General features: G+C 63.0%; 55 protein-coding genes and 1 tRNA gene (1 of these 56 running past the window's edge). 33 read left to right on the top strand and 23 right to left on the bottom strand.

Translation table 11 applies throughout. The features are described from left to right. Both paaI and paaK read left to right on the top strand, forming a co-directional pair. Positions 1–43, top strand: the 3' portion of a protein-coding gene (gene paaI, locus C8K18_RS32075; RefSeq protein WP_029971313.1) for a hydroxyphenylacetyl-CoA thioesterase PaaI. It extends 437 nt beyond the left edge of the window; 43 of the gene's 480 nt are visible here — the last part of the coding sequence; its start codon lies off the left edge, out of view; the stop codon is at positions 41–43. 231 nt (positions 44–274) lie between these two features. Further along, complete coding sequence (gene paaK, locus C8K18_RS32070) at positions 275–1,579, top strand: phenylacetate--CoA ligase PaaK (protein ID WP_006052788.1); 1,305 nt, start codon at positions 275–277, stop codon at positions 1,577–1,579. Between the two features lie 259 nt (positions 1,580–1,838). Here the strand turns inward: paaK and C8K18_RS32065 are convergent, their stop codons facing one another. Beyond that, positions 1,839–2,963, bottom strand: coding sequence for a murein transglycosylase A (locus C8K18_RS32065; RefSeq protein ID WP_107710965.1), 1,125 nt, complete (start codon positions 2,961–2,963; stop codon positions 1,839–1,841). Here C8K18_RS32065 and C8K18_RS33970 point away from each other — a divergent pair. Next, a complete protein-coding gene (locus tag C8K18_RS33970) occupies positions 2,908–3,153 on the top strand; it encodes a hypothetical protein (protein WP_165919889.1) in 246 nt (81 codons plus the stop codon). The genes C8K18_RS32065 and C8K18_RS33970 overlap by 56 nt on opposite strands. Positions 3,154–3,257: 104 nt before the next feature. On the opposite strand, the gene apaG is transcribed toward C8K18_RS33970, so the two are convergent. After that, on the bottom strand, positions 3,258–3,632 hold the full coding sequence (gene apaG, locus C8K18_RS32060; protein ID WP_006052785.1) for a Co2+/Mg2+ efflux protein ApaG: 375 nt from the start codon (positions 3,630–3,632) through the stop codon (positions 3,258–3,260). A 351-nt stretch (positions 3,633–3,983) separates the two neighbouring features. Between apaG and rpe the strand changes: the two genes are divergently transcribed. From rpe to C8K18_RS32020, 8 genes are all read left to right on the top strand, one after another. Further along, positions 3,984–4,667: a ribulose-phosphate 3-epimerase gene (gene rpe, locus C8K18_RS32055; protein ID WP_053859094.1), complete on the top strand. Its 684-nt coding sequence runs from the start codon at positions 3,984–3,986 to the stop codon at positions 4,665–4,667. An 11-nt stretch (positions 4,668–4,678) separates the two neighbouring features. Next, on the top strand, positions 4,679–5,395 hold the full coding sequence (locus tag C8K18_RS32050) for a phosphoglycolate phosphatase (protein ID WP_107710964.1): 717 nt from the start codon (positions 4,679–4,681) through the stop codon (positions 5,393–5,395). 366 nt (positions 5,396–5,761) lie between these two features. Beyond that, on the top strand, positions 5,762–7,255 hold the full coding sequence (gene trpE, locus C8K18_RS32045; protein ID WP_006052782.1) for an anthranilate synthase component I: 1,494 nt from the start codon (positions 5,762–5,764) through the stop codon (positions 7,253–7,255). A gap of 13 nt (positions 7,256–7,268) precedes the next feature. Beyond that, on the top strand, positions 7,269–7,862 hold the full coding sequence (locus tag C8K18_RS32040; RefSeq protein WP_029971311.1) for an aminodeoxychorismate/anthranilate synthase component II: 594 nt from the start codon (positions 7,269–7,271) through the stop codon (positions 7,860–7,862). A 17-nt stretch (positions 7,863–7,879) separates the two neighbouring features. Next, positions 7,880–8,911, top strand: coding sequence for an anthranilate phosphoribosyltransferase (gene trpD / locus C8K18_RS32035; RefSeq protein ID WP_029971310.1), 1,032 nt, complete (start codon positions 7,880–7,882; stop codon positions 8,909–8,911). A 43-nt stretch (positions 8,912–8,954) separates the two neighbouring features. Next, positions 8,955–9,752, top strand: coding sequence for an indole-3-glycerol phosphate synthase TrpC (trpC, locus tag C8K18_RS32030; RefSeq protein ID WP_107710963.1), 798 nt, complete (start codon positions 8,955–8,957; stop codon positions 9,750–9,752). 51 nt (positions 9,753–9,803) lie between these two features. Further along, positions 9,804–10,430, top strand: coding sequence for a CYTH domain-containing protein (locus C8K18_RS32025; RefSeq protein ID WP_107710962.1), 627 nt, complete (start codon positions 9,804–9,806; stop codon positions 10,428–10,430). Between the two features lie 100 nt (positions 10,431–10,530). Beyond that, complete coding sequence (locus tag C8K18_RS32020; RefSeq protein ID WP_107710961.1) at positions 10,531–11,385, top strand: uracil-DNA glycosylase; 855 nt, start codon at positions 10,531–10,533, stop codon at positions 11,383–11,385. 180 nt (positions 11,386–11,565) lie between these two features. On the opposite strand, the gene C8K18_RS32015 is transcribed toward C8K18_RS32020, so the two are convergent. From C8K18_RS32015 to C8K18_RS32000, 4 genes are all read right to left on the bottom strand, one after another. After that, positions 11,566–12,162 (bottom strand): FMN-dependent NADH-azoreductase, encoded by a 597-nt coding sequence (locus C8K18_RS32015; RefSeq protein ID WP_006052776.1) that lies wholly within the window; start codon positions 12,160–12,162, stop codon positions 11,566–11,568. A gap of 153 nt (positions 12,163–12,315) precedes the next feature. Next, on the bottom strand, positions 12,316–14,106 hold the full coding sequence (locus tag C8K18_RS32010; RefSeq protein ID WP_107710960.1) for a M61 family metallopeptidase: 1,791 nt from the start codon (positions 14,104–14,106) through the stop codon (positions 12,316–12,318). 94 nt (positions 14,107–14,200) lie between these two features. Continuing rightward, entirely contained in the window at positions 14,201–14,926 is a 726-nt protein-coding gene (locus C8K18_RS32005) for a DsbC family protein (RefSeq protein WP_006052774.1), read from the bottom strand. Positions 14,927–15,101: 175 nt separating this feature from the next. Beyond that, positions 15,102–16,274 carry a UbiH/UbiF family hydroxylase gene (locus C8K18_RS32000; protein ID WP_029971305.1) on the bottom strand — a complete coding sequence of 391 codons (1,173 nt, stop codon included), beginning with the start codon at positions 16,272–16,274 and terminating at the stop codon, positions 15,102–15,104. A 269-nt stretch (positions 16,275–16,543) separates the two neighbouring features. On the opposite strand from C8K18_RS32000, the gene ychF reads away from it, so the two are divergent. The 8 genes from ychF to C8K18_RS31960 all read left to right on the top strand — a co-directional run bounded on the left by ychF (position 16,544) and on the right by C8K18_RS31960 (position 25,860). Then, positions 16,544–17,638 carry a redox-regulated ATPase YchF gene (ychF, locus tag C8K18_RS31995; protein ID WP_006052772.1) on the top strand — a complete coding sequence of 365 codons (1,095 nt, stop codon included), beginning with the start codon at positions 16,544–16,546 and terminating at the stop codon, positions 17,636–17,638. A 224-nt stretch (positions 17,639–17,862) separates the two neighbouring features. After that, entirely contained in the window at positions 17,863–19,197 is a 1,335-nt protein-coding gene (gene ugpB, locus C8K18_RS31990; protein WP_006052771.1) for a sn-glycerol-3-phosphate ABC transporter substrate-binding protein UgpB, read from the top strand. Between the two features lie 75 nt (positions 19,198–19,272). Further along, positions 19,273–20,157 carry a sn-glycerol-3-phosphate ABC transporter permease UgpA gene (gene ugpA / locus C8K18_RS31985; RefSeq protein ID WP_006052770.1) on the top strand — a complete coding sequence of 295 codons (885 nt, stop codon included), beginning with the start codon at positions 19,273–19,275 and terminating at the stop codon, positions 20,155–20,157. Beyond that, positions 20,154–20,999: a sn-glycerol-3-phosphate ABC transporter permease UgpE gene (gene ugpE, locus C8K18_RS31980; protein WP_029971302.1), complete on the top strand. Its 846-nt coding sequence runs from the start codon at positions 20,154–20,156 to the stop codon at positions 20,997–20,999. The genes ugpA and ugpE overlap by 4 nt, the downstream gene beginning before the upstream one ends. Before the next feature lie 76 nt (positions 21,000–21,075). Then, positions 21,076–22,164 carry a sn-glycerol-3-phosphate import ATP-binding protein UgpC gene (locus C8K18_RS31975; RefSeq protein ID WP_107710959.1) on the top strand — a complete coding sequence of 363 codons (1,089 nt, stop codon included), beginning with the start codon at positions 21,076–21,078 and terminating at the stop codon, positions 22,162–22,164. Positions 22,165–22,215: 51 nt separating this feature from the next. Continuing rightward, on the top strand, positions 22,216–22,518 hold the full coding sequence (locus tag C8K18_RS31970; protein WP_006052767.1) for a DUF3761 domain-containing protein: 303 nt from the start codon (positions 22,216–22,218) through the stop codon (positions 22,516–22,518). 217 nt (positions 22,519–22,735) lie between these two features. After that, positions 22,736–24,403, top strand: a complete 1,668-nt coding sequence (gene ettA, locus C8K18_RS31965) for an energy-dependent translational throttle protein EttA (RefSeq protein ID WP_006052766.1) — start codon at positions 22,736–22,738, stop codon at positions 24,401–24,403. Between the two features lie 332 nt (positions 24,404–24,735). Beyond that, positions 24,736–25,860 carry a DUF748 domain-containing protein gene (locus tag C8K18_RS31960; RefSeq protein WP_029971301.1) on the top strand — a complete coding sequence of 375 codons (1,125 nt, stop codon included), beginning with the start codon at positions 24,736–24,738 and terminating at the stop codon, positions 25,858–25,860. A 76-nt stretch (positions 25,861–25,936) separates the two neighbouring features. Here the strand turns inward: C8K18_RS31960 and C8K18_RS31955 are convergent, their stop codons facing one another. From C8K18_RS31955 to C8K18_RS31945, 3 genes are read right to left on the bottom strand one after another with little or no spacing between them, the layout of a single operon-like run. After that, positions 25,937–26,560: an HAD family hydrolase gene (locus tag C8K18_RS31955; RefSeq protein WP_107710958.1), complete on the bottom strand. Its 624-nt coding sequence runs from the start codon at positions 26,558–26,560 to the stop codon at positions 25,937–25,939. A 58-nt stretch (positions 26,561–26,618) separates the two neighbouring features. After that, positions 26,619–28,433, bottom strand: a complete 1,815-nt coding sequence (locus C8K18_RS31950) for an aminopeptidase P family protein (RefSeq protein WP_107710957.1) — start codon at positions 28,431–28,433, stop codon at positions 26,619–26,621. 19 nt (positions 28,434–28,452) lie between these two features. Then, a complete protein-coding gene (locus tag C8K18_RS31945; protein WP_107710956.1) occupies positions 28,453–28,734 on the bottom strand; it encodes a hypothetical protein in 282 nt (93 codons plus the stop codon). 199 nt (positions 28,735–28,933) lie between these two features. Here C8K18_RS31945 and C8K18_RS31940 point away from each other — a divergent pair, with 199 nt between their 5' ends. The 7 genes from C8K18_RS31940 to C8K18_RS31910 all read left to right on the top strand — a co-directional run bounded on the left by C8K18_RS31940 (position 28,934) and on the right by C8K18_RS31910 (position 35,138). Then, on the top strand, positions 28,934–29,644 hold the full coding sequence (locus C8K18_RS31940) for a response regulator transcription factor (protein ID WP_107710955.1): 711 nt from the start codon (positions 28,934–28,936) through the stop codon (positions 29,642–29,644). An 88-nt stretch (positions 29,645–29,732) separates the two neighbouring features. After that, positions 29,733–31,019, top strand: coding sequence for a glutamyl-tRNA reductase (gene hemA / locus C8K18_RS31935; RefSeq protein ID WP_006052760.1), 1,287 nt, complete (start codon positions 29,733–29,735; stop codon positions 31,017–31,019). A gap of 128 nt (positions 31,020–31,147) precedes the next feature. Further along, positions 31,148–32,230, top strand: coding sequence for a peptide chain release factor 1 (prfA, locus tag C8K18_RS31930; RefSeq protein ID WP_006052759.1), 1,083 nt, complete (start codon positions 31,148–31,150; stop codon positions 32,228–32,230). 6 nt (positions 32,231–32,236) lie between these two features. Next, a complete protein-coding gene (gene prmC / locus C8K18_RS31925; RefSeq protein ID WP_107710954.1) occupies positions 32,237–33,106 on the top strand; it encodes a peptide chain release factor N(5)-glutamine methyltransferase in 870 nt (289 codons plus the stop codon). A gap of 157 nt (positions 33,107–33,263) precedes the next feature. Continuing rightward, positions 33,264–33,575: a Grx4 family monothiol glutaredoxin gene (gene grxD / locus C8K18_RS31920; RefSeq protein ID WP_006052757.1), complete on the top strand. Its 312-nt coding sequence runs from the start codon at positions 33,264–33,266 to the stop codon at positions 33,573–33,575. A gap of 40 nt (positions 33,576–33,615) precedes the next feature. Next, on the top strand, positions 33,616–34,218 hold the full coding sequence (locus tag C8K18_RS31915; protein WP_107710953.1) for a UbiX family flavin prenyltransferase: 603 nt from the start codon (positions 33,616–33,618) through the stop codon (positions 34,216–34,218). A gap of 134 nt (positions 34,219–34,352) precedes the next feature. Continuing rightward, on the top strand, positions 34,353–35,138 hold the full coding sequence (locus tag C8K18_RS31910; RefSeq protein ID WP_029971295.1) for a class III extradiol ring-cleavage dioxygenase: 786 nt from the start codon (positions 34,353–34,355) through the stop codon (positions 35,136–35,138). Positions 35,139–35,278: 140 nt separating this feature from the next. Here the strand turns inward: C8K18_RS31910 and C8K18_RS31905 are convergent, their stop codons facing one another. Next, positions 35,279–36,874: an APC family permease gene (locus C8K18_RS31905; RefSeq protein ID WP_006052754.1), complete on the bottom strand. Its 1,596-nt coding sequence runs from the start codon at positions 36,872–36,874 to the stop codon at positions 35,279–35,281. Positions 36,875–37,302: 428 nt separating this feature from the next. Here C8K18_RS31905 and C8K18_RS31900 point away from each other — a divergent pair, with 428 nt between their 5' ends. Continuing rightward, complete coding sequence (locus C8K18_RS31900) at positions 37,303–37,506, top strand: cold-shock protein (protein ID WP_007180251.1); 204 nt, start codon at positions 37,303–37,305, stop codon at positions 37,504–37,506. Between the two features lie 123 nt (positions 37,507–37,629). Here the strand turns inward: C8K18_RS31900 and C8K18_RS31895 are convergent, their stop codons facing one another. Continuing rightward, a complete protein-coding gene (locus C8K18_RS31895) occupies positions 37,630–38,880 on the bottom strand; it encodes an Hsp70 family protein (RefSeq protein WP_107710952.1) in 1,251 nt (416 codons plus the stop codon). 185 nt (positions 38,881–39,065) lie between these two features. On the opposite strand from C8K18_RS31895, the gene C8K18_RS31890 reads away from it, so the two are divergent. Beyond that, a complete protein-coding gene (locus tag C8K18_RS31890; RefSeq protein ID WP_006052313.1) occupies positions 39,066–40,544 on the top strand; it encodes an MFS transporter in 1,479 nt (492 codons plus the stop codon). Between the two features lie 85 nt (positions 40,545–40,629). On the opposite strand, the gene C8K18_RS31885 is transcribed toward C8K18_RS31890, so the two are convergent. Further along, positions 40,630–41,223, bottom strand: coding sequence for a nitroreductase family protein (locus C8K18_RS31885; RefSeq protein ID WP_006052312.1), 594 nt, complete (start codon positions 41,221–41,223; stop codon positions 40,630–40,632). Positions 41,224–41,385: 162 nt separating this feature from the next. Next, positions 41,386–42,669: an MFS transporter gene (locus C8K18_RS31880; protein WP_053858798.1), complete on the bottom strand. Its 1,284-nt coding sequence runs from the start codon at positions 42,667–42,669 to the stop codon at positions 41,386–41,388. A gap of 160 nt (positions 42,670–42,829) precedes the next feature. On the opposite strand from C8K18_RS31880, the gene C8K18_RS31875 reads away from it, so the two are divergent. Both C8K18_RS31875 and C8K18_RS31870 read left to right on the top strand, forming a co-directional pair. Beyond that, positions 42,830–43,495 (top strand): TetR/AcrR family transcriptional regulator, encoded by a 666-nt coding sequence (locus C8K18_RS31875; RefSeq protein ID WP_107710951.1) that lies wholly within the window; start codon positions 42,830–42,832, stop codon positions 43,493–43,495. A gap of 101 nt (positions 43,496–43,596) precedes the next feature. Then, positions 43,597–44,151, top strand: coding sequence for a DUF1415 domain-containing protein (locus C8K18_RS31870; RefSeq protein ID WP_107710950.1), 555 nt, complete (start codon positions 43,597–43,599; stop codon positions 44,149–44,151). A gap of 1 nt (position 44,152) precedes the next feature. Here the strand turns inward: C8K18_RS31870 and C8K18_RS31865 are convergent, their stop codons facing one another. Next, complete coding sequence (locus C8K18_RS31865) at positions 44,153–44,995, bottom strand: SAM-dependent methyltransferase (protein WP_053858801.1); 843 nt, start codon at positions 44,993–44,995, stop codon at positions 44,153–44,155. 394 nt (positions 44,996–45,389) lie between these two features. Here C8K18_RS31865 and C8K18_RS31860 point away from each other — a divergent pair, with 394 nt between their 5' ends. Then, the gene (locus C8K18_RS31860) at positions 45,390–45,710 is read left to right on the top strand and encodes a hypothetical protein (RefSeq protein WP_006052307.1); all 321 of its coding nucleotides are present in this window, start codon (positions 45,390–45,392) and stop codon (positions 45,708–45,710) included. A 151-nt stretch (positions 45,711–45,861) separates the two neighbouring features. Here the strand turns inward: C8K18_RS31860 and C8K18_RS31855 are convergent, their stop codons facing one another. Continuing rightward, on the bottom strand, positions 45,862–46,071 hold the full coding sequence (locus tag C8K18_RS31855; protein WP_053859095.1) for a DUF1059 domain-containing protein: 210 nt from the start codon (positions 46,069–46,071) through the stop codon (positions 45,862–45,864). Positions 46,072–46,484: 413 nt separating this feature from the next. Between C8K18_RS31855 and C8K18_RS31850 the strand changes: the two genes are divergently transcribed. After that, positions 46,485–47,777, top strand: coding sequence for a TIGR03862 family flavoprotein (locus C8K18_RS31850; RefSeq protein WP_107710949.1), 1,293 nt, complete (start codon positions 46,485–46,487; stop codon positions 47,775–47,777). A gap of 180 nt (positions 47,778–47,957) precedes the next feature. Here C8K18_RS31850 and C8K18_RS31845 read toward each other — a convergent pair whose 3' ends face one another. The 8 genes from C8K18_RS31845 to C8K18_RS31810 all read right to left on the bottom strand — a co-directional run bounded on the left by C8K18_RS31845 (position 47,958) and on the right by C8K18_RS31810 (position 54,478). Further along, the gene (locus C8K18_RS31845; RefSeq protein WP_107710948.1) at positions 47,958–49,085 is read right to left on the bottom strand and encodes a class I SAM-dependent methyltransferase; all 1,128 of its coding nucleotides are present in this window, start codon (positions 49,083–49,085) and stop codon (positions 47,958–47,960) included. Positions 49,086–49,309: 224 nt separating this feature from the next. After that, a tRNA-Thr gene (locus C8K18_RS31840) sits at positions 49,310–49,385 on the bottom strand. 19 nt (positions 49,386–49,404) lie between these two features. Then, positions 49,405–49,944 carry a ClpXP protease specificity-enhancing factor gene (locus tag C8K18_RS31835; RefSeq protein WP_107710947.1) on the bottom strand — a complete coding sequence of 180 codons (540 nt, stop codon included), beginning with the start codon at positions 49,942–49,944 and terminating at the stop codon, positions 49,405–49,407. A 70-nt stretch (positions 49,945–50,014) separates the two neighbouring features. Next, positions 50,015–50,626 (bottom strand): glutathione S-transferase N-terminal domain-containing protein, encoded by a 612-nt coding sequence (locus C8K18_RS31830; protein ID WP_006052302.1) that lies wholly within the window; start codon positions 50,624–50,626, stop codon positions 50,015–50,017. 96 nt (positions 50,627–50,722) lie between these two features. Continuing rightward, a complete protein-coding gene (locus C8K18_RS31825; protein WP_029971286.1) occupies positions 50,723–51,478 on the bottom strand; it encodes a cytochrome c1 in 756 nt (251 codons plus the stop codon). A gap of 23 nt (positions 51,479–51,501) precedes the next feature. Then, a complete protein-coding gene (locus C8K18_RS31820; RefSeq protein ID WP_107710946.1) occupies positions 51,502–52,881 on the bottom strand; it encodes a cytochrome bc complex cytochrome b subunit in 1,380 nt (459 codons plus the stop codon). Beyond that, positions 52,881–53,501 (bottom strand): ubiquinol-cytochrome c reductase iron-sulfur subunit, encoded by a 621-nt coding sequence (gene petA / locus C8K18_RS31815; RefSeq protein WP_029971285.1) that lies wholly within the window; start codon positions 53,499–53,501, stop codon positions 52,881–52,883. The genes C8K18_RS31820 and petA overlap by 1 nt, the downstream gene beginning before the upstream one ends. 230 nt (positions 53,502–53,731) lie before the next feature. Continuing rightward, complete coding sequence (locus C8K18_RS31810) at positions 53,732–54,478, bottom strand: Nif3-like dinuclear metal center hexameric protein (protein ID WP_006052298.1); 747 nt, start codon at positions 54,476–54,478, stop codon at positions 53,732–53,734. 19 nt (positions 54,479–54,497) lie between these two features. Here C8K18_RS31810 and C8K18_RS31805 point away from each other — a divergent pair, with 19 nt between their 5' ends. Beyond that, a complete protein-coding gene (locus C8K18_RS31805) occupies positions 54,498–55,712 on the top strand; it encodes a Do family serine endopeptidase (protein ID WP_029971284.1) in 1,215 nt (404 codons plus the stop codon). Positions 55,713–55,895 lie beyond the last annotated feature (183 nt).

The following is a 55,895-nucleotide window of genomic DNA, read 5'->3' as shown; positions in this document are numbered from 1 at the left end:
CAGCGTGATTCCGCAGACACCATCGCACACGGGACCGGAGTAACGCGAAGCGCTACAGCATCCGCAGCGCAGAGCGAAAAGAGCAGCCACAACAAAAGGCACACGGCAAGCGCTCCACGCGAGAGTCGCCAGTCCGAGACAGTCGTGAGCGGTGAGACCGGCCAGCAATTCACCGCAATGGCGGCCGTCCGCAGTTTCAGCGCCGCCGTTCGAAATTTTACGCGCGAGCGCAACGTAAATTACACCCAGCATTGAGGCAGTAAGGAGACATTCGATGAGCCCCGCCCTTCCGCTCGATCCTATCGAGACCGCCAGCCGCGACGAACTTGCGGCGCTCCAGCTTGAACGGCTCAAGTGGTCGCTGAACCACGCTTACGAAAACTCGCCGGTCTATCGTCGCAAGTTCGACGAAGCGGGCATTCATCCGAACGACCTGACGACGCTTGCAGACCTTGCACGCTTCCCGTTCACGACCAAGAAGGACTTGCGCGACAACTACCCGTTCGGGATGTTCGCCGTGCCGCAGGAACGAATCTCGCGGATTCACGCTTCGTCGGGTACGACGGGCAAGCCGACTGTGGTGGGCTACACCGCTCGCGATATCGACACGTGGGCGAATCTCGTCGCGCGCTCGATCCGCGCGGCCGGCGCCAAGCCTGGCGACAAGGTGCATGTGAGCTATGGTTACGGCCTCTTCACTGGCGGTCTCGGCGCGCACTACGGCGCGGAGCGTGCGGGCCTCACCGTTATTCCGTTCGGCGGCGGCCAGACAGAAAAGCAGGTGCAATTGATCCAGGACTTCCGGCCCGACATCATCATGGTGACGCCGAGCTACATGCTGTCGATCGCCGACGAGTTGGAGCGCCAGGGCATCGACCCTGCCGGTTGCTCGCTGCGCATCGGCATCTTCGGCGCGGAGCCGTGGACCAACGACATGCGTCAGGCGATCGAAAAGCGCATGGGCATCGACGCGGTCGACATTTACGGTCTGTCGGAAGTGATGGGACCAGGCGTGGCGTCGGAATGCGTTGAAACGAAAGACGGCCCGACGATCTGGGAAGACCATTTCTACCCCGAGATCATCGACCCGGAAACGGGCGAAGTTCTTCCGGACGGAGAACTCGGTGAGCTGGTGTTTACGTCGCTCACCAAGGAAGCGTTGCCGATCATTCGTTACCGCACGCGCGACCTCACGCGCCTGCTGCCAGGCAGCGCCCGCACGATGCGCCGCATGGAAAAAATCACCGGCCGCTCGGACGACATGATGATCGTGCGCGGCGTTAACGTGTTCCCGACGCAGATCGAGGAACTGCTGCTCAAGCAGCACACTCTCGCGCCTCACTATCAGATCGTGCTGACCAGGGAAGGTCCGCTCGACGTGTTGACGCTAAACGTCGAACCGTGTCCCGAAACCGCGCCCGACACTGCCGCGCTCAATCTCGCGAAGCAGGCGCTGGCCTATGACATCAAGGCGCTGATCGGCGTCAGCGCGGTGGTGAATGTGCTGGCGGTGAATGGAATCGAACGTTCGGTGGGGAAGGCGAGGCGCGTAGTCGACAAGCGCAAGTCGGGGTTGTAAGGCCGGAAGAAGTTGCAGGCGCCCTGCAAATGGGCGCGCGAAAATTTGGCGCTAACGCCGCTGGTGGCCTTAGTGGCTCCAGTGGCTCTCATGCCACTAATACCGCGCCGCCCAAGACGAACAGCCCCACAAACGCCGGCAACGGTTTCAGCACCAGCGCTTGTGCGTGCGTCTGCGGTAAACCGGCCACAAGCCACACCCAATGCCCCGCAGCGACACTCACGGCCGCCAGAAGCCCCAGACGCGCCCGCGACCACCCTCAAGAATTCGGCAACAGCACCCACATCCGACCGCCCTGCTTCATCTTGCCAGCGAGATCGCCCGCATCATCGCCGAGACCCCAGAAGTAGTCGGCGCGCACACCGCCCTTGATCGCCGAGCCGGTGTCCTGCGCAAACACCAGACGGTTCATCGGCGAATTCGTCAGCGGCCTCGTGGTCTGCAAAAACACCGGCGTGCCGAGCGGAATCGAGGTGGGATCGACGGCGATCGAGCGCTCCGGCGTCAACGGCACGCCGAGCGCGCCGATCGGACCATCGGCGGTGCCCTTCGCCATGCTTTCCACCGACGGCATTTCGCGGAAAAACACGAAGCGCGGATTGGTATCGAGCAGCGCATCCACACGATTCGGGTTCGCGCGCGCCCAGGCCTTGATGCCTTGCATGGTGGCTTGCGCAGGCGTGAGCTCGCCGCGATCCAGCAGCCACCGCCCAATGGATTTGTACGGCTGGTTGTTCGTGCCGCCGAAGCCGACGCGCATCACGCTGCCGTCTTCCATCACGATCCGGCCGGAGCCTTGCACTTGCAGGAAAAATGCTTCGATGGGGTCGTCGACCCAGACAAGCTCGTTGCCGTTCAGCACGCCCGTCCGTTCGAGTTGCGCGCGCGGCGGCAACGCGACGCCAGGGCGATAACTCGACGGCCAACGATACAGCGCCGTCTGATAAACACCATGCCGCGTGCGCGAGCCGCGCAATAACGGCTCGTAGTAGCCGGTGACGAGACCGTCGAGCGTGCCGTCGTTGTTCGCGAGCTGGAAGGGCGTGAAATAGGCTTCAAAAAAAGCCCGGGCGCCGGTCACGTCGAGATCGTCAAGCTGCGCCGCTGCCGCACAGGCGCGTGCCCAGTTCGCCTGACGCGCGAGCCTCAGGCAATTTTGCCGCAACGCGGCCGTCGCGCCGATCAGCGAATCGTCCTGCCAGCCCGGAACCTGCTGCCACGCTACCGCCGTAAGCCGCGTCGCGGCGATCTGGCCGGGGATGATCGCGGCCCCCGTGGGTGGCGAAGCGACTGGCCGCACCGCGCCGCCGCCACCGCAGGCGGCGAGTATGGCCGCCATCGAAAGCGCGCCGAGCCAGGCTCCGGCCGCGCCGACAAAACGCATACAATGTTCGTTCTTGATGGAAACCGCCATGTCTGATCTATTCGACGAATACCCAATGCTTGTCTTCGCGCTGGAATCGCTTCTCGCGCTGTTCCTGCTCGTGTTCATCGTCGTGTGGACGTCGTCCGGTAAAAAGAAAGCAGCGCGCGCCGACAGCCGCGAAACGAAGACGCCACAAAAACCGCACTGACGCGGAGCCGATTCACGCATTGCACCGCGCGCATCGATCGTTATCGAACCGCTTATCGAACCTGCTATATCGAACCGTTAAAGACCGCGCCAGACGCCCACGGTTCAATGCAACGTACGCGGCATGCGCAGAATGAACTCCGGCACGGGCGCGTCGAAACGCTCGCCGTCCTCGGCCACGCAGAAGTACTCGCCCCGCATCGTGCCGACCGGTGTCGCGATAACCGCCCAACTCGTATATTCGAACTGCTCGCCGGGTTTGAGCAGCGGCTGGTGTCCCACCACGCCGAGACCCTTCACTTCCTGCACGGTCTTTTCGCTGTCCGTGATCACCCAATGCCGCGCGATCAATTGCGCGGGCACCTGACCGGTGTTGCGGATGGTCAGCGTATAAGCGAACGCGTACTGGCGGCGCTCCGGGTCCGATTCTTCGGGCAGGAACTGCACCTGCGCCGACACGCTGAATTCATACTGGCTCATCCTGATTCCAATCTGCTGAAACGGGGGCGACAAGATCGCTGGAAGGCCCGAGCGCCAACGGCTTCACGGCCCATTGGCGACGCAGCGCCATGGTTTGGCATTCTGCGTCATGCGCGAGGCGCCCGCAACCGGACATATCTTCTGGACAAGCACGCTTAGGGCGCGAAGGGCGCAGGCGCCACACCCGTTTCGCGCCTGGAAGCCGAAAAAGCGCGACGGCTGCCTGTTCCAGGGACCACGACGCGCAGCGGCACACCAGAGCACCGACGCAACGCCACGCCGCCGTCCAGCCGCTGGCCACGCGCACAAAACGGTAAAATGGCGCTTTTCCGCTTGCCTCCGCCCGCCGCCATGACGCAATTCCGCATCGCTCCCAGCATTCTCTCCGCCGACTTCGCCCGCCTCGGCGAAGAAGTCCGCAATGTCGTCGCCGCCGGCGCCGACTGGATCCATTTCGACGTCATGGACAACCACTACGTGCCGAACCTGACCATCGGTCCGCTCGTGTGCGAAGCCATTCGTCCGCATGTCGGCGTGCCCATCGACGTGCATCTGATGGTGCGTCCGGTCGACCGCATCGTGCCGGACTTCGCGAAGGCGGGCGCGAATCTGATCAGCTTTCACCCGGAAGGCTCGGACCACATCGACCGCACGCTGTCGCTGATCCGCGATCACGGCTGCAAGGCCGGCCTCGTGTTCAACCCGGCCACCTCGCTCAATTATCTCGATCACGTGATGGACAAGCTCGACCTCGTGCTGATCATGTCGGTGAATCCGGGCTTCGGCGGCCAGTCGTTCATTCCCGAAGCGCTGAACAAGCTGCGCGAGGCGCGCAAGCGCATCGACGCGTACAAGGAGCGCACCGGCCGCGAGATTCATCTCGAAGTGGACGGCGGCGTGAAGGTCGACAACATCGCGGAAATCGCCGCGGCCGGCGCCGATACATTCGTCGCGGGCTCGGCGATCTTCGGCCAGCCGGACCACAAGGTCGTGATCGACAAGATGCGCGCCGCGCTCGCCAACATCCAGCACTGAAACCGCGCCCGATGACGTCCACCTTCCCCGCCCCGACCTTCACCGGCTCCCGCCTGCAAGCCGCGATCATCGACCTCGACGGCACGATGATCGACACCGCCGACGACTTCACCGCCGGCCTGAACGGCATGCTCGCGCAACTCGACGCGGAGGAGACCTCGCGCGAGGAAGTGGTCGGCTATGTCGGCAAGGGCTCCGAGCATCTGATCCGCAGCGTGCTCGCGCCGCGCTTCGAAGCGGAGCACGCGCAAGACCGTTTCGACGAAGCGCTCGCCATCTATCAGGCGGAGTACGCGAAAATCAACGGCTTGCACACGCGTCTTTATCCCGACGTCGAAGCCGGCCTCGCGGCCCTGCGCGACGCGGGCCTCAAGCTCGCCTGCGTCACCAACAAGCCGCATCGCTTCGCGGTCGAACTGCTGCAGCAATACGGGCTCGCGCAATATTTCAGCGTCGTGCTAGGCGGCGACAGCCTGCCGAAAAAGAAGCCGGACCCCCTGCCGATGCTCACGGCCGCCGCGCAGTTGGGCGTCGAACCGCGCGCCACGGTGGCCATCGGCGATTCGGAAAACGACGCGCTGGCGGGCCGCGCGGCGGGCATGTCGACGCTCACGGTGCCCTACGGCTACAACCACGGCCAAGCTATACAAACAATAAAATCCGATGGTATAGTTGCCTCGCTGCTGGACGCCGCCAAGGCGATCGCAGCGCACCATTCCACGACTTGAAAAGTCCTTCATCCTCATGTTTCTGAATAAAAAACGGAGTCTGATTAGCATCGACCGGGGAGCCTGGCCCTGGCGTCGCTGGTCGCGCTAACCTCGCCTGAGGTACGCTGAAGCTCGTCTTCGGCAACCGTTTTTTACTTCGCTGCGCTCACGCGTTTTTCCATCGTCTCGTTTCGCTGCATCGCCTGATTCGGCCTGCGTGTACTTGCAAAGTACAACTGCGCGCCGGAACTCCGTGCTTGCGTCGATGGGAAAATCGCGCCGGTCGGTTCATCATCGTCAATGTCGAATGAACGGCTGACCGGCTGCGCATGCCCCGCTTTGTCCGACGCACGCTGCCGCCGGACCTACGAACAGGATCGGAACATGACCGAACTCGAATTCCAGTCCCTCGCCAACGAGGGCTTCAACCGCATTCCGCTGATCGCCGAGGCGCTCGCCGATCTCGAAACGCCGCTCTCGCTGTATCTGAAACTGGCGCAGACCGAGCGCAACGGCGCTAACTCGTTCCTGCTGGAATCCGTGGTGGGCGGCGAGCGCTTCGGGCGCTATTCGTTCATCGGCCTGCCGGCGCGTACGTTGTTGCGCACTCGCAATGGCGTGTCGGAAGTCGTGCGCGACGGCAAGGTCGTCGAAACGCACGAAGGCGATCCGCTCGAGTTCATCCAGCAATTCCAGGGCCGTTTCAAGGTCGCGCAGCGTCCGGGTTTGCCGCGTTTTGCCGGTGGACTCGCCGGTTATTTCGGGTACGACGCGGTGCGTTACATCGAGAAAAAGCTCGCGCACACCGCACCGAAAGACGATCTGAATCTGCCGGACATTCAGTTGCTTCTGACAGAAGAAGTCGCGGTGATCGACAACCTCGCGGGCAAGCTGTACCTCGTAATCTATGCCGATCCGACGCAACCCGAGGCATACACGAAAGCAAAGCAGCGTCTGCGCGAATTGCGCCAGCGTTTGCGCTCGACCGTCGAGCCGCCGGTCACGTCGGCGAGCGTGCGCACCGAGACGTATCGCGAGTTCGCTAAAGACGACTACCTCGCAGCCGTACGCAAGGCGAAGGAATACATTGCCGCAGGCGAACTGATGCAGGTGCAGGTCGGCCAGCGTCTGACGAAGCCGTATCGCGACAATCCGCTGTCGCTGTATCGCGCGCTGCGGTCGCTGAATCCGTCGCCGTACATGTACTACTACAACTTCGGCGAGTTTCATGTGGTCGGTGCATCGCCGGAAATTCTGGTGCGCCAGGAAAAGCGCGGCGAAGATCGTATCGTGACGATTCGGCCGCTCGCCGGCACGCGTCCGCGCGGCAACACGCCCGAACGCGACGCCGAACTCGCGACCGAACTGCTGAACGACCCGAAGGAAATTGCCGAGCACGTGATGCTGATCGACCTCGCGCGCAACGACGTGGGCCGCATCGCGCAGATCGGCTCGGTGATCGTGACCGACAAGATGGTCATCGAAAAGTACTCGCATGTGCAGCACATCGTGAGTTCGGTGGAAGGCAAGCTCAAGCCCGGCACGACCAATTTCGACGTGCTGCGCGCCACCTTCCCGGCCGGCACGCTGTCGGGCGCGCCGAAAGTTCGCGCGATGGAACTGATCGACGAACTCGAACCGGTGAAGCGCGGCCTGTACGGCGGCGCCGTGGGCTACCTGTCGTTCACCGGCGAAATGGATCTCGCCATCACGATCCGCACCGGCGTGATCGCGAACGGCAATCTGTATGTGCAGGCGGCAGCGGGTGTCGTCGCGGATTCGGTGCCCGAATCCGAATGGCAAGAGACCGAGAACAAGGCGCGCGCCGTGTTGCGCGCGGCCGAACAGGTTCAAGACGGCCTCGATAGCGACTTCTGACCGGAGACACACCATGCTGCTCATGATCGACAACTACGACTCGTTCACCTACAACCTGGTGCAGTACTTCGGCGAACTCGGCGAAGACGTCCGCACCTATCGGAACGACGAAATCACACTCGACGAAATCGCGAAGCTCAACCCCGAGCGCATCTGCCTGTCGCCCGGCCCGAGCAATCCGCAACACGCGGGCATCACGCTCGACGTGCTGCGCGAGTTCTCCGGCAAGACGCCGATTCTCGGCGTGTGCCTCGGCCATCAGGCGATTGGCGAAGCATTCGGCGGACGCGTGGTGCGCGCGCAAACCATCATGCACGGCAAGGTCAGCACGATCGAAACCGACTGCAAAGGCGTATTCGCCGACCTGCCGAAGCATTTCGTCGTGACGCGCTATCACTCGCTCGCGATCGAACGCGAGTCGCTGCCCGATTGCCTCGAAGTGTCCGCGTGGACCGACGACGGCGAGATCATGGGCGTGCGTCACAAGGAGCTTGCCGTTGAAGGCGTGCAGTTCCATCCGGAATCGATCCTGTCGGAACACGGTCACGCATTGCTCGAAAACTTCGTGAAGCAGTCGAAAGCGAAGACGGCCCATCGCACCGCCTGATGAAGCGAGACAACATCATGACCATCACGCCGCAGGAAGCGCTGCAACGAACCATCGAGCACCGCGAGATTTTCCACGACGAAATGCTGCATTTGATGCGGCTCATCATGCGCGGCGAGCTATCGCCCGTGATGTCGGCCGCGATCATCACCGGCTTGCGCGTCAAAAAAGAGACCATCGGCGAAATCACCGCGGCCGCGACGGTGATGCGTGAATTTGCCCGGCACGTCGAGGTGCAGGACAACTCGAACTTCGTCGATATCGTCGGCACCGGCGGCGACGGTTCGCACACCTTCAACATTTCCACGGCGACCATGTTCGTGTCGGCGGCGGCGGGCGCGAAAGTCGCGAAGCACGGCAATCGCGGCGTGTCGAGCAAATCGGGCAGCGCAGACGTGCTCGAAGCGCTCGGCGTGAATATCGACTTGCAGCCGGAACAAGTGGCGGCGTCGATTGCCGAAACCGGCATGGGCTTCATGTTCGCGCCGAATCATCACCCGGCGATGAAGAACATCGCGCCGGTGCGCCGCGAACTCGGCGTGCGGACCATCTTCAACATTCTCGGTCCGTTGACGAACCCGGCCAGCGCGCCGAATCAACTGATGGGCGTGTTCCATGCGGACCTCGTCGGCATTCAGGTTCGCGTGATGCAGCGCCTCGGCGCAAAGCACGTGCTCGTGGTGTACGGTATGGACGGCATGGACGAAGTCTCGCTCGGCGCAGCGACGCAAGTCGGCGAGTTGCGCGACGGCGAAGTGCACGAGTACGAGATTCATCCGGAAGACTTCGGCATGCAGATGGTGTCGAACCGCACGCTGAAAGTGGCGGACGCGACCGAATCGAAAGCGATGCTGCTCGAGGCGCTCGACAACAAGCCGGGCGTCGCGCGCGAGATCGTCACGCTGAACGCAGGCACGGCGCTGTATTCGGCGAACGTGGCGTCGTCGATTGCGGACGGTATTCAGCTTGCGCGCGAAGCCATTGCAAGCGGCAAGGCGCGTGCGAAGGTCGACGAACTGATTCGCTTCACGCAGCAATTCAAGCACTGAATTCAAGCACTGATCACGCAGCAACCAACGTAACGAGACACTTATGAGCGACATCCTCGACCGCATCATCGCGGTCAAACGCGAAGAAGTCCGCGCGGCCGAACAAAGCGCGCCGCTGGAAGAATTGCGCCTCGAAGCGTCGTCGCGCGATCTTCGCGATTTCGTCGGCGCGTTGCGTGCGAAGCATGCGGCGGGTCTCGCCGCGGTGATCGCGGAAGTGAAGAAAGCGAGCCCGTCGAAAGGCGTGTTGCGCGAAGACTTCGTGCCCGCGCAGATTGCGCGTTCGTATGAGACGCATGGCGCGGCTTGCCTGTCCGTGTTGACCGACGTGCAGTTCTTCCAGGGCAGCGTCGCGTACCTCGAGCAGGCGCGCGCCGCCTGTCAGTTGCCGGTGCTGCGCAAGGATTTCATCGTCGATCCGTATCAGATCGTCGAGGCACGCGCGATGGGCGCCGACGCGATCCTGCTGATCGCCGCCGCGCTCGACACTTCGGAGATGCAGGATCTCGAAGCGCTCGCGCAATCGCTCGGTCTTGCAGTGTTGGTCGAAGTACACGACGACAAAGAGTTGACGCAGGCGCTCACGCTGAAAACGCCGCTGATCGGCATCAACAATCGCAACTTGCGCACGTTCGAGACGTCGATCGAAACGACAATCGGCATGCTTGACGCGATTCCCGACGACCGCATCGTCGTCACCGAATCGGGCATTTTGTCGCGTGCCGATGTCGAACGGCTACGTGCGGTGGACGTGAACACGTTCCTCGTCGGCGAGGCGTTCATGCGCGCCGCCGAACCAGGCGTGGAGCTTGCGCGCATGTTCTTTCCAGGCGCGGCGTGACGACAACGCGTCGCGTTTAACGGCATCTGGCGGAACATAGCGGAGCAGATCATGGGCATGGAACGCGAAATCAAGTTGCTGCTGCCGGTGGCGCAAGTCGAGGCGGCGTCGGCGTGGTTCGTCGCGCGCACCGGCGACGAAGGCCGCGCGATCAAGCTGTCGAATATCTATTTCGACACGCCGCAACTTGCGCTCGCAGCGTCGAAGAGCGCGCTGCGTTTGCGTCACACGCCCGACGGCTGGCTGCAAACCTTCAAGACGGTGGGCAACGCGAGCAATGGTTTGCATAGCCGTCACGAATGGGAAATGCCGGTCGCGAGCGAGGCGCTCGAAATCGACGCGCTTCTGCGCGAATGCGACGAGCCGGCCGCCGCCGAAGCGTTGCGCGAAGCGGCGCCGCGGTTGATCGAACTGTTTCGCACGGATTTCACGCGCACGCTGTGGAATGTGAGCGTCGACGGTTCGCAAGTGGAAGCCGCGATCGATCAGGGCAACGTGCTCGCCGAAGTGAACAGCGAACTGCGCCGCGCGCCGATTTCGGAGATCGAGCTCGAACTGAAATCCGGCGACGAAGCCGCGCTGCATGCGCTTTCTGTTGAACTCGGCAAGCAGGTTGCAGGGCTTGCGCCGGAAAATGTGAGCAAGGCACAGCGCGGGTATCAGTTGCGTGCGGGGTGAGGGGTTGAATACGTCGCCGGCCAAGCGGGCCTTGACGTAGCCAACGCTGGCATCCGCCTCAACTTGAGTCACACCGCATTTGCTGCGACACTTCTGCGCCATGACTTCCTCATCACGTACCCGCTCGACGCCATCGCAGGCCTCGCTATTCGGCGACGCTGCCGCGCCCGCGAGCGACACATCCGGCGCAACCGAAACGCCATCGCCGTCGCCATCGCAGCAACACGCCCACGGCACGCTCACGCTCGAAGCACAATTCGCCGCGTTGCCGGCTGCCTGGCGTACGCACCTGAAGCCCTTCATCGAAAGCGATGCCTACGCGCCGCTTTGCCGTTTCGTCGACGGTGAGCGCGCCGCCGGTAAAACCGTCTATCCCACCGACGTCTTTCGCGCGTTGCGTCTCACGAGTCCCGACGATGTGAAGGTCGTCATCCTCGGCCAGGACCCGTATCACGGCGAAGATCGCGGCACGCCGCAAGCGCATGGGCTCGCGTTTTCAGTGGCGCCGAATGTGCGCACGCCGCCGTCGCTGCGCAACATCTTCAAGGAAATCGCGACGAGCCTCGGCCACGAGCCGCCCCGCCACGGTTGCCTCGACACCTGGGCGAAGCAAGGCGTGCTGTTGCTGAACACCGTGCTGACGGTCGAGCGCAATTCGGCGGCCAGTCACGCGAAGCGCGGCTGGGAAAAATGCACCGATACGCTGATTCACGAACTGGCCATGCGCCACGATCATCTCGTGTTCATGCTGTGGGGCGCGCACGCGCAAGCGAAGCGCGCGCTGCTCGGCGGCAAATCGCATTACGTGCTGGAGGCGCCGCATCCTTCGCCGTTGTCGGCGCATCGCGGTTTTCTCGGCTGCGGGCATTTCGCGAAGGCCAACGAGTATCTCGTGCAGCACGGCCGCACACCGATCGACTGGCGTTTGCCCGATCAGGCGCAGATGCTGGCGTAGGCGCGGCTTCGGGCTTCAGGCTTCGGCATCACCCTCGCTCCCGCGCTCCCACGCCGCCCAAAACAAAAACGCCACGCGGCTCGCACCCCGGGGCGTTTTCAATTGCATCGAGAAACCAGGCGCCGCAGCTAAGCGGCGTCACCAGCCCCGAACAGTCGGCCCGAAGCCGACATCTCAACCTCAAGCAACAGCGATCGCTTCGCGCGCGGCGGCCAGCGCGGCGCTCGCTGCGTCCGGGCCCATGTTCAGGCCTTCGGCGTAGATGAAGTTCACGTCGGTCATGCCGAGGAAGCCGAGGAAGCTCTTCAGATACGGGGTCTGGCTGTCGTTCGGCGTGCCGACATACTTGCCGCCGCGAGCCGACACGACGTAGACCTTCTTGCCCGTCACCAGACCTTGCGGACCGTTCGCGGTATAGCTGAACGTGATGCCGGCGCGCGCGATGAAGTCGAAGTACGTCTTCAGTTGCGACGAGATGCCGAAGTTGTACATCGGCGCACCGATCACGACGATGTCGGCGGCTTGCAGTTCAGCGATCAGCGCTTCGCTGCGGGCGGCGATGGCCGCTTGCTCGGCGGTCCGCTGGTCGGCCGGCGTGAAGAACGCGCCGAGGACAGCGTCGTCCAGGTGCGGCAGCGGTTCGGCTTGCAGATTGCGGACGACGACTTGCGCGCCCGGATTCGACTGTTGCAGCTTTTCGGTCAGTTCGTTGACGAGCAACGTGGAATTCGCGCCTTGCGAGCGGGCTGCCGAGTTGATTTGCAGGATCGTGGTCATGGTGACTCCAGTAGTGGGCGCGCAGTTTTGCGCGAGTGGAGTCATTGTGTTTTTTTACCGACTGCGGAAAAAGCCATCCCGCGGCGACGGATTGTTGCACTGGTAGAACAATCCGCCGCTGAGCACGTCAATTAAACCCGGCGACAATTTCAATCAGCTTGCGAGCCAGCGTTCGCGCGCCTTGCGGGCGGCGGGCCGCTTGTCGGTGGCGGCGAGCTTGTAGCGCGACACTTCCGGCCCGTCCAGCTTGAGTTGCGCGGTGCGCAGCTCGTCGCGGCGAAACGCGTGCACTTCGACCTTCGCGCCCGGCTGATAGCGCGCGAGCAGCGCGTCCAGATTCGTGCCCGTCACGCGCAGGCCGTCGAGCGCGATCAGCACGTCGCCGGCCGAGAGCCCGGCTTTCTGCGCTGCGCTGCCTTCGTGGACCGCGGCCAGCGTGCAATCCGCGCCGCCCCGCACGCGCGCGCCGAGCGACGGCTTGCCGTTCTTGTCAGGCTCCGGCGCGATCGTCACGCCGAACGGTTCGAGCAACGTCTCCAGCGGCAGATCGCGCGTGCCGTGCACGGCTTGTGCGAACAGTTCGCCCAGGTGCACACCGGTCGCCTCGGCGATGAGCGCCTCGACTTCGCCCTCCTCCACGCCAACCGGCTTGCCGCGATAGAAGTCGCGGCCAAAGCGCTGCCACAGCAGACGCATCACATCATCGAGCGACTTGCGATGACCGGTTTGCGCGCGAATCGCCAGGTCGAACGAAAGCGCGACGAGCGAGCCCTTTGTGTAATAGCTGACGATCGCGTTCGGCGCGTTCTCGTCCTGCCGATAGTATTTGACCCACGCGTCGAAGGAGCTTTCGGCGACGGTCTGCTTCGTGCGCCCGCTGCCGCGCTGCACGCCGCCGATCACCTTGCCGAGCATGCCGAAGTAATCGTCGGCGGAAATCAGGCCGCTGCGCACGAGAATCAGGTCGTCGTAATAAGAGGTGAAGCCTTCGAACAGCCACAGCAGCGACGTGTAGTTTTCGACGGAAAGGTCATAGGGCGCGAACACCGCCGGCTTGATGCGCTTCACGTTCCACGTGTGGAAATATTCGTGGCTGCACAGGCCGAGGTAAGTCCGATAGCCTTCGGTGAGCGCGTCGCGGCCCTGCACCGGCAGATCGCCGCGATTGCAGATGAGCGCCGTCGACGCGCGATGTTCGAGCCCGCCATAACCGTCGGTGACGGCTTGCGTCATGAACACATAGCGATCCACCGGCGCTTTTTTCGACTTCGGCTCGAACAGCGCGATCTGCGCTTCGCAGATGCGCTTGAGGTCCGCGCAAAGCCGCGCCATGTCGAGCGCGATCACGCGCCCGGCGATCACGACGTCGTGCGGCACGCCGTGCGCGTTGAATGTCGCAAGCTCGAATTCGCCGAGCGTCACGGGATGGTCAATCAGCTCATCGTAATTCTGCGCGCGATATTCGCCGAAGCCATAGCGCTTGGTGCCGCGCGCTTCCGGCAACGCAGTCGCGACGCGCCAGCCGCGATACGCCGCGCCCTGCGGCTTCTGAATGTCGACGACGCACTGCGCGTCCTCGTGACCGAGCGGCGCCAGGAACACGCTTGTGCCGTTGAAAAAACCCGTCGTGTCGTCCAGATGCGCGGCGCGCACCGACAAATCCCACGCATAGACCTCGTAGCGCAGCGTCAGCGCACCCTTCACCGGCGCGGCCTGCCACGTGTGCTTGTCGGTTTTCTCGACACGCACCTTGCGGCCCGCGTCGTTGAAAGCGCGCAGCGTGACGATGTTGCGCGCGAACTCGCGGACCATGTAGCTGCCCGGAATCCACACCGGCAGCATGAAACGCTGGCCGGCCGGATCGGGATCGGCGACGGTCACGGTGACTTCGAACAGATGGGCGGCGGGCTGCTTGGGAACGATGGTGTAGCGGATCGGCTTCATCGGCGGCGAGTGGATTTTTCTGTGTGATTGTTTGGGAGCTTGATGCGAAAGGAGGCGCCTCTCGCGCCTCCTTTGTCAGGTGTGAGCCGCGTGCTCAGTGCACCGCGGCCATTTCCTTGTCGAGCCGGTCGGCCGGCACGGCGCCGGGCAGGCGGCGGCCGTCGGCGAGGAACACGGTCGGCGTGCCTTCCACGTTCATCGCGTGGCCGAGCGCGAGATTCTTGTCGATCGCGGCGGTGTCGCAGGTGCCGGCGGCGGTGGGCGCCTGATGGTTCTGCATCCACGATTCCCATGCCTTCGCGCGGTCCGCCGAACACCAGATCGACTTCGACTTGGCGGTCGAATCCGGCGACAAAACCGGGTACAGGAAGGTGTAGACGGTCACGTTGTCGATCGACTTCAGCGTGGTTTCGAGCTGCTTGCAGTACGGGCAGTTCGGATCGGAGAACACGGCGATCTTGCGCGCGCCGTTGCCCTTCACCACTTTGACCGCGTTCGCAAACGGAAGGCTCGCGAAGTCGATGCGATTCGTTTCCGACAGACGCGCGTCCGTCAGATTCTTGCGCGTCTTCGTATCGACCATGTCGCCGAGCAGCACATAGTCGCCGTTGGCGTCGCTATAGACGATCTGGCTGCCGAGGTTCACTTCGTAAAGGCCGGCAATCGGCGACTTCGTCACGCTCTTGATCGTCACGTCGGCAAGACGCGTTTGCAGCGTGGCCTTGAGTTTGTCGGTGGTCTGGTCGGCCTGCGCGGAGCAGCCGATCGTGACGGCGGCAATCGCGAGCACGGCAGCCGCCATGCGGAAGGTTTTTTTCATGCTGAATTCCTGGTTCAATCGTGCGCATTGGGCACGAGTTGGCGTTTTGCGAGGTTGCCGGTTTGACGCGAACCGCCTCTGTGCGTTCATGATACCCGTGTCATCGGCCGCAAATGCCGCGCGGTATTTCAACGGGCGTTTTCGCGCGCATCTTGAAGGGAGTTCGGCGGCCGCTTCAGCCAAGCGCCGCCGACACCAGCCAGCGCTTGATGAACGGCTGCGCGCCGACGAAAGCCATGCCGCTATTGCGCACGATCTTCGCCAACGGTCCGGGCACCGAGAAGAGTTTTTGCAGGCCGTCGGTGGCGATCATCAGCGCCCGAATGTCTTCGCGGCGCGCGCGTTCGTAGCGCCGCAGCAGCACCATGTCGCCGAGATCGCGGAACGACTCCTTGCCTGCGACCGTATCGGCCAGCGCCGCGACGTCGCGCAGACCGAGGTTCATGCCCTGGCCCGCGAGCGGATGGATCAGATGCGCGGCGTCGCCGACCAGCGCCACGCGCGGCGCGACGAGGCGGTCCACGGTCTGCAGCGCGAGCGGAAAACCCTGCGCGGGCGTCACGCAATCGAGTCCGCCGAGCTGGCCGCCCGTCACGCGCTCCACTTCGGCGGCGAGTTGCGCGGGATCGAGCGCGATCAGTTGCTCGGCGTGCTCGGTGCGCGCCGACCAGACGAGCGACACGTGGCCGTCCGGCATAGGCAGCAGCGCGATGATTTCGCCGTCTTTAAACCATTGGAACGCGGTTTCGCCGTGCGGCTTTTCCGCCTTGAAATTGGCGACGACGCCCGTCTGCCGATAGTCGCGCCGGTTCATCTTCGAGCCGATCTGCGCGCGCACCCACGAATGCGCGCCGTCCGCTCCGACGACGAGATCCGCCACCAGCACGTTGCCGTTCGCGAGACCGACGCTTGCGCTTTCGGCGGTGAAATCGAGCGCCTGGGCGCGGCTGTCGATCCACGTGAGATTCGGCTGAAAGCGCAACGCCGCGTCGAGCGCGCGCTCGATCACCGACGACTCCACGATCCACGCCAGTTGCGGCACCGACGCCTGAAACGCGGAGAAATGCAGCTCCGCGTGAGCGTCGCCATAGACCCGCATGTCGTAGACGGGGCCAAGCCGCGACAGATCGAGCGCCTGCCACACGCGCAAACGCTCGAGCAGCGCCTGCGAACTGGACGACAACGCGTACACCCGCGAGTCGAACGAAGCGCCGGCGGCCAGCGGCGCGCAGGCTTGCGCGAGCAGCGCGACGCGCAGTCCGCCTTGCGTGAGCGCGAGCGCGGCGGTCTTGCCGACCAGCCCGCCGCCGATCACCGCGGCATCGAAAGTCTGATGGTGTGCGTTCATCCGCGCATTATAGCCGTGGGGGTTGTGGGGGACGGACCGGGCGCGCAGCTTCCTGAAGCCACGTCAAGGAGCCGGTGGGACGGGTTACAAGACGGGTTACAATTACGCTTTCCGTGACAAAACCGCCCAGAACCGTCGAGCCAACGCCCGCTCTGGTGTCGTGTCCCGCTCCGCTGCGTTTTTCTTGCCGGCCCAAGCCGAAGGCTCACGAATCCTGCAATACGGCGTCGAGCGCATCACGCAATTTACTGAATCACTGAAGGATTTCCATGAGCCTCAAATGCGGCATCGTCGGCTTGCCTAACGTCGGCAAGTCCACTCTGTTCAATGCGCTGACCAAGGCGGGCATCGCCGCCGAAAACTATCCGTTCTGCACGATCGAGCCGAACGTCGGCATCGTGGAAGTGCCGGACGCGCGCCTGAAGGCGCTCGCGGAAATCGTCAAGCCCGAGCGCATCCTTCCGGCGGTCGTGGAATTCGTCGACATCGCCGGTCTGGTGGCGGGCGCAAGCAAGGGCGAAGGTCTCGGCAACCAGTTCCTCGCCAACATCCGCGAAACGGACGCGATCACGCACGTCGTGCGCTGCTTCGAAGACGAGAACGTGATTCACGTCGCGAACAAGATCGATCCGCTGTCGGACATCGAAGTCATCAACACCGAACTCGCGCTGGCCGACCTGGCAACGGTTGAAAAAGCGCTCGCGCGTTATTCGAAGGCCGCCAAGTCGGGCAACGACAAGGAAGCCATCAAGAACGCCGCCGTGCTGGAAAAGGTGCGCGCTCAACTGGATCAGGCCAAGCCCGTGCGCGCGCTCGATCTGTCGGACGAAGAGAAGGCGACGCTTAAGCCGTTCTGCCTGATCACCGCGAAACCGACCATGTATGTGGCGAACGTCAAGGAAGACGGCTTCCAGAATAATCCGCATCTGGACGCGGTCGCGAAGTTCGCGGCGTCGGAAAATGCGCCGGTCGTCGCGGTGTGCGCAGCAATCGAAGCGGAAATCGCCGACCTCGACGAAGCCGACATGGAAGTGTTCCTCGCCGACATGGGCATGGAAGAGCCGGGCCTGAACCGCGTGATTCGCGCGGGCTTCAAGCTACTCGGCCTGCAAACCTACTTCACCGCAGGCGTGAAGGAAGTGCGCGCGTGGACCATTCATGTCGGCGATACCGCGCCGCAAGCCGCGGGCGCGATTCACACCGACTTCGAGCGCGGCTTTATTCGCGCGCAGACCATTTCGTTTAACGACTACATCACCTATAAGGGCGAGCAAGGCGCGAAAGAAGCCGGCAAGATGCGCGCGGAAGGCAAGGAATATGTGGTGCACGACGGGGATGTGATGAACTTCCTGTTCAACGTGTAAAGGCCTTTAAAGCCGCAATATTCGCAGCACCGCCTGGCGGCTCACGCCGGCGTTTTGAAAAGCCCGCCTCGCGCGGGCTTTTTGCATTAGAGAACCCAGCTATTCCAGTTTCCTCACAGCCGATGTTAAATTGCGGCATCCGCCGGCCGACGCCGGACTGTCATCGAACACAAATAGAATCGCGCGATTCGCATTCGCGCACCTTCCGATGAGGAGACAAATCGATGAGTTTCAAGCCGCTGTTCCGTTCGCTTTCCGTCGCCGCTGTACTGAGTGTGGGCACCGTCGGCATGAGCCAGACGGCCCAGGCCGCCACTGAAATCCAGTTCTGGCACGCCATGGAAGCCGCGTTGGGCGAACGTCTGAACGACATCGCCAACGCGTTCAACGCGTCGCAGTCGGACTACAAGATCGTGCCGGTGTTCAAGGGCACTTACGACCAGACGCTCGCGGCCGGCATCGCCGCTTATCGCAGCGGCAACGCGCCGTCCATCCTGCAAGTGTACGAAGTCGGCACCGCGACGATGATGCAGGCTAAGAAAGCCGTCGTGCCCGTCTCGGACGTGTTCAAGCAAGCCGGCGTGCCGCTCGACGAAAAGGCGTTTGTGCCGACCATCGCAAGCTATTACAGCGACGCGAAAACGGGCCATCTGATTTCGATGCCCTTCAATAGCTCGACGCCCGTCCTCTATTACAACAAGGACGCGTTCAAGAAAGCCGGTCTCGATCCGAACCAGCCGCCGAAAACCTGGGCCGAGCTCCAGGCCGACGCGCAGAAGCTGAAAGCGTCGGGCATGGCGTGCGGCTATTCGTCGGGCTGGCAAAGCTGGATTCAGTTGGAGAACTACAGCGCGTGGCACGGCGCGCCGTTCGCATCAAAGAACAACGGTTTTGACGGCGCCGATGCGCAACTCGAATTCAACAAGCCGCTGCAGGTCGCGCACATCCGGTTCCTGCAGAGCATGCAGAAAGACGGCACGTTCACGTACGTTGGCCGCAAGGACGAACCGATCTCGAAGTTCTATAGCGGCGACTGCGGCATCATCACGAACTCGTCGGGCTCGCTTGCCACGATCAAGAAGTACGCGAAGTTCAACTTCGGCACCGGCATGATGCCTTACGACGCGAACGTGAAGGGCGCGCCGCAGAACGCGATTATCGGCGGAGCGAGCTTGTGGGTGCTGGCGGGCAAGGACCCGGCCGTCTACAAAGGCGTGGCGAAATTCCTGTCGTATCTGAGCTCGCCCGAAGTCGCCGCGAAGTGGCATCAGGACACCGGCTATTTGCCGGTCACGACCGCCGCGTATCAGTTGACGCAGCAACAGGGCTTCTACGAGAAGAACCCCGGCAGCGATACGGCGATCAAGCAGATGCTCAACAAGCCGCCGCTGCCGTACACGAAGGGCTTGCGCCTTGGCAATATGCCGCAGATCCGCACGATCATCGACGAAGAGCTCGAGCAGGTGTGGGGTGAAAAGAAGACGCCGCAACAGGCGCTCGACTCGGCGGTCTCGCGCGGCGACGAACTGCTGCGGCGTTTCGAGAAAGCGGGCAGTTAATTCCCGCGTCGGCATCGTCGGTTCCGGCGCACTCGCGCCGGAACCCGCTTGCAGCAAAACTCTTGAGATTCCTCGATGGAAAAGCGCTCCCGCTTCGGCACCAGCCTGCTGCCCTATCTGCTCGTCGCGCCGCAACTCGCGATCACGGCGCTCTTCTTTCTGTGGCCCGCCGGCGAAGCGCTGTGGCAATCCACGCAAAGTCAGGACGCGTTCGGCACGTCGAGCGAATTCGTCGGGCTCGCGAATTTCAAGCAGCTCTTCGCCGATCCGCTGTATCTGTCGTCGTTCAACACGACGATTATTTTCTGCGCGCTCGTCACCGTATCGGGCCTCGTGATTTCGCTGCTGCTCGCGGTCTGCGCGGACCGCGTGACGCGCGGCGCAAAGGCGTATCAGACGCTGCTCATCTGGCCGTATGCGGTCGCGCCGGCCATCGCCGCCGTGCTGTGGTCGTTTCTGTTCAACCCGAGCATCGGCCTCGTGACGTTCGCGCTCGCGAAGCAAGGCATTGTGTGGAATCACGCTTTGAACGCGGGACAAGCGATGTTTCTTGTCGTGCTTGCGTCGGTGTGGAAGCAGGTCAGCTATAACTTCCTGTTTTTCTACGCGGGCTTGCAGGCGATTCCGCGCTCGCTGATCGAAGCCGCCGCCATCGACGGCGCCGGTCCCGTGCGGCGCTTCTTCGGCATCGCCCTGCCGCTGCTGTCGCCGACGAGCTTCTTCCTGCTCGTCATCAACATCACCTACGCGTTCTTCGACACCTTTCCGGTGATCGATGCAGCGACGGGCGGCGGCCCCGCTCAATCGACGCGCACGCTGATCTACAAGATTTTCGCCGAAGGTTTCCAGGGACTCGACATCGGCAGCTCGGGCGCGCAATCCGTCGTGCTGATGGTGATCGTCGTCGCGTTGACGGTCGTGCAATTCCGCTTCATCGAACGCAGGGTTCAATACTCATGATCGAGAACCGCCGCGGTTTCGACCTCTTTTGCCACGCGGTGCTGATACTCGGCGTCGTGCTGGTCGTGTTTCCGGTGTACGTCGCGTTCTGCGCGGCGACCATGAACGAACAGCAGATCTTCACCGTGCCGCTGTCGCTGGTGCCGAGCTCGCATCTGTTCGACAACATCGCGACCGTGTGGGCGCACGGCAGCGGCAACGCGGCAGCGCCGTTCGGCCGCATGCTGTTCAACAGCCTCGTGATGGCGCTCGCCATTTCGATCGGCAAGATCGCCGTGTCGATGATCTCCGCGTATGCGATCGTGTTCTTCCGCTTTCCGTTTCGCAACCTGTCGTTCTGGCTCATCTTCATCACGCTGATGCTGCCGGTCGAAGTGCGTATCTTCCCGACCGTGCAAGTCGTGTCGTCGATGAATCTGAGCAATACGTATAGCGGTTTGACGTTGCCGCTGATTGCGTCCGCAACGGCCACGTTCCTGTTTCGCCAGTTCTTCATGACGCTGCCCGACGAGTTGATGGAAGCGGCGCGCATCGACGGCGCGGGTGCGATGCGTTTCTTCTGGGACGTCGTGTTGCCGCTGTCGAAAACGAACATGGCGGCGCTCTTCGTCATCACGTTTATTTACGGCTGGAACCAGTATTTGTGGCCGATTCTGATCACGAGCCAGCAGTCGCTGACAACCGCCGTCGTCGGTATCAAGAGCATGATTGCTTCGGGCGACACGGCCACCGAATGGCATCTCGTGATGACGGCCACGCTGCTCGCGATGCTGCCGCCGCTCGCCGTCGTGCTGACCATGCAGCGCTGGTTCGTGCGCGGTCTCGTGGATGCCGAGAAATGATCCGCGCGGCGCAAACCGCGCACGAGGCAAGCACGCACGAATGACAAAAGACACGCAAACGAAGGGCTAAAACCGCATGGCTGCATTGACACTGCAAGGCGTTAAAAAAACCTACGACGGCAAACAGTTCGTGTTGCACGGCATCGACGTCGATGTGAACGACGGCGAATTCGTCGTCATGGTCGGGCCGTCCGGTTGCGGCAAATCGACGTTGCTGCGGATGGTCGCAGGACTCGAGCGCATCTCCGAGGGCAGCATTTCGATCGCCGGCAAAGTGGTGAACGAACTGGAGCCGAAGGACCGCAACATCGCGATGGTGTTTCAGAACTACGCGCTCTATCCGCATATGAGCGTGGCCGAAAACATGGGCTATGCGCTGAAGATCGCGGGCGTCGAGCGGGCGCAGATCGCGCAGCGCGTGAACGCCGCCGCGCAGATTCTCGAACTGGAAGCGCTGTTGCAGCGCAAGCCGCGCGAACTGTCGGGCGGGCAGCGTCAGCGCGTGGCAATGGGCCGCGCGATCGTGCGAGAACCGGCCGTGTTTCTCTTCGACGAACCGTTGTCGAATCTCGACGCGCGTCTGCGCGTGCAAATGCGGCTCGAGATTCAGCGTCTGCATGCGCGGCTCTCTACGACGAGCCTGTACGTCACGCACGATCAGATCGAAGCGATGACGCTCGCGCAACGCGTGATCGTGATGAACAAGGGCCACGCCGAGCAGATCGGCGCACCGACCGAAGTTTACGAACGGCCGGCGACGGTGTTCGTCGCGGGCTTCATCGGGTCGCCGGGAATGAATCTGCTGCAAGGCCGTGTGTCCGACGACGGCTCCACGTTCGACATCGCCGGCAACGGGCCGCAACTGCCGCTCACGGGCGTGGCGTCGATTGGCGGCGAAGTCGCCAAGGGGCGCGAATACACGCTAGGTATTCGTCCGGAGCACATGAGTCCGGGGCAAGCGGATGCGCCGCACGCAACGCTCACCGTCGATTCATGCGAGTTGCTCGGTGCCGACAATCTCGCGCACGGACGATGGGGCAAGCATGACGTGACCGTGCGTTTGCCGCACGCGCATCGGCCCGCGGCTGGCGAGGCATTGCAGGTCGCGTTGCCCGCGCGTCATCTGCATTTCTTCGATTCGACGAGTGGCCGGCGGGTGAACTAAGTTGAGCGCCTCATAACAATACTCACAACTACAAGAACGATCTCTAACGCCATGCAAGGTATTGGTCTTAGAACCGCCCGTGGCGCATCGGTTGCGCTGTTGCTGACGCTATCGTTGAGCATCTCGCCGGCATTCGCGTACGTCGCGCCAGGCACAACGCCCGACGAAGCCGACCTCAGCAATCACAACACCTACACGAATCGCGACGGCAACACGGTACACGCGCCGGCCCGCTCACTCTCAGGCAAGGCGCCCGACGGCGCGACCGCCCGCTGCCGCGACGGCACCTACAGCTTCAGCCGGCACCACAGCGGCACCTGCTCGCGGCACGGCGGCGTAGCAAGCTGGCTGTGATTTCACCGCCGCTGCGCGCGAACTGACACAAGCCGCAAGCCGCGCTACCGCCCGCACTCCCCTGCCGAAGTACAATGCGATTTGCACCCGGCGTGCTCGCGTCGTTGCGCTGACAGCGTGTTCGACGCCGCCCCGGCACACACCGATTACCGATCCACCCACGGCTGCCCGCCCGAACGCGGCCGGCGTCGTCAACGTCTATCAAGCACACAAGCAAATGGCCCAATACGTCTTCACCATGAACCGGGTTGGCAAGATCGTGCCGCCCAAGCGTCAAATCCTGAAAGACATCTCGCTGTCGTTTTTCCCCGGCGCGAAGATCGGCCTGCTCGGCCTGAACGGCTCGGGCAAGTCGACGCTGATCCGCATCATGGCCGGTGTGGACAAGGACATCGAAGGCGAAGCGACGCCGATGCCGAATCTGAACATCGGCTATCTGCCGCAGGAGCCGCAGCTCGATCCGAACAAGACGGTGCGCGAAACCGTCGAAGAAGGTCTCGGCGACGTGTTCAACGCGCAGAAGAAGCTCGATGAAATTTACGCGGCCTACGCGGAACCGGACGCGGACTTCGACGCGCTCGCCGCCGAGCAGGCGAAGTACGAAGCGATTCTCGCGACCACCGACGGCGGCAGCGCCGAACAGCAGATCGAGATCGCCGCCGACGCGCTGCGTCTGCCGGCCTGGGACGCGAAAATCGAACATCTGTCGGGCGGCGAAAAGCGCCGCGTCGCGCTGTGCAAGCTGCTGCTCGAAAAGCCCGACATGCTGCTGCTCGACGAGCCGACCAACCACCTCGACGCGGAATCGGTCGATTGGCTCGAACAGTTCCTCACGCGCTTTCCGGGCACCGTCGTCGCGGTCACGCACGATCGCTACTTCCTCGATAACGCGGCCGAGTGGATTCTCGAACTCGACCGCGGCCACGGCATTCCGTGGAAGGGCAACTACAGCAGTTGGCTCGATCAGAAGGAAGAGCGCCTGAAGCAGGAAGAAGCGTCGGAATCCGCGCGTCAGAAGGCGATCAAGAAAGAACTGGAATGGGTGCGCCAGAATCCGAAGGGCCGTCAGGCGAAGTCGAAGGCGCGTATTGCGCGCTTCGAGGAACTGAACAGCCAGGACTATCAGAAGCGCAATGAAACGCAGGAAATCTTCATTCCGGTCGGCGACCGCCTCGGCAATGAAGTGATCGAGTTCAAGAACGTCAGCAAGTCGTATGGCGACCGTCTGCTGCTCGACAACGTGAGCTTCAAGGTGCCGGCGGGCGCGATTGTCGGCATCATCGGTCCGAACGGCGCGGGTAAGTCCACGCTGTTTCGCATGCTGACTGGCCGCGAACAACCGGATTCGGGCGAGATCGTCATGGGGCCGACGGTGAAGCTCGCTTACGTCGACCAGAGCCGCGACGCGCTCGATTCGACGAAGACTGTGTTCGAAGAGATTTCCGGCGGCGCCGATGTGCTGACGGTCGGCAAGTACGAGACGCCGTCGCGTGCCTACATTGGCCGCTTCAACTTCAAGGGCGGCGATCAGCAGAAGACGGTCGGCAATCTGTCGGGCGGCGAGCGCGGCCGTCTGCATCTCGCGAAGACGTTGATTGCGGGCGGCAATGTGCTGCTGCTCGATGAACCGTCGAACGATCTCGACGTCGAAACGCTGCGCGCGCTCGAAGACGCATTGCTCGAATTCGCCGGCTCGGTGATGGTGATTTCGCACGACCGCTGGTTCCTCGACCGGATCGCGACGCACATTCTCGCGTTCGAAGGCGATTCGCAAATCACGTTCTTCGACGGTAATTACCAGGAGTATGAAGCGGACAAGCGCGCACGCCTGGGTGAAGAAGCGGCGCGTCCGAAGCGTCTGCGGTATAAGCCGATCACGCGTTAAGGTTCACGCGGCGTTAAAGGTACACGGCGTTAAAGGTTCACCGCGTCAGAAGCTGCGCGAAAAGCGGTCTGCTCGTCGGAAGACGAGTGGGCCGCGTTCGGGCGCAGTTATCCCCTCAGCTTTGCAAACGGTCAGCGTGCGCCGTACGCTCAGCCGTTCTTCGCAGCAACTCCCTACCCTCCTTCGATACCCTTCACCTACGCCAGACATCGGCGACATGCGACACGGCACACGCATTGCTCCGTTGCGCGTGCTATATGTCGTCCGCGCGACTTGTATTGGCTGGCGCGCGTTATCGGGAACAAAACCGTTGCGGTGACGAGGGAACAAGCATGGCAATGTCGAAGAGCCAACGCTGGATCGCTGCCGCGAGCAGCGTGCTGGTCGTGCTCGTCGTTATTGCATTCGGCCTGCTGCAATACGCGCAGCGCGAAGTGAAAGCGCGCGTGGTCGCGGCGCTCGGTCCGCTTGGCAGCGCGCAAAGCATCGACGTCGGCTTGACCTCCGTGCATCTCAGCAACGTTCTGTTGAAGCCGCCGCCTGGCTGGCCCGCCGGCGATCCGTTGAGAGCGGACGAGATCATCCTGACGCCGGACATCCGCGATCTACTCCAGCACCGCATGCATATCCGCAGCGTGACGGTGCGCGGTTTCGACATGGCGGTGCTGCGCACGCAAAACGGCACGATCCGTCTGCTGCCGAATCTGCGTCAATCGGTCAACAGCACTAACGACGACGCAGGTGCCGCATCAGCGAGTTCGATGCCGCGCGACAAGCAGGTCGATCACATCAGTTTCGAGCAGGGCCGCTTTCATTTCTACGACATGACGGTCGGCTCGCCCGCTTACAAGGTGACGGTGAGCGACGCGAACGCGACCGTCGACAACATTCGTCTGCCCGCGCTCACGGAGCCGACCAACGTCAATGTCAGAGGCTCGATCAAAGGGCCGTCGCACACCGGCACGGTGACGTTCAGCGGCTGGATCAAAATCGCCAGCAAGGATTCGCAGACGACCAGCACACTGCGCGGCGTCGACGTCGTCATGCTCGATCCGTATCTCGTGAAGAAAGCCGGCGCGAAGGCGCAAGTGACAAGCGGCACGATCGACATGAGCATCGAGTCGTCGGTGCGCAATTATCAGTTGCACGCGCCCGGCACGATCACGGTTCATCAGTTGCAACTTGCGGACACCGGCAATCCGCTCGACACATTCATGTCCATTCCGACGAAGGCCGCGGTTGCCGCTTTGAAGGCGCACAACGGCGACATCACGCTGCACTTCGTGCTCGACGGCAATTTACGCGACCCGAAATTCTCGGTGCAGGAAGGGCTGACGACGCGCATCGCCGCCGGCTTCGCGAAAGCGCTGGGCGTCAGCGTGGAAGGCGTGGCGAAAGGCGCGGGCGAAACGGTAAAAGGCCTGGGAAATGCGTTGAAGAATTTGCTGGGGCAGTGAGCGGATCAAACCGCGTGGCGAACACGGCGCGCAAGCGGATGCGCCCAAGCGCTCTGCGTTTGCCACGCGCGTCTAGTCAAACCGGCAACCCCAGTTCGCGCAGCCTCGCTTCGGTCTGCGCGGCGCTGACGTGATGCACGCCGTACCAGCCGAGCGCCGTAGCGGCTGCGGCGTTCTTCGGGTTGTCGTCGATAAAGACGAGTTCGGACGGTTCGATGGCCGGCATTTGCGCGTGAATCCGCTCTAGCATGGCCGCGAAGATGGCCGGATCGGGCTTCACCAGACCTACCCGCCCCGACACGATGATGTCGCGAAAGCGCCGCAGCACCGGGTAGTTTTCCCACGCATAAGGAAAGGTCTCGGCCGACCAGTTCGTCAGGCCGAAGAGCGGCACCTCGGCGGCCTCGAGCTTTTCCATGATCGCGACGCCGTCGTCCAGCACGCCGGCCACCATTTCGTGCCAGCGCTCGTAAAACGCGCGGATCAGCGCTTCGTGGTCGGGGAAGCGCGTGATGAGTTCGGCCGTTGCCTCGGCGATCGGCTGGCCGCCGTCCTGGCGAACCACCCAATCCATCGAGCACACGTGAGTCAGAAACCAGCGGCGCTCGGCTTCGTCTGGAATCAGTTGCCGATACAGGTACTCGGGATTCCAGTCGATCAGCACGCCGCCGAAATCGAACACCACTGCCTTGATGGCCATGCGCTCTCCGTGGCTATGCTTCGTTAAACGTCGTTATGCGTCGTTATACGGTTGCTGCTCAGACAGGCTGCGTGCGCAGTTCGAGCCACGTCTTCGCGTCGCCGGAAACATGCGGCGCGAGGCGCGTGCGCACCGTCTCGTGATAGCTGTTGAGCCACGCGCGTTCGTCGTCGCGCAGCAGCGACAAGTCGAGGCAGCGCGTGTCGATCGGGCACAGCGTGAGCGTCTCGAACTCGAGGAAGTCGCCGAATTCGGTCTGACCGGCGGGCACGTTCAGCACCAGATTCTCGATCCGCACACCCCACTTGCCTGGCCGGTAGACGCCCGGTTCGATCGACGTGATCATGCCTTCTTCCATCGCCGTCCACGGTTCGGCCGGCGCGTAGTGCGCGATTACTTGCGGGCCTTCGTGAACGTTCAGGAAATAGCCGACACCGTGGCCCGTGCCGTGACCGTAGTCGGCACCGGCTTCCCAGATCGGCGCGCGCGCGATGGCGTCGAGCATCGGCGAGCGGATGCCGCGCGGAAACTTCGCGCGCGACAGCGCCATGGTGCCCTTCAGCACGATCGTGAAATCGCGCCGCTGTGCGTCGCTGATCGTGCCGATCGGCACCACGCGCGTGATGTCGGTCGTTCCGCTCAGATACTGCGCGCCGGAGTCGATCAGCAACAGGCCGTTGCCCTCGATCACCGAATGCGATTCCCGAGTCGCGCGATAGTGCGGCATCGCGCCGTTCGCGTTGAAGCCCGCAATGGTCGCAAAGCTCAACGACACGAAACCCGGCCGACGCGCGCGCGCGGCCGTCAGACGTTCGTCGATAGTGAGTTCGGTGATCGTCTCGCGGCCGAGCGCGCTTTCGAACCACGCGAAGAATTCGGCGAGCGCCGCGCCGTCCTGCTCCATCGTCTCGCGCACGTGCTTCGCCTCGGCTTCGGTCTTGCGCGACTTGAAGAAGGTGGACGGATTGACCGCCTCGACCACCTTCACCGTCGACGGCACCGATTGCAGCGAGCCGTACGTGATGCGGCGCGGGTCGATCAACAAGGTGCTGCCGGCGGGCAGCGCGGCGAGCGCATCGGCCGCTTTCGCGTAGGGCTCGACATTGACGCCGTCGCGCGCGAGCGCTTCGGCGAGCGCGGGCGGCACCTTGCCGTCGGAGACGAAAAGCGACGCGCCGTGTTCGCCGATCAACGCGTGCGCGACGAAAACCGGGTTGAAGCTGACGTCGGCGCCGCGCAGATTGAAGAGCCACGCCAGGTCGTCGAGCGTGGAAATGAAGTGCCACTGCGCGCCCTTTTCCGCCATTGCGCGACGGACCTGTGCGAGCTTTTCCGAACGCGCGACGCTTGCATGCGGCTCGGCGTGTTCGAACACCGCCGCATCGGGCAGCGACGGGCGCTGCGGCCAGATGCCGTCGAACAGATCGACGTCGGTGCGCAGCTTCACGCCGCGCGCCGTGAGCGCTTGAGTCAAAGCCCGCGCCGCCGCCACGCCGAGCACGGCGCCGTCCACGCCGACGGTGCCGCCCGGCGCCACGTTTTCAGCGAGCCACTCGAAATGCGGCGCGGTCTGCTGACCACCGGTCATCTTCATGAGCTGAACGCCGCTGCCGGCCAGTTGCGCATTGGCCTGCTCCCAGTAGCGGCTGTCGGTCCAGACGCCCGCGAAGTCGGCGGTGACGATCAGCGTGCCCGCCGAGCCGGTGAAGCCGGACAGCCACTCGCGGCCCTGCCAACGCCCCGGCAGATATTCGGACAAATGCGGGTCCGCGGACGGCACGAGGTAAGCGGCGACGCCTTCGCGCGCCATCGCGCTGCGCAAGCCGGCGAGCCGTTCGGGAATGGAAGAAGTTTGGGGAAGTCGGGCATTCATGGAGGTCACCTGCAAGTATTCATCGACGGGAAAGCAAGCCGACCGTCACGGCGACGGCGATCATGGCGACGGCCGTGCACACAGGCCATTCCAGTATCTCGCCGTCATGGAAAAGACCGATCACATTGCCGGCCATGCGCGCGACGATCGCGCCCAGCACGCCGGCCAGCAGCGCCACCCATAGGCGGGCGCCTTTCGAGCCGCCGGAGCGGCCGGCGTTGTTCAAGCGGCGCAGCGGATGCAACCACCAGCCCGCGAAGCCGATTGCGGCTCCGAGTACGACGATTCCAGCCCAGCCCATCAGCGGATGGACTCGCGCAGTTTCGGATTTGTCTCATGGGCGCGAGGCACAACGACAGCTAGCATTTTTGTCTCTTCTCAAAAAATCAGCACGGCGCTTTCCGCACAGCGGTTGAGTTTAGGGGTCGGGGTGATGTTAGGCAAGCTGGAGGCCTTACGGAAAAGCCTGGTTCCTGGCCGTCGTCAAGTGGATTGCGCGCATGCGAATCGCCCTTATCGAGCCGGACCCGCGGCACGCCCAGTTGGTCACCCGGCTCATGTTCGCCGGCGGCCACGTGTGTCAGCACTTCGCCACGAGCGCCCCGTTCCTCGCGCAAGCCGCGGACCAATTCTTCGATCTGCTGATTACCGAAAACTGGACCGGCGACCATTCCGCCGAAGATGTGATCGCGCGCGCCCGAGCCCTTCTGCCGAGCCTGCCGGTCATCGTGATGATGACGGAGCCGCGCGAAAGCCAGATCGTCGCCGTGCTGCACGCGGGCGCCGACGACTGTCTCGCCAAGCCGGTACGCGGCCCCGAAACGCTCGCGCGCGTCGACGCGCTGCTGCGGCGCGCAGGCTTGCGCCGGCCGCCCAATCGACGGCACGACGTGATTCGCGGCTATACGTTCGACGCCGCCAACTTCGCCGTCACGTTCCGCAACCGCGTGGTCACGCTGACGCCGAAGGAGTTCCGCTTCGCGCTGCTGCTGTTCACCAATCTGTCGCGGCCCGTGTCGCGCGCGCACATCATGGAAACCGTGTGGGCACGGCGCCGCGACGTAAAGTCGCGCACCGTCGACACGCACGCGTCGCGCGTGCGGTCCAAGCTCGAATTGCGCCCGGAGCATGGCTATTCGCTTGCGCCGCTGTACGGCTACGGCTATCAGCTCGACGCATTTTCCGTGGAAGGCGCTGCCGCACCGGCCTGATGGCTGGCATAAGCGGCGCGGGTGCGAGGCGCAGCGAGTAAGAATCGCGAAAACGCTATAATATGGGGCTAAACCATAGCTCCCCAGCATGCAGCTCTTAACGATCGGAATCAATCACCACACAGCGCCTGTCGCCTTGCGCGAACGCGTGGCGTTTCCGCTCGAACAGATCAAGCCTGCACTGGACACCTTCAAGAGCGTCTGGCTCGGCGGCACGGCCCGCTCGGCGCCTGAAGCGGCGATTCTCTCTACCTGCAATCGCACCGAACTCTATTGCGCGACCGACGACCAGGCCGCGCGCGAAGCCGCGATCCAATGGCTGTCGCGGTATCACAACCTGCCCATCGAGGAACTCGCGCCGCACGTCTACGCGCTGCCGCAGTCGGAAGCCGTGCGCCACGCGTTCCGCGTCGCCTCGGGCCTCGATTCGATGGTGCTCGGCGAAACGCAAATCGTCGGACAAATGAAGGACGCCGTGCGCACCGCGTCCGAAGCAGGCGCGCTCGGCACTTATCTGAACCAGTTGTTCCAGCGCACGTTCGCCGTCGCAAAAGAAGTGCGCAGCACGACTGAGATCGGCGCGCAGTCGGTTTCGATGGCAGCCGCTGCCGTGCGGCTCGCGCAACGTATTTTCGACAAGGTGTCGAACCAGCGCGTGCTGTTCATCGGCGCGGGCGAAATGATCGAGCTGTGCGCGACGCACTTCGCCGCGCAGCAGCCCCGTGAACTCGTGGTCGCGAACCGCACGGCCGAGCGCGGCACGCGGCTCGCGGAGCGCTTCAACGGCCGGGCCATTCCGCTGTCGGACTTGCCGACGCGCATGCACGAGTTCGACATCATCGTGTCGTGCACGGCTTCCACGTTGCCGATCATCGGCCTGGGCGCGGTCGAGCGCGCGGTCAAGGCGCGCCGCCATCGGCCGATCTTCATGGTCGATCTGGCGGTTCCGCGCGACATCGAACCGGAAGTCGGCAAGCTGGAAGACGTGTTCCTGTATACCGTCGACGACCTCGGCGCGATCGTCCGCGAAGGCAATGCGTCGCGCCAGGCCGCGGTTGCACAGGCCGAAGCGATCATCGAAACGCGCGTGCAGAACTTCATGCAGTGGCTCGAGGCGCGCAGCATCGTGCCGGTGATCCGTCACATGCATACGCAAGCCGACGTGCTGCGCCGGGCCGAAGTCGAACGCGCGCAGAAAATGCTCGCGCGCGGCGACGATCCTGCCGCGGTGATCGAGGCGCTTTCGCAAGCGCTGACCAACAAGCTGATTCACGGTCCCACTCACGCGCTTAACCGCGCTAGCGGTGAAAACCGCGACACGCTCATCGAATTGATGGGCGGCTTCTACAAACACTCCGGTTCCTCGGAACGTTAGCGGCGCGCACCGCCTCGTCCGCGCCACCCGCCGGTGGCCTCGCAGTGGCCCGCCACATGCTTCTGTCCCGGGCATCCGCCCATTTTCCTGGTTGCTGTCCTTCCGGAGCCCGCTCCGATACCCGCCCGATGAAAACGAGCATGCAACGCAAGCTCGACCAGCTGACGACACGGCTGGCCGAACTGAACGATCTGTTAAGCCGCGAGGACATCACCTCGAACCTCGATCAATATCGCAAGCTCACGCGCGAACACGCCGAGCTTGGGCCCGTCGTCGAGCAATACGCGCTGTGGCGCCAGGCCATGCACGACGCCGCCACCGCGCAGGAACTGCTGACGGACATCTCCATGCGCGAATTCGCCGAAGAGGAAATTCGCGCGGCGCGTGAGCGCATGGAACAGCTCGGCGGCGAACTGCAGAAGATGCTGTTGCCGAAAGATCCGAACGACGACCGCAACATCTTCCTCGAAATTCGCGCCGGCACCGGCGGCGACGAGTCCGCGCTTTTTGCAGGCGACCTGTTGCGCATGTATTTGCGCTACGCCGAGCGCAACCGCTGGCAGGTCGAGATGATGTCGGCGAGCGAATCCGATCTGGGCGGCTATAAGGAAGTGATCGTGCGGATCGCGGGCGAAGCCGCATATTCGAAGCTGAAGTTCGAGTCCGGCGGCCATCGCGTGCAGCGCGTGCCGGCAACCGAAACGCAGGGCCGCATTCACACGTCCGCGTGCACGGTGGCGGTCATGCCGGAAGCCGACGAGATCGGCGAAGTCGAAATCAATCCGGCCGATCTGCGCATCGACACGTTCCGGGCGTCGGGCGCGGGCGGTCAGCACATCAACAAGACGGATTCGGCCGTGCGCGTCACGCACTTGCCGACGGGCATCGTCGTCGAATGTCAGGACGACCGCTCGCAGCACAAGAACAAGGACCGCGCGCTGAAGGTGCTCGCGGCGCGCATCAAGGACAAGCAGTCGCACGAGCAGCAGGCGAAAGAAGCGGCGACGCGGAAGAGTCTGATCGGCTCGGGCGATCGCTCGGAGCGGATTCGCACCTACAACTTCCCGCAAGGGCGTCTGACAGATCATCGGATCAATCTGACGCTGTATCGCCTCGATGCAATCATGGACGGCGATCTCGACGAACTGATCAGCGCGCTCGTCAGCGAACATCAGGCGGAGCTGCTTGCTTCGCTCGGCGACGCGGATTAAGCGCCGATGACCGCGAACGCGCCGCCCAATCGCGACCAGGCGGCCACGCCCGCGGCGTTGTTGCGCGCCTCGCGGCTGCCGCCGCTCGAAGCGCGCATTTTGCTCACGCATGTGCTCGGCTGGCGCCATACGCAGTTGATCACGCGCGCGGACGAAGCGCTCGACAGCGAGTGCGTCGAGCGTTATCTCGCGTTGCAGGCGCGGCGCGTGGCCGGCGAACCGATTGCGCAACTGGTCGGCGTCCGCGAGTTCTTCGGGCTTGAGTTCGAGGTGACGCCGCATGTGCTGATTCCGCGTCCGGAGACCGAATTGCTGGTCGAAACGGCGCTCACGGCGATGGAAAATCTTCCGCGCCCGCGCGTGCTCGATCTCGGCACCGGCACGGGCGCCATTGCACTGGCGATCGCGTCGATGCGCCCGGACGCGCAAATGACCGCGCTCGACCGTTCGGCGGAAGCGCTCGCGGTCGCGGCGCGCAACGCCGCGCGTCTGCTGGATGCGAAACGGCCAGGCGGCGCCGTGACGTTCGCGCAAAGCGACTGGTACGGCTCGCTGGATACGGCGCTGCGCTTTGACGTGATCGTGAGCAACCCGCCGTATATCGCGAGCGGCGACCCGCATCTGGAGCAAGGCGACTTGCGCTACGAGCCGCGCGGCGCGCTCACCGACGAAGCCGACGGCCTCAGCGCGATCCGCGCGATCGTCGCCGGCGCGCCCGCGCGTCTTGCCGCGCGCGGCGTTCTGTGGATGGAGCACGGCTACGATCAGGCCGAAGCCGTCCGCGAACTTCTGACAGGGCAAGGCTTCGTGGATGTCAGATCGGCGCGCGACCTTGCGGGCATCGAGCGAATCAGCGGCGGGCGGCTTGCCGGCTGAGCACGCTGACATGCTGATACGTCAGCACGCTAGCTAACGCAAGCCGCCGCAATAGCCGCAACGCGCGGATGGACAAAGCGGCCGTCGGCCGGTGCGGGCGAAATCCGCTATCATTTCAGCCTATTCCCTACACATACTCGGAACCGCAAGGTCAGTCATGGATACGCAACAACGCATCAAGCAAATCGTCGACGAAAACAACGTCGTGCTCTTCATGAAGGGCAGCGCCCAGTTCCCGATGTGCGGCTTTTCCGGCCGCGCCATCCAGATCCTGAAGGCGTGCAATGTCAACGAGTTCAAGACGGTCAACGTCCTCGAAGACGACGAAGTTCGCCAGGGCATCAAGCAGTTCTCGAACTGGCCGACCATTCCGCAGCTTTATGTGAAGGGCGAATTCGTCGGCGGCTCGGACATCATGATGGAAATGTACGAATCGGGCGAATTGCAGCAACTGTTCGCCGCGGCCTGATCGTTCAGTCCGAAGCTGTTCCTACGAGGCGCCGCCAGTCATGGAAACACGCGCTGCGGCGCCACGCCGGCTGATCGTCGCCATCACCGGCGCGACCGGCGCCATATACGGCATCCGCTTGCTTCAGACGTTGCGCAAGCTCGGCGGCGTCGAAAGTCATCTGCTGATTTCGAGCGCCGGCTGGCTCAATATCCGCCACGAATTGCAGTTGTCGAAGGAAGACGTGCATCCGCTCGCGGACGTCGTCCATTCGGTGCGCGACATGGGCGCGAGCATCGCGTCCGGTTCGTTTGCGACGGACGGCATGGTCGTCGCGCCGTGTTCGATGAAAACGCTCGCGAGCGTCGCACATGGTTTCTCCGACAACCTGATCACCCGCGCCGCCGACGTCACCCTCAAGGAGCGCCGCCGGCTCGTGCTGCTGGTGCGCGAAACGCCGTTCAATCTCGCGCATCTGCGCAATATGACGGCGGTGACGGAGATGGGTGGCGTGATCTTTCCGCCCTTGCCTGCGTTTTACAACCAACCAGCGACGATTGACGACATGGTCGATCACACGGTTGCCCGCGTGCTGGATCTGTTTGCGTTGGGACCGGCGCTATCGCCGGCGTGGGCCGGATTACGAGGCGGTGACCAGGGGTAATCGGTCGTCCGTCCGCCGAGATTACCAACCACCGCAAGACAATCAATTCCGCTTTCACCCGTTTATCAAACGACGGTGCGGCTCTATATTGACAGCAACCGAACTTCGTCCGCGCCTCACAGCGCGTCGCTGCCATGAACCGCTTGCCTTCGCTTTTTCTTTCCCACGGCGCGCCGACGCTGCCGATCGATCCGTCGCTGCCGTCCGCCGAGTTTGCGACGCTGAGCGCGCAATTGCCGCGTCCCGAGTCCGTGTTGATGCTATCCGCGCATTGGGGCACCGCGCAGCCGGTGGCGAGCACTGCCGCCAAGCCCGAAACCATCCACGATTTCTACGGGTTTCCGCGCCAGTTATATGAGATCCAGTATCCGGCGCCCGGCGCGGCCGATCTCGCGCGACGCGCCGCCGCGCTGCTTCGCGACAGCGGCATGCACGCCGGCGAAGAGCCGCACGGGCTCGACCACGGCGCATGGGTGCCGATGCTGCTGATGTTTCCGGATGCGGACGTGCCCGTCGCGCAGTTGTCGATCCAACCGCGCCTCGACGCCGCGCATCACTTTCGGGTCGGCCGCGCGCTGCGCGCGTTGAGGGACGACGGCGTGATGGTGATCGGCTCGGGCCAGATCACGCACAATCTGCGCGCCGCCGATTTTTCCGCGCGGCCGGAAGATGCCGACCCGCGCGTCGCCGAATTCACCGACTGGTTCGAAGCACGGCTCGCCGCGCGCGACATCGACGCGTTGCTGGACTATCGCCACAAAGCGCCGCATGCGGTGCTGATGCACCCGACCGACGAGCATCTGCTGCCGGTCTTCGCAGCGCTCGGTGCCGCCGACGACGATTACTCGCTGGCAATTCAATCGCTCGGCACCTATCAGCGCTCGCTCGCCATGACGAACTACGTGTTCGGCACGGCCTGAGCGCCGGACCCGACAAAGAACGACTCGCGGCGTCCGCGGCAAAAGCAAAAAGCAAAAACAAAAGCCCGCCTGAGCAAAAACTCAGACGGGCTTTTTTAGCATGCAGCCGGACCATCAACCGCCCGGCGCAGCGCGGCACCTCAGTGCGCGCCCATTCCTTCGAGCACTTCGTCGTGCGTCTGACGCTCTTCCAGATACTCCGAGCGATAGCCGCTATTCACGCCCCAGTAATAGAAGACGAGCGAGAACGCGATCACGACCAGCATGTCCCAGCCGTACGGCAGAACGCCACGACCGCCGAACTCCTTGCTGCCGATGAGCGAGAGGATCGCCATCACCGGCAAATAAGCGACCAGCCACCACGCCGCCTTCAGGTCGCGGCCCCAGCCGCCGAAGCCCGACTTCGCCTGGAAGTAGAAGTACACCGGCAGCGCGACGACCATCAGCAGAATGATTTCGCCCGTCAGCGGCCACTTTGCCCAGTACAGGATCAGCGACGCGCATACGAACGCGAACGGCGCGATCACCTGCATGCCGGGGATGTGCAGCGGGCGCTCGAGGTCCGTCGCTGCGCGGCGCAGCGCCATCAGGCTGATCGGGCCGGTCAGGTACGAGATTACGGTCGCAACCGAAATCACCGCCGCGAGGGAGCTCCATCCGCGGAAAAAGAACAGGAAGATGAACGAGACCAGCAGGTTGAACCACATCGCCGGACGCGGCACGCCGTAGAACGGATGCACGCTGCCGAAAATCTTCGGCATCGTGTTGTTGCGCTCCATCGCGTAGATCATGCGCGTGGTGGTCGCCATGTAGGTCGTGCCGGTGCCGCTCGGGCTGACGAAGGCGTCGACGTACAGCAGAATCGCGAGCCAGTTCAGGTTCAGCGCGATCGCCAGTTCCGCGAACGGCGAAGCGAAATTGAAGTGGCTCCAGCCCTTCATCACGTCAGTCGGGCTGACGGCGCCGATATACGCGACCTGCAGCAACACGTAGATGACGAGCGCGAGCAGGATCGAGCCGATCACTGCGAACGGCACGCTTTTGGCCGGATTGCGCGCTTCACCCGCCAGGTTGATCGGGCTTTGGAAACCGTTGAATGCGAACACGATGCCGCTTGTCGCGACCGCCGTCAGCACCGCCGACCAGCCATACGGCGCAAACGTGCTCACTTCGCCGAAGTTTTCCTTGTGGAAGCCCGTCAGCATCAGTCCGAGGATGGTCGCGCCCGGAATCAGAAACTTGAAGATCGTGATGGCCGAGTTGGCGCGCGCGAACAGCTTCACGCCCCAGTAGTTCAGCAGGAAATAGATAACTACGAGGACCGCCGAGAGTAGCAGCCCGGTCGTAGTCAACGAGCCATCGACGAATAAAGCATGCGCCCACGGATACGGCCACGTGCTCATGTATTGAATGGATGCTTCGGCCTCGATCGGAATCACCGAAACAATGGCGATCCAGTTGGCCCACGCGCTGATGAAGCCCACCAGCGCGCCGTGCGAATAGCGCGCGTAGCGCACCATGCCGCCCGATTCCGGGAACATCGCGCCCAGCTCGGCGTAGGTCAGCGCGATCGCGAGAATCACGACGGCGCCGATGATCCACGCGCAGATCGACGCCGGGCCCGCGATTTTCGCGGCCTTCCACGCGCCGAACAGCCAGCCCGAGCCGATGATCGAACCCAGGCCGGTCAGCATGAGTGCGAAGGGCCCGATGTTCCGTTGTATAGAACTTTTCACGTCTTCTCCTGTTTCAGAACCACGTCGGCACCCCATGAATCGCGCTTATGACGAGAAAACGGGTGACGCGCATGTATGCGCGACGGTTATCCCAATGGTGCAACCGGCGCGGGCGCGTAGTTTAACGGTTGCACCCGGCGCCTGCAGTGAAACTAAGGGTTCTCCCTAGCAAAAAATCCGCCGACTCCGCAAGCTTTGTAAGCAACTTTTCGGGGCGGTATCGCGAATTTTTGCAAAGTTGGGGGCCGAGTGTTGACCTTCTCTCGAAATCGCCGTATAACGTTCGGGCAGGATTTCAAGCGGCGAGTGAATTGGTCTTTCGTAGTTCGCCCATCAACGGTACTCCGGTTGGTCCCATTACCCCCTTCCTTGATTTTCATGCACTCAACGGGCTTCGGCCTTATTCACCATCTTTAGGAACAAGTAATATGGAAACCGGTACCGTCAAGTGGTTCAATGACGCAAAGGGCTTTGGCTTCATCACCCCGGACGGCGGCGGCGAAGATCTGTTCGCGCATTTCTCGGAAATCCGCACGGAAGGCTTCAAGACGCTGCAAGAAAACCAAAAGGTTACGTTTGAAGTGAAGACGGGCCCGAAGGGCAAGCAAGCAGCTAACATCAAGCCGGTGTAAGCGCTACGCTGCTTCCTTCTGGACGCAAAAAAACCCCGCCTCGGCGGGGTTTTTTATTGCGCCGGCAATTCGCCGAGTTCGCGCGCGGCGATTATCTTCGCAATATAAAGCGGCGGTTCGCAGTTACGCGAACACGCGCCGCGCGTGAATGCCGAGTCCCGTTGCGACACTCGCGAGACGGTCGCCGAATACCGCTTCGGCATCGGGGAATGCCGCCGCCAACGCGCCGGACAGAAACGCGAGGCCGGTCGAGCCGCCCGTGAAGTAAATCGCGCTCACGTCGCGAATCGACACGCCGGCTGTCTGCACGGTGTCGCGCGCCGCCGCCACGATGCGGCGCGTTTCGTCCTCTCCCGCTTCGATGAGTTGCGCCTCGTCGAATGCAAGGCGCAGATCGTCTTCGACTTCGTCGAGATCGATCACCGTCTCGCCGCCCGCGGCGACGCCGATCTTCGCCTCTTCCGCATGCGCGGCCAGAGCGTGACCGAGGCGCCGCTCCACCACGCGCATCAGGCGATCATGGTGTTTAACTTCGGTGAACAGGTGCCGCATGAGCGCCAGTTCGCTGACGCGCTTCGGTGCATAAACGGTATTGATCAGGTGCCACGTCGCCAGATCGAAATAGACGCGGTTCGGAAGTTCGCGGCCTTCGGGGTCGAGCGACTGATAGCCGAGCTCGCGCAGAATCGTCGCCAGTTCGACGCGGCGATCGAAGTCCGTGCCCGCGACGTGCACGCCGTGATGGGCCAGCACGTCGTTCTTGCGCTCGACGCGGTTCATCCGCTCCGGTCCGACGCGCACCAGCGAAAAGTCCGACGTACCGCCGCCGATGTCGGCCACCAGCACGAGCCCTTCCTGCGTGAGGCGCGATTCGTAGTCGAATGCGGCCGCGATCGGCTCATACTGGAAGTGAATGTCCCGCAGGCCCACCGCGCGTGCCGCCGCTTCGAGCTGCTTTTGCGCCATCTGATCGGCGCGCGGATCGTCGTCGACGAAGAACACCGGGCGGCCCAGCACCGCGCGCTCGATCGGCGCGCCTGTGGCTTTCTCCGCCGAGCGCTTCAGATGGTCGAGGAAGATCGCGATGATATCGGTGTACTTGATCGCCGTGCCGTCGCCGAGATCGGTCGAATGGTCGGCAAGCGGCGAGCCGAGGATGCTTTTCATCGAGCGCATCAGCCGCCCGTCGAAACCGTCGATGTACGCCGCGAGCGCCGCGCGTCCGAACTCGCGGGTGTCTTCGTCGGTATTGAAGAACACCGACGTAGGCAGCGTCGTATAAGCGCCTTCGACGGCTGCGAGCCTGAGCGCCGCGCCGTCAGGAACGGCTACGGCCGAGTTGGAAGTACCGAAGTCAATCGCGCAATAGTTCATGGCAGGAATGGCCGCTCACGGCTGGCGCGCACAGGTAGGAGCGGCTTTGTATCACGAAAGCCGGATCAGCATCAACTTGCCAAAAGCGCGAAGGTGCCCAATGGTGCACTGGAGGCGCGGAATAGAAGTTGCTGCATAGGCCAGTTCGAGCCGCCGCATTTCAACGATTCAGGAGACCACCAGCAATGAGCGCGCCGCCTGCCGCCGACGTCCAGCGAAAAACCGCCGGGATCATCGAAACGGATTTGCCGTCCCGGCTCGACCGCCTGCCGTGGGGGCGCTTTCACACGTTGATCGTCGTCGCGCTGGGCGTGACGTGGCTTCTCGACGGACTCGAAGTGACGCTCGCCGGAGCGGTCGCGAGCGCGTTGAAGTCTAGCCCGTCACTGCATTTCACCAACGCGGACGTGGGGCTCGCCGGCAGCGCCTACATTGCCGGCGCGGTGCTCGGCGCACTCGGCTTCGGCTGGCTCACGGACCGGCTGGGCCGGCGCAAGCTCTTCTTCATCACGCTCGCGGTCTATCTGACGGCGACTGCGGCGACCGCCGTGTCGTGGAATCTCGCCAGTTTCCTGCTGTTCCGCTTTCTGACGGGCGCGGGCATCGGCGGCGAATACACCGCGATCAATTCGACGATTCAGGAGTTCACGCCGCCTCGCGTGCGCGGCTGGATCGATCTCGCCATCAACGGCACGTTCTGGGTCGGCGCGGGTCTCGGCGCCGCCGGTTCGCTGATCCTGCTCGATCCGAACCTGCTGCCGGGCGACTGGGGCTGGCGCGCGTGCTTTCTGATCGGCGCCGTGCTCGCATTAACCATCTTGCCGATGCGCATCTGGGTGCCCGAAAGCCCGCGCTGGCTGCTCACGCACGGGCACGAGCGCGACGCGCGCGCGATCGTCGAAGGAATCGAAACGCGTTTTCGCAGCGAAGGTCACGCGCTGGCCGCCGACGGCCTCACGCGCCTGCGTCTGCGTGCGCGCGGCCACACGCCGCTGCGCGAGGTGTTCCACACGCTTTTCAATCTGCATCGACGGCGCGCGCTGGTCGGCCTTTCGCTGATGACCGCGCAGGCGTTCTTCTACAACGCCATTTTTTTCACCTACGCGCTGGTGCTGACGGACTTCTACGGCGTGCCGGGCGACCATATCGGCTGGTATCTGCTGCCCTTCGCGCTCGGCAATTTTCTCGGGCCGCTGATGCTCGGCCGGCTGTTCGACGTGATCGGGCGGCGCAAGATGATTGCGTCGACCTACGGCATTTCGGCGATTTTGCTGACGGTAAGCGGCTACCTGTTCCAGCAGCATGTGCTGACGGTCGTCACGCAGACCGCCTCGTGGATGGTGATTTTCTTCTTCGCGTCGGCTGCGGCGAGTTCGGCTTATCTCACCGTGAGCGAATCGTTTCCGCTGGAGATCCGCGCGCTCGCCATCGCCGTGTTTTACGCGTTCGGCACGGCGCTCGGCGGGATCGCCGGCCCGGCTTTCTTCGGACGGCTGATCGACACGCATCAGCGCAGCGAGGTGTTCTCGGGTTATCTGGTCGGCTCCGCGCTGATGCTCGCGGCCGCCGTGATCGCGGCGATCTGGGGCGTGGATGCCGAGCGCAAGTCTCTCGAGCATGTGGCCACGCCGCTTTCGAGCGTGAGCGATGACGAGGCGGCTTAACGAAGTCGCTTTTACGCAGCCGATAAAAAAACGCGCGGTCGGCGCCGCGCGTTTCTTCCCGACGTATCCAGCAACGTAAGCTAGCTCAGAACGGCTTCTTCCAGCCGCCGCTGTAGGCGATTTCCGCAAGCGGCAAACGCTGGCGCACCGACTTCTCGCGTTCGCGCAGAACCGGGTCGAGCTTGTCGACCTCGCCGTAATGGCCAAGCGAAATCATCGCAATCGGTTCGACGTCGTTCGGCAGATCGAAAGCGGTGCGGAACGCGTTCTGGTCGAAGCCGCTCATCTGATGCGCGGCGAGGCCGAGCGCATGCGCCTGCAGCACGAGCGCCATCGCGGCTGCGCCGGCGTCATATTGCGCGCAGCGATTCACTTCGCCCTTGGCGGTGCGCGTTTGCGCGGTCACGGCGATCAGCACGGGCGCGGGCGCGTTCCAGCCCTGGTTGAACGGCACCAGCGTGGCGAACGCCTGCTTGAACGCCACTTCGTCGGCGCTGCGGTCGAACACCAGAAAACGCCAGGGCTGCGCGTTATACGACGAAGGCGCCCAGCGAGCCGCTTCGAGCACTGCGCGCAGATTGTCGCGGCTCACCGGTTCGCTCGAATACGCGCGCGGGCTCCAGCGACCGGCAATCAACTCGTGAATGGCAACTTCGGTAGGGGCGGGTTTGTGGGTCATGCGCTTCTCTCAATAGAAATTCATGATCGCGGGCGGCTGCCCGAGGCCACATAGCATACCCAAGGTTCGACACGCGCGCTGCCCAATGCGTACGGTTCTTTTTGCTCAGATGGCAAGACGCGGGTGCGCCGCAGCGCCGCCCGCGTTACTCCATGTGTGGCGTCAGATCGGCTGCGGCTCCGGCGCCTTGGCGGGCCGGTTGATCCGCAACACGATGACCGCGGCCACGAGACACAAACCGCCCGAAATCATCGACGCCACCGTGTATGTGCCGAGGCTCGCGCGCAGCATGCCCGCGCCGAGCGCCGCGAACGCCGCGCCGAGCTGATGCCCGGCCACAACCCAGCCGAACACCACAGGCGCCGCCTCCTTGCCGTAGACGTCCGTGGCGAGACGCACGGTCGGCGGCACGGTCGCGATCCAGTCGAGCCCGTAGAACACGGCGAAAAGCGGCAAACCGAAAAAGTCGATGCCAAAGGCGTGCGGCAGATACATCAGCGACAAGCCGCGCAGCCCGTAATACCAGAACAGCAGCACACGGCTATTGAAGCGGTCGGACAGCCAGCCGGAGAGCGTCGTGCCGAACAGATCGAAGATGCCCATCGCGGCCAGCAGCGACGCGCCCTGCACTTCGGTCATCCCGTAATCGCCGCACATCGCGATCAGGTGAGTGCCGACATAGCCGTTCGTGCTTGCGCCGCAAATGAAGAAGCTGAAGAACAGCAGCCAGAAATCGCGCGTCTTGCTCGCCATGGCAAGCGTGCCGAACGCGATCGCGAGCGGATTCTGCTTCGTGGCCGTAGCGGCCGCGGGTGCGTCATGCGGCTCGCCGTAGGGACGCAGCGCGACATCCGACGGACGCTCCGGCAGCAAAAAGGCGACGAGCGGCAGCACGATCGCCGCAGCCGCCGCGACGACCCACACGACCTGGCGCCAGCCGTAATGCTCGGCGATGGCCGCGAGCATCGGCAGGAACACGAGTTGGCCGGTCGCCGAACTCGCCGTGAGAATACCCATCACGAGCCCGCGGTGCGTGGTGAACCAGCGCGTCACCACAGTCGCCGACAACGACAGCGCCGCCACACCCGTCGAGCCGCCGACCATCACGCCCCAGACGAGGATCATCTGCCACGGCTGGGTCATCAGCGAGGACAGCGCGACGCCCGCCGCCATCGTGCCGAGCGCGATCAGCAGCGTGGGACGCACGCCGAAGCGCTGCATGGCCGCCGCCGCGAACGGCCCCATCAACCCGTAGAGCGCGATGTTGACCGAGATCGCGAGCGAAATCGTCGCGCGGCTCCAGCCGAACTGATGCTCGAGCGGCACCATCATCACGCTCGGCGTGGCGCGCGTGCCGGCGGCCGCGAGCAACACCAGAAACACCACCGCGACCGTCAACCAGCCGTAGTGAAAACGCCTGCCTATCAGTCTTGCTGCCCAGTTCATCGGCTCTCCTATCGCGCGGATTCGAGTTGCCCGCACGGTTCGTGTTCGTACTATTACGGTTTCCGTAAGGGACTTGTGACAGATCAGTCACAATCAGTGTTGCGATCTTAGTTACCGGTCGGTAACATGTCAAGGCGTCGATTGAATCAAGGGGCCGTCCATGTCTGAAAGCCATACCTCCAAACGAGCCGGTTCGCGCGCTGCGACTGTGCCCGCCTCACGGCGCGTGCGCGCAACGCAGACGACCGGCCCCGAAGCGCAGCAGCATTTGCTGCGCGCCGCGGACGAACTCTTCTATCGCGAAGGCGTGCGGGCGGTCGGCGTCGATGCGGTTGTCGAGCGGGCCGGCGTGAACAAGATGAGTTTGTACCGCCAATTTTCGTCGAAAGACGAACTCGTGATGGCCTATCTCGAGCGCAAGGACGCGCAATTCTTCGGTTACGTGGAGAAGAGCTTCGCGAAACATCCCGGCGAGCCGGCGAAGCAGTTGCAGCAATATTTCGACGACCTCGCGGCGCGGGCGTCGCTTGAAGATTATCGCGGCTGTCCGTTCGTGAACGTCGCCGTCGAGTTTTCCGATACCGAACACGCGGCCCGCCAGTTCGTGTTTCGGAACAAGGAGCGCCTGCTCGCGCGCCTGACGGAACTGGCGACGGCCGCCGGCGCGGACGATCCCGAGATGCTGGCGAACGCGCTCGCTTTGCTGATCGAGGGCGTGTACGCGGCGAGCCAGACGTATCGCGCGGGATCGGGGCCGGTGCTCGCCGCGCCGAAAGCGGCGGCGTTATTGATCGCGGGGGCTTGCGGTGCGAAGCCAGCGTCTTAGGCTTTGTTTGCTGGTCCAATTTCTTGCGGCAGTGGCGCAACGCAGACACACGCGCGCCCGTTAAAATGGCGCTTTGCCTCTCCCGCCGCTTGCCGCCTGCCATGCCGTTGCCCGCCGAATCGCACGATGCTGTCGTTGCCGCCACCCGTCACTGGCTGACTGAGGCCGTCATCGGGCTCAACTTGTGCCCGTTCGCCAAGGCCGTGCATGTGAAAGGGCAAATCCGCTACGCCGTGAGCGATGCGATAAACCTGGAAGGCGTGCTGGCCGATCTGGAAAACGAACTGAACACGCTAGTCGCCGCGGACCCGGCGACCGTGGACACGACGCTGCTAATCCTGCCTCAAGCGCTAGGCGATTTTCTCGATTACAACGACGCGCTATTCTTCGCCGAAAGAATGCTGAAGCAGCTTCGGCTCGAAGGCATTATCCAGATTGCGAGTTTTCACCCGTTGTATCAGTTCGAAGGCGCCGATCCCGACGACATTGAGAATTACACGAATCGCGCGCCGTATCCGATTCTGCATTTACTCAGAGAAGACAGTATTGAGCGCGCGGTTCAGGCGTTTCCCGATGCCGAACAAATCTACGAGCGGAATCAGGAAACACTGCGGCGAATCGGATTGGCCGGCTGGAATAAATTGATGAAAATCTGATTCAGGCGGAAACGAAAAACCGCTCTTTCAGTTCCTCGATACCCAGTGTCTGCATCACTTCGCTGAGCCGCTCGGCCGGGCGCCGACGCGGCAAGTCCTTGAACTGGGCGATGATCAGTTCGTTTTTCATCGAATGCTCCCAGCCCACCAGTTCGGTTACGCTGACCTGATAACCGTGTGCCTCTAATTGCAGGCAGCGCAGCACGTTGGTAATCTGGCTGCCGAATTCGCGCGTATGCAACGGATGCCGCCAGATTTCCGTTAATGCGTGACCCAGCGATTTACTTTTGTTTTGACGTAAAACGCCCGCCACTTCGGCCTGGCAACACGGCACCACCACGATGTATTTAGCCTTCTTTTCGAGGGCGAAGCGAATGGCGTCGTCGGTTGCGGTATTGCACGCGTGAAGCGCCGTGACAATGTCGATTTGCGCCGGCAGTTTGTCCGACGTAATGGATTCCGCCACCGACAGATTCAGAAACGACATGCCCTTGAAGCCGAGCCGCGCCGCCAGCTCCTGCGAGCGGGTCACGAGTTCTTCGCGCGTTTCGATGCCGTAAATGTGCGACGCCCCACCCGCGGCATCCTGAAACTCCTTGAAGAACAGGTCATACAGGATAAAACCTAGATATGACTTGCCGGCGCCGTGGTCGACGAGCGTGACCGCGCCCTTCTGGTCCTTCACGTCCTTGAGCAGAGGCTCGATGAACTGGAACAGATGGTAGACCTGCTTCAGCTTGCGGCGGCTGTCCTGGTTCATCTTGCCGTCGCGCGTCAGGATATGCAGTTCCTTGAGCAGCTCGATGGACTGGTTGGGGCGGATTTCGTGGGTTTTGCTGGACATCGTGGGGGACCGTCGGCAAATGCAGCGTGAACGTGCGTCAGGTGACGGAAAAGAGCATAAGTTGCTGCCAGTTTACCCAAACGGCGGCCCTTTCACCGGCGAGCGTGCAAAAGTTGCAGGAAACGCTGCGTTCCTGGAACGCTTCCTGCTCTTTCCGGCGCGACCTGGGTCGTTTGGCGCCTGACGCGGATTCTCGCAGAACCGTTCAGCGCCGCCGTGGTCCCAGAGGCATAAGCCGTGGTGCCTATAACAACAAGCTGTCGGCCGTCGTCACGAACGCATGGCCCAAATGCATGTGGGGAGGACGGTCCGGTAACACGGGCCGAACGTTACGTAACCGACGGCGCGCCGCGAGCTCAACTGGACGCGCGCCCGGACAATAGAAGAGGCAGCAATGGATACGGTACCCAACGGAAACGTCGAACAGAAGTTCCAGGAAATGATGGCGAAGCTCACCGCCATGCCCGCCTGGACGGAGAAACAGCAGCTCGAGCTGGAGATGGCGCGCGACATCTCGACGGAAATGCTTCGCCTCGCCGAAGTCATGCGCGACGGCAGCGTCGACATGGAAACATGCCTGACGCTTCTCAAGTACGCGAAAGTGCTGGACTTCGTGATGACGACGCTCGCTTCGCGGCGCGACATCAAACCACAAACGCTGCGCGTGATCTTCAAGCTGGCCGGGCTCAAGGTCGACGAGGCTTATCCGAGCTGAAAGCTCGTGAATCGCGCGTGCAGCGCGTGTGCAGACGACGCGCGTTCCACGCCGCGACTCGCGCGAGCGGCCAAAGCGCCGCTCGCCTCCCCGCGAGTCGGCGCTTCGTTCTCTCGTGCCTGACTTCAGATCCGACGCTCGAATCCGCGATTCACATGCGCGGCGCCTCTACCGGCGGCGTGCCTTCGTGAAAGAGCGTCCTCAATTGCGAGCGCAATTCCGGCGAGTCGGCATGCTTGTGCACACTGACCGCGTGCTGTACGGCCGCGTCGAGCAGTTCGTTCTCGTTATCGGCCGATAGCGCGACCGTGCAGTTCATTTCGCTCGGGAACTCCCGGCAGTCGATGTAATGGCGGGTCATGGCAGTCTCCTTGATCGATATATGTGAACCTCCACGCGGGCCGTAAGGCGCGAACCCGCAGCTCACCCGTCACGCCACGGCATGCGGTGCGGCAACGAAGATCAGTGGAATCGACGCGGGAACGACGCGAATTGCGCCCGATGGAAGGTGTCCAAAAATTATAGTTCGCGATGCTGAATAACAAAGCGGCGCGCCGACGTGTGCTGCGGTATCGACGCGCCGAAATGTAGCGTTCTGGCGTCCGTGGCGGCGGTGCACGCGTTTGCTCCGGGCCGCCTGCAATGTGAAAATAGCGCCCTTCGCAGCGCGGACACGGCAGCTTGATTTTCTAGTCAGCGCTTTGCGCGGCCGTTCGGCTTCAGCCGTGAGTTACAGCGGCGGCGCGCCGCCTTTTCCCCTCTCCACAGGCCCGCATGTCATCTTCATTCGATTCCGCCCGGGTCGCCGTGATCGGCGGCGGACCCGCCGGCTTGATGGCCGCCGAGGCGCTTTGCCTGGAAGGCGTGCAGGTCGACGTCTACGACGCGATGCCCTCCGTCGGCCGCAAATTCCTGATGGCGGGCAAAGGCGGCATGAACATCACGCATTCGGAGCCGCTCGAGCCGTTTCTCGATCGCTATGGCGCGCGCCGCCCGTGGATCGCGCCGCTCTTCGACGCGTTCGGTCCCGACGCGTTGCGCGCCTGGCTGCATGATCTTGGCGTCGAGACGTTCGTCGGCAGTTCGGGGCGTGTGTTCCCAACCGACATGAAAGCCGCGCCGATGCTGCGTGCGTGGCTGCATCGGTTGAAGGAAGGCGGCGTGCGCTTTCACATGCGGCACAAGTGGAGCGGCTGGAACGGCTTGCAAACGGGCGGTGTAGCCGGCGCGTCCGCGCACGCGGCGGCCGGCTTGCGGTTCGAGACGCCTGACGGCGAACGGCTCGTCGACTGCGACGCCGTCGTGCTGGCACTGGGCGGTGCAAGCTGGCCGCGGCTCGGCTCCGACGCGGCGTGGGTGCCGTTCATCACCTCGCAAGGCGTCGATGTGCGCGCTCTGCAACCCGCGAACTGCGGCTTCGACGCCGACTGGAGCCCTTATCTGCGCGAGCGTTTCGCCGGTCAGCCGGTGAAGTCCGTGGCCATTTCACTGACCGATGTAGACGGAAAAGTCCACAATCGACAAGGTGAAATACTTCTGACCGAAACGGGCCTCGAAGGCAGTCTGATCTATGCGCTTTCGGCGCCGATTCGTGAGCGGATTCTCGCTGACGGCGAACTCACGATCTCGCTGGACCTGGCGCCGGGCTTGGCTCTCGAGCGGGTGATCGCGGAAGTGACGAGGCCGCGCGGCTCACGTTCGATGTCGAGCCATCTGCAGGGAAGAGTCGGCATTAGCGGTGTAAAACTGGCCCTGCTGCACGAAATTCTGCCGAAGGACGTTTTCGCCGATTCGACGCGTCTCGCGCACGCAATCAAGGCGCTGCCGGTGCGGCTGTTGCGCGCACGGCCAATTGCGGAAGCGATCAGCAGCGCCGGCGGCATTCCGTTCGAGGCGCTGGATCGGCATCTGATGATCGAAAGTTTGCCGGGCGTTTTCTGCGCCGGGGAAATGCTGGATTGGGAAGCGCCGACGGGCGGTTATCTGCTAACGGCGTGTTTCGCGAGCGGGTTGGTGGCGGGGCGTGGGGCAGCGGCGTTTGTTGGAGCGCGGGACAGGTTGTCGTGAGGTGTGTGGCACGGCTGAGTGCCGCGGTGGCGAAGGGTGCGGAAGCCCGGCAGAAATGGCGGGCGCTCCGCAGGAGTAGCGCCCAACGGGCGTCGGGCGTCGGACATTGAGGCGACTGATAGGCCAAACAGCCGCCACCGCCCCAAACTGCGCCTCTAAGCCCGCGCCCTCAAGCAATCGTCAACCCCGCGCCTTGAGTCGCCAAAGCGACGTCATCTCCACCATCCGCGCCTTATGCAGCGGGTCACTCTCGTCGGTCGACTTGGGATGCCGCGGACGAATATCCTCGCGCGCCACCACCGTCAGCCCCGCATCCGCGATCGCGGCAAGCAACCATTCGCGCGTGCGCAATCCGAGATGCTCGGCAAAATCCGACAGAATCAGCCAGCCCTCGCCGCCCGGTGACAGATGTTCCGACAAGCCCTTGAGGAAACCGAGCAGCATGCGGCTGTCCGGATCGTAGACCGCATATTCGATCGGCGAAGCGGGCCGCGCCGGCACCCAAGGCGGATTGCACACGATGAGCGGCGCGCGCCCTTCCGGAAACAGATCGGCTTGCACCACATCGACTTGCTGCTCGTATCCGAGCCGCGCCAGATTCTCGCGCGCGCATGCAAGCGCTCGCGGGTCCTGGTCGGTCGCGACGATCTTCTTCACGCCACGCTTCGCGAGCAGCGCCGCCAGCACGCCCGTTCCCGTGCCAACGTCGAACGCCTTGTTCAGCGAAGGCAACGGCGTGCGCGCGACGAGATCCACATATTCACCGCGCACCGGCGAAAAGACGCCGTAATGCGGATGAATCCGGTCACCGAGCGCGGGAATCTCCACGCCCTTCTTGCGCCACTCGTGCGCGCCGATCATGCCGAGCAGCTCGCGCAGCGACACGACCGACGCCTCATCGGTCGGCGGGCCGTACGTTTCGATGCACGCCTGCCGCACGTCGGGCGCGCGGCGCAGCGGAATCGCGTACTCGGCGTTGAGCGGAATCAGGATCATGCCGAGCGTGCGCGCGCGCTGCGACTGCGTCTGCCGATGCAGATTAAACGCGTCGAGCGGCGTCTCACCCTGCTTGCGCGGTTTGCGCTCGAGCCGCCGCGTGACCGCCTGCAGCAATTGGCGCGCGTTCTGAAAGTCGCCGTTCCACAACAGCGCGGTGCCTTCACAGGCGAGCCGGTAGGCCGAGTCCGCGGTGGTCCGGTCGTCGGCGACGATCACGCGTTTCGGCGGCGGCACCGCCGCTTCGGAGCGCCAACGTGCGGTGCGGGGGCCGTCGGCTTCCGGCCAGGTGATGCTTGCAGGGCTGTTCATGATGAAGTGGGTCGTTTTGCGAAAGGCGCGTCGCGGCGCGCTGCGGGTGGCGAGACCTCATCGAATGTAGACAGTTTTGTCCACCATCGACAAGGTGAAAGAGATATGGCGATTTTAGCCCTCACCCGCGCTCACCTCGACCCGTTCCGAAGCCGGTGACAAAGCGCCGATTGGCCAATAAAAAACGGGGTTCCTGACTGAACAGAAACCCCGTTTCGCACAACTGGTGCCGGCTGCAGGACTCGAACCCGCCACCTCATGATTACAAGTCAAGCGCTCTACCTGATGAGCTAAGCCGGCATGAGGCCGTGATTCTACTTCATTTTACGATCTTGAGGCGAGCCCTCCCGCCACCTTTCGAGCCGTCGTCGTCGGGCTGGTCGCCCTGCGGCGCGCGCTCGGCTTTGGCGGCGGCATCGTCGGCTGCGGGCGCCTTGTTGACCGCACGCGGCGCGCTCGACACGCTCGGCGCAGTCGACACGCTCGGCGCGGTGGACGGCTCGACCGTTTCGGCGTCGGCGCCCGAATCCTGCGCCTCGCCGCCTGTCGACTCGACCGGGAACGCCATGCCTTGCCCGTTTTCGCGCGCGTAGATGGCGAGGATATTGGCGATAGGCACTTCGATCTTGTGCGACTTGCCGGAGAAACGGGCGCTGAACTCGACCCACTCGTTGCCCATCTGCAGTTGGCTCGTGGCCTCGAAGCTGATGTTCAACACGATCTCGTTGTCGCGCACAAACTGCCGCGGCACACGCGTCTGATTATCGACGCGCACTGCAATGTGCGGCGTGTAGCCGTTATCCGTGCACCATTCGTACAGCGCGCGCAACAGATAAGGCTTGGTGGAAATCTCTTGCATCAGCAGTCCTCTTACCGGGCGCGGGCACCGCGCGCGCGTGGCCGCGCGGCGCCCTTGCCCAAAGCCAAACTCAACGACGCATCACCTTTTCCGACGGCGTCAGCGCCTCGATATAAGCCGGACGGCTGAAAATGCGCTCGGCGTACTTCATGAGCGGCGCCGCGTTCTTCGACAGTTCGATGCCGTAGTGATCCAGACGCCACAAGAGCGGCGCAATGGCGACGTCGAGCATCGAAAACTCTTCGCCGAGCATGTACTTGTTCTTCAGGAAGATCGGCGCGAGTTGCGTCAGACGGTCGCGAATCGCGAGGCGCGCCTTCTCGTGGTTCTTCTCCGCAGCCTTGCCCTTTTCGTTCTCGAGCGTGCCGACGTGGACGAACAGCTCTTTCTCGAAGTTCAGCAGGAACAGGCGCGCGCGCGCACGCTGGACCGGATCGGCCGGCATGAGCTGCGGGTGCGGGAAGCGCTCGTCGATATACTCGTTGATGATGTTCGATTCGTACAGAATCAGGTCCCGTTCGACGAGAATCGGCACTTGACCATACGGATTCATCACGGCGATGTCTTCCGGCTTGTTAAACAGGTCGACGTCGCGGATCTCGAAGTCCATGCCCTTTTCGAACAACACCAGCCGGCAGCGCTGGGAGAACGGGCAAGTTGTGCCGGAATACAGAACCATCATGATTTACGTTTCCTCAAAAAGCTGAAAGGCCAGCGCGCGGAAAAACCGTTCAGCAGGTTTTTCCTGGCGCCGGCCCCACGCCGTATAGCGGCGTGATTATTTGATATGTTTCCAGTACGCGGCGTTCAGTCGCCAGGCGAAAAAGCTCAGAATACCGAGGAACAGCAGCACCCACACGCCAAGCTGCTTGCGGGTTTTCTGAGTCGGCTCGGACATCCAGGACATATACGACACAAGGTCGGCCACAGCAGAATCATAATCTACCGGCGACATCGTCCCCGGCGTGACCTGCTGGAAGCCCACAAATTTGTGCACCGTCTCGCCCGTTTTTTCGTCGACTTCGTCACCGAATTTCGCAGTACGTTGCCCCTGAAGCTGCCACAGCACGTGAGGCATGCTCACGTTTTCATACACCAGATTATTCCAGCCGGTCGGCCGCGTATTGTCGCGATAAAAACTGCGCAGATACGTGTACAGCCAGTCCTTGCCGCGCGCCCGCGCTTCCACCGACAAATCCGGCGGACTCGCGCCGAACCACGCTTTCGCGTCGTCCGGGCGCATGGCGACGGTCATCGTGTTGCCGATTTTGTCGGTGGTGAAAAGCAGGTTCGACTGGATTTCGCTCGGCGCGATGCCGAGGTCGGTCAGCCGGTTGTAGCGCATCAGGTTCGCGCTGTGGCAATTCAGGCAGTAGTTTACAAACAATTGCGCGCCGTGCTGCAAAGAAGCGAAATTGTCTGCGTTATCCGGCGCGCGGTCGAGATGAACATTCTCGTCCGCATACGCCGGGCCGCTCAGCACCGCGAGCAGTGTCGCGCCGATCAGCGCGCACGTCGAAAGCAGTTTTTTCATCTTCGTGTTCTCCTCGCTCTCGATTAGTGGGGCTTGTAGCGCACGCGCTCAGGCGGCTGCCTGAACGTGCCAAGCCGCGTCCAGAACGGCATGCCGAGGAAAAACGCGAAGTAGATCAGCGCGCACACCTGCGCAATCAACGTAGCGACCGGCGACGGCGGTTTGGTGCCGAGGAACGCCAACGTCAGGAAAGCGAGCACGAAAATCCCGTAGAACACCTTGTGGAAGAACGGCCGGTAACGGATCGACTTCACCGGCGAGCGGTCGAGCCAAGGCAGGAAGAACAGCGAAACCACCGCGCCGCCCATCACCACGACGCCCCAGAACTTCGATTCGGTGAACGCCATGGCCAGAATCACGAGCACGGCGAGCACCGGCAGGCCGAGCTTCCACTTGCCGCGCGCGCGCACCAACGCAAGCAGGCCGAGCAGCGCGATCACGATCATCAGGACGATCTTGAACGGATCGGTCGTGGCGCGCAGCATCGCGTAGAAGGCCGTGAAGTACCAGACCGGCGCGATTTCCGGCGGCGTCTGCAGCGGGTTGGCCGGCACGAAGTTGTTCGCTTCGAGGAAGTAGCCACCCATTTCAGGCGCGAAGAAGATGATCGCCGCGAAGATCATCAGGAAGATGCACACGCCGTAGAAATCGTGCACTGAGTAGTACGGGTGGAACGGAATGCCGTCGAGCGGAATGCCGTCCGGGTCCTTCTTCGCCTTGATCTCGATGCCGTCCGGGTTGTTCGAGCCGACTTCGTGCAGCGCGACCAGATGCGCGACGACCAGCCCGAGCAGCACCAGCGGAATCGCGATCACGTGAAACGCGAAGAAGCGGTTCAGCGTCACGTCGGACACCACGTAGTCGCCGCGAATCCACAGCGACAGGTCCGGCCCGATGAACGGAATCGCCGAGAACAGGTTCACGATCACCTGCGCGCCCCAGAACGACATCTGGCCCCACGGCAGCAGGTAACCGAAGAACGCCTCGGCCATCAGGCACAGAAAGATCGCGCAGCCGAAGATCCACACGAGCTCGCGCGGCTTGCGATACGAGCCGTACATCAGCCCGCGGAACATATGCAGATACACGACGACGAAGAACATCGACGCGCCCGTTGAGTGCATGTAGCGGATCAGCCAGCCCCACGGCACCTCGCGCATGATGTACTCGACCGAGCCGAACGCGAGCGTCGCGTCGGGCTTGTAGTTCATCGTGAGGAAGATGCCGGTGACGATCTGGTTCACCAGCACGAGCAGCGCGAGCGAGCCGAAGAAGTACCAGAAGTTGAAGTTCTTCGGTGCGTAGTATTCGGAGACGTGCTTCTTCCAGGTGGACGTGAACGGAAAGCGCCGGTCGATCCAGCCGACGAGCCCGGCCGTCTCCACTTCGTGTTCGATCGCCATTACGCTTCTCCTTTCTCGTCCTTGCCGATCACGAGCCCATTGGCCGACGTGAACATATAAGGCGGGATGTCGAGGTTCTGCGGCGCAGGTTTGTTCTTGAAGACGCGGCCGGCCATGTCATAGGTCGAGCCGTGGCACGGGCACAGGAAGCCGCCAGGCCAGTCGTCCGGAAGATTGGGCTGCGCGCCCTCCTGGAAGCGCGGCGTCGGCGTGCAGCCCAGATGGGTGCACACGGCGACGGCGACAAAAACGTTCTTGTGGTCGGCGCGTGAACGGAATTCGTTGTTGCAGTACTCCGGCAGCGGCAACGAAAAGGGATTCTTGCTCGCGGGATCGGCGACTTCGTTGTCGGCCTTCTTGACGTCGGCGAGCATCTTCTCGGTGCGGTTGATGATCCACACGGGCTTGCCGCGCCAGGCCACGGTCTTCATGTCGCCGGGCTTGAGATCGCTGATGTCGACTTCGACCGGGGCTCCTGCTGCCTTGGCCTTTTCAGATGGTGCAAACGAACTAACAAAGGGTACGACAGTGGCAACGCCTCCAATGCCACCTGCTACGGTCGTCGCTATCAGCCAGGTACGGCGGCTGCCGTCGACGCGTTCATCTTCCTTGTCTCGCATTACACGCCCCACTTCTGAGTTGGATTGTTCCTTCACGTCGCTTCTACCGCCGCTAGTTTGCTCGAATGGAGTCGCCATTTACAAGGGCCGATTGCCAAAAACCGTGCGAAGCCCTTGATAACTCAGGGTTTCTCCGTACGCATCACAAACTTTTTTGCAGCAGCTTTTAAGTGTCCCCTCCGTTATTCGTGCCTTTTGCTTCGCTAATGCCCATTTGATATTTCAACGACTCAAACGGGATTCGGAATATCGATAAAGAGATGCTCGATGTCGAACTGCTCCGACAGATGCTTGCCCACCGCCTGCACGCCGAAGCGCTCGGTCGCATGATGGCCGGCCGCGAGAAACGCTACGCCGCTTTCTGCCGACGTGTGCATGACCGACTCCGACACCTCGCCCGTCAGATAGACGTCGGCGCCGGCGTTGATCGCCGCGTCGAACATGCCTTGCGCGGCGCCCGTGCACCACGCCACGCGGCGCAGACTGCGATCCGGGTCGCCGAACACGAGCGGCGTGCGGCCGAGCGTCTGCTCGATCTCGGCGGTGAAGTGCGCGAGCGTGATCGGCATTGCGAAGGTGGCGAGCCAGCCGAGGTCGTTCTCGCCGAAACGCGCGTCGCTGATCCAGCCCATCTTCGCACCGATCTGCGCGTTGTTGCCGAACTCGGGATGGTCGTCGAGCGGCAGGTGATAGGCGAACAGGTTCAGGTCGTTGGCGAGCAGCAGTTTCAGGCGCCCGTATTTGCGGCCGGTGATCTGCGGCGCCTCGTTGCGCCAGAAGTAGCCGTGATGGACCAGCACGGCGTCCGCGCCCCAATCGAGCGCGGCTTCGAGAAACGCAACTGACGCGGTCACGCCGGTCGCGAGTTTGCCGATCTTGCGGCGCCCTTCGACTTGCAGACCGTTCGGGCAATAGTCCTTGAACCGCGCGGTTTCAAGGAGATTGTTCAAGTACAATTCAAGTTCGATCCGATCCATATAAACCTCTAGTCTTCAGATGCTTAGACGCTTCTGGCTGTTCTTTGCCCAAGCGGTGACTGTGCTGTTGGCGCTGATGTTCATCATCGCGACCCTCAAACCGCAGTGGCTTCAGCGTCAAGGGCAATTCGGCAAGCAACTTGCCGAACCGATCGTCGCACTGCGCGAAGTCGCGCCTGGCATGGGCAGCGGGCCCGCAACGGCGTCTTATGCCGACGCCGCGCAAAAGGCCATGCCCGCGGTCGTAAACGTCTTTTCCAGCAAAGATGGCTCACTGCCGCCGGACCCGCGCGCGAAAGACCCGCTGTTCCGCTACTTCTTCGGCGACAAGAACAATCGCAGGCAGCGCGAACAACCGGCCGCGAACCTGGGCTCCGGGGTGATCGTGAGTTCGGAAGGGTACATTCTAACGAACCAGCACGTCGTCGACGGTGCGGATCAGATTGAAATCGCGCTCGCCGACGGACGCACCACGAACGCCAAGGTGATCGGCATCGATCCGGAAACGGATCTGGCCGTGCTCAAGGTCAACATGACCAACCTGCCCACCATCACCCTCGGCCGCATGGAGCAGACGCGCGTGGGCGACGTGGTGCTGGCCATCGGCAATCCGTTCGGCGTCGGGCAGACGGTCACGATGGGCATTGTCAGCGCGCTCGGCCGCAATCATCTCGGCATCAATACGTTCGAAAACTTCATCCAGACCGATGCGGCGATCAATCCCGGCAACTCGGGTGGCGCGCTCGTCGACGTGAACGGCAATCTGCTCGGCATCAACACCGCTATTTACTCGCGCTCGGGCGGCTCGCTCGGCATCGGCTTCGCGATTCCGGTGTCGACTGCGCGCAGCGTGCTCGAAAGCATCATCACGACGGGTTCGGTCACGCGCGGCTGGATCGGCGTCGAGCCGCAAGACGTGACGCCGGAAATCGCCGAGTCGTTCGGGCTCGACCAGAAGTCGGGCGCGATCGTCGCGGGCGTGCTGAAGAACGGTCCCGCCGACCGCGCGGGCATCAAGCCAGGCGACATCCTGATGAGCGTCAACGGTCAGGAAATCACCGACACCACGCGCCTGCTGAACGTGATCGCGCAGATCAAGCCGGGCACGGCCGCCAAGGTGCATCTGGTGCGCAAGAACCGCGAGCTGGATGTCGACGTGGTCATCGGCAAGCGGCCGCCTCCGCCGAAACAGCCCGCCGACGACAGCGAGCAGCAGGACGACGAAGGCGGTTGAGCGCAAGCGGTGCGCGGGTAGTAGCGCCCGTGCCGAATCCGCTGGTAGAACGTAGAACGTAAAAAGGGCAGTCCGCAACGGACTGCCCTCAGACTGCTGACAAAGTACCCCCCAAAGCCTGGCCACGCGCCGGGCTTTGTCGTTTAATGGGCGTCATGCTCAGGAAACCGACACCCATGCAGC

Source organism: Paraburkholderia sp. GV068, assembly GCF_003058125.1.
Lineage (GTDB): Bacteria > Pseudomonadota > Gammaproteobacteria > Burkholderiales > Burkholderiaceae > Paraburkholderia > Paraburkholderia graminis.
This window is presented reverse-complemented; position numbering and strand designations above follow the sequence as displayed.

Bases quoted from the DNA above. Each gene is read 5' to 3' on its own strand.
- C8K18_RS32015 (WP_006052776.1), bottom strand. From the start codon at position 12,162: ATGACCACGATCCTGCAAATCAACTCGGCAGCCCGCTCGCAAGGCGCG.
- trpC (WP_107710963.1), top strand. From the start codon at position 8,955: ATGAGCGACATCCTCGACCGCATCATCGCGGTCAAACGCGAAGAAGTC.
- C8K18_RS31865 (WP_053858801.1), bottom strand. From the start codon at position 44,995: ATGTCCAGCAAAACCCACGAAATCCGCCCCAACCAGTCCATCGAGCTG.
- C8K18_RS33970 (WP_165919889.1), top strand. From the start codon at position 2,908: ATGGCCGCCATCGAAAGCGCGCCGAGCCAGGCTCCGGCCGCGCCGACA.
- C8K18_RS31860 (WP_006052307.1), top strand. From the start codon at position 45,390: ATGGATACGGTACCCAACGGAAACGTCGAACAGAAGTTCCAGGAAATG.
- C8K18_RS31835 (WP_107710947.1), bottom strand. From the start codon at position 49,944: ATGCAAGAGATTTCCACCAAGCCTTATCTGTTGCGCGCGCTGTACGAA.
- C8K18_RS31915 (WP_107710953.1), top strand. From the start codon at position 33,616: ATGGAAACACGCGCTGCGGCGCCACGCCGGCTGATCGTCGCCATCACC.
- C8K18_RS32025 (WP_107710962.1), top strand. From the start codon at position 9,804: ATGGGCATGGAACGCGAAATCAAGTTGCTGCTGCCGGTGGCGCAAGTC.
- prfA (WP_006052759.1), top strand. From the start codon at position 31,148: ATGAAAACGAGCATGCAACGCAAGCTCGACCAGCTGACGACACGGCTG.
- C8K18_RS32005 (WP_006052774.1), bottom strand. From the start codon at position 14,926: ATGAAAAAAACCTTCCGCATGGCGGCTGCCGTGCTCGCGATTGCCGCC.
- C8K18_RS31970 (WP_006052767.1), top strand. From the start codon at position 22,216: ATGCAAGGTATTGGTCTTAGAACCGCCCGTGGCGCATCGGTTGCGCTG.
- C8K18_RS31855 (WP_053859095.1), bottom strand. From the start codon at position 46,071: ATGACCCGCCATTACATCGACTGCCGGGAGTTCCCGAGCGAAATGAAC.
- C8K18_RS31900 (WP_007180251.1), top strand. From the start codon at position 37,303: ATGGAAACCGGTACCGTCAAGTGGTTCAATGACGCAAAGGGCTTTGGC.
- C8K18_RS31825 (WP_029971286.1), bottom strand. From the start codon at position 51,478: ATGAAAAAACTGCTTTCGACGTGCGCGCTGATCGGCGCGACACTGCTC.
- ugpA (WP_006052770.1), top strand. From the start codon at position 19,273: ATGGAAAAGCGCTCCCGCTTCGGCACCAGCCTGCTGCCCTATCTGCTC.
- C8K18_RS31880 (WP_053858798.1), bottom strand. From the start codon at position 42,669: ATGAACTGGGCAGCAAGACTGATAGGCAGGCGTTTTCACTACGGCTGG.
- C8K18_RS31950 (WP_107710957.1), bottom strand. From the start codon at position 28,433: ATGAATGCCCGACTTCCCCAAACTTCTTCCATTCCCGAACGGCTCGCC.
- C8K18_RS31890 (WP_006052313.1), top strand. From the start codon at position 39,066: ATGAGCGCGCCGCCTGCCGCCGACGTCCAGCGAAAAACCGCCGGGATC.
- C8K18_RS31975 (WP_107710959.1), top strand. From the start codon at position 21,076: ATGGCTGCATTGACACTGCAAGGCGTTAAAAAAACCTACGACGGCAAA.
- C8K18_RS31940 (WP_107710955.1), top strand. From the start codon at position 28,934: ATGCGAATCGCCCTTATCGAGCCGGACCCGCGGCACGCCCAGTTGGTC.
- C8K18_RS31955 (WP_107710958.1), bottom strand. From the start codon at position 26,560: ATGGCCATCAAGGCAGTGGTGTTCGATTTCGGCGGCGTGCTGATCGAC.
- C8K18_RS31870 (WP_107710950.1), top strand. From the start codon at position 43,597: ATGCCGTTGCCCGCCGAATCGCACGATGCTGTCGTTGCCGCCACCCGT.
- C8K18_RS31960 (WP_029971301.1), top strand. From the start codon at position 24,736: ATGGCAATGTCGAAGAGCCAACGCTGGATCGCTGCCGCGAGCAGCGTG.
- trpD (WP_029971310.1), top strand. From the start codon at position 7,880: ATGACCATCACGCCGCAGGAAGCGCTGCAACGAACCATCGAGCACCGC.
- C8K18_RS31845 (WP_107710948.1), bottom strand. From the start codon at position 49,085: ATGAACAGCCCTGCAAGCATCACCTGGCCGGAAGCCGACGGCCCCCGC.
- paaK (WP_006052788.1), top strand. From the start codon at position 275: ATGAGCCCCGCCCTTCCGCTCGATCCTATCGAGACCGCCAGCCGCGAC.
- C8K18_RS32065 (WP_107710965.1), bottom strand. From the start codon at position 2,963: ATGCGTTTTGTCGGCGCGGCCGGAGCCTGGCTCGGCGCGCTTTCGATG.
- C8K18_RS31805 (WP_029971284.1), top strand. From the start codon at position 54,498: ATGCTTAGACGCTTCTGGCTGTTCTTTGCCCAAGCGGTGACTGTGCTG.
- apaG (WP_006052785.1), bottom strand. From the start codon at position 3,632: ATGAGCCAGTATGAATTCAGCGTGTCGGCGCAGGTGCAGTTCCTGCCC.
- C8K18_RS31885 (WP_006052312.1), bottom strand. From the start codon at position 41,223: ATGACCCACAAACCCGCCCCTACCGAAGTTGCCATTCACGAGTTGATT.
- C8K18_RS31910 (WP_029971295.1), top strand. From the start codon at position 34,353: ATGAACCGCTTGCCTTCGCTTTTTCTTTCCCACGGCGCGCCGACGCTG.
- trpE (WP_006052782.1), top strand. From the start codon at position 5,762: ATGACCGAACTCGAATTCCAGTCCCTCGCCAACGAGGGCTTCAACCGC.
- grxD (WP_006052757.1), top strand. From the start codon at position 33,264: ATGGATACGCAACAACGCATCAAGCAAATCGTCGACGAAAACAACGTC.
- hemA (WP_006052760.1), top strand. From the start codon at position 29,733: ATGCAGCTCTTAACGATCGGAATCAATCACCACACAGCGCCTGTCGCC.
- C8K18_RS31830 (WP_006052302.1), bottom strand. From the start codon at position 50,626: ATGATGGTTCTGTATTCCGGCACAACTTGCCCGTTCTCCCAGCGCTGC.
- C8K18_RS32000 (WP_029971305.1), bottom strand. From the start codon at position 16,274: ATGAACGCACACCATCAGACTTTCGATGCCGCGGTGATCGGCGGCGGG.
- C8K18_RS32020 (WP_107710961.1), top strand. From the start codon at position 10,531: ATGACTTCCTCATCACGTACCCGCTCGACGCCATCGCAGGCCTCGCTA.
- ugpB (WP_006052771.1), top strand. From the start codon at position 17,863: ATGAGTTTCAAGCCGCTGTTCCGTTCGCTTTCCGTCGCCGCTGTACTG.
- C8K18_RS32050 (WP_107710964.1), top strand. From the start codon at position 4,679: ATGACGTCCACCTTCCCCGCCCCGACCTTCACCGGCTCCCGCCTGCAA.
- prmC (WP_107710954.1), top strand. From the start codon at position 32,237: ATGACCGCGAACGCGCCGCCCAATCGCGACCAGGCGGCCACGCCCGCG.
- C8K18_RS31875 (WP_107710951.1), top strand. From the start codon at position 42,830: ATGTCTGAAAGCCATACCTCCAAACGAGCCGGTTCGCGCGCTGCGACT.
- rpe (WP_053859094.1), top strand. From the start codon at position 3,984: ATGACGCAATTCCGCATCGCTCCCAGCATTCTCTCCGCCGACTTCGCC.
- C8K18_RS31820 (WP_107710946.1), bottom strand. From the start codon at position 52,881: ATGGCGATCGAACACGAAGTGGAGACGGCCGGGCTCGTCGGCTGGATC.
- ychF (WP_006052772.1), top strand. From the start codon at position 16,544: ATGAGCCTCAAATGCGGCATCGTCGGCTTGCCTAACGTCGGCAAGTCC.
- ettA (WP_006052766.1), top strand. From the start codon at position 22,736: ATGGCCCAATACGTCTTCACCATGAACCGGGTTGGCAAGATCGTGCCG.
- C8K18_RS31895 (WP_107710952.1), bottom strand. From the start codon at position 38,880: ATGAACTATTGCGCGATTGACTTCGGTACTTCCAACTCGGCCGTAGCC.
- C8K18_RS31810 (WP_006052298.1), bottom strand. From the start codon at position 54,478: ATGGATCGGATCGAACTTGAATTGTACTTGAACAATCTCCTTGAAACC.
- petA (WP_029971285.1), bottom strand. From the start codon at position 53,501: ATGCGAGACAAGGAAGATGAACGCGTCGACGGCAGCCGCCGTACCTGG.
- C8K18_RS31850 (WP_107710949.1), top strand. From the start codon at position 46,485: ATGTCATCTTCATTCGATTCCGCCCGGGTCGCCGTGATCGGCGGCGGA.
- C8K18_RS31945 (WP_107710956.1), bottom strand. From the start codon at position 28,734: ATGGGCTGGGCTGGAATCGTCGTACTCGGAGCCGCAATCGGCTTCGCG.
- C8K18_RS32010 (WP_107710960.1), bottom strand. From the start codon at position 14,106: ATGAAGCCGATCCGCTACACCATCGTTCCCAAGCAGCCCGCCGCCCAT.
- C8K18_RS32040 (WP_029971311.1), top strand. From the start codon at position 7,269: ATGCTGCTCATGATCGACAACTACGACTCGTTCACCTACAACCTGGTG.
- ugpE (WP_029971302.1), top strand. From the start codon at position 20,154: ATGATCGAGAACCGCCGCGGTTTCGACCTCTTTTGCCACGCGGTGCTG.